The organism is Geobacillus sp. B4113_201601 (assembly GCF_001587475.1).
Lineage (GTDB): Bacteria > Bacillota > Bacilli > Bacillales > Anoxybacillaceae > Geobacillus > Geobacillus icigianus.
This window is the reverse complement of sequence record NZ_LQYX01000041.1, coordinates 57,672-115,342: the sequence shown is the minus strand read 5'-3', so window position 1 is coordinate 115,342 and position 57,671 is coordinate 57,672. Positions and strand designations below refer to the sequence as shown.

58 protein-coding genes, 1 other RNA gene and 2 other annotated features (1 of these 61 only partly in view) are annotated in these 57,671 nt (G+C 55.0%); of the genes, 55 read left to right on the top strand and 4 right to left on the bottom strand.

Annotation, left to right across the window (positions count from 1 at the left end; translation table 11 throughout):
* The 12 genes from B4113_RS06795 to yajC all read left to right on the top strand — a co-directional run.
* On the top strand, positions 1–402 hold the 3' portion of the coding sequence (locus B4113_RS06795) for an ABC transporter permease (protein ID WP_033021747.1). 375 nt of this gene lie to the left of the window's left edge; the window shows 402 of its 777 coding nt (coding positions 376–777); its start codon lies off the left edge, out of view; the stop codon is at positions 400–402.
* Positions 380–1,174 carry a hypothetical protein gene (locus B4113_RS06790; RefSeq protein WP_061912348.1) on the top strand — a complete coding sequence of 265 codons (795 nt, stop codon included), beginning with the start codon at positions 380–382 and terminating at the stop codon, positions 1,172–1,174. Before B4113_RS06795 ends, B4113_RS06790 begins: the two co-directional genes overlap by 23 nt.
* An 809-nt stretch (positions 1,175–1,983) precedes the next feature.
* Positions 1,984–2,649 carry an ATP-binding cassette domain-containing protein gene (locus tag B4113_RS06780; RefSeq protein ID WP_033018092.1) on the top strand — a complete coding sequence of 222 codons (666 nt, stop codon included), beginning with the start codon at positions 1,984–1,986 and terminating at the stop codon, positions 2,647–2,649.
* 306 nt (positions 2,650–2,955) lie between these two features.
* Positions 2,956–3,699: a YebC/PmpR family DNA-binding transcriptional regulator gene (locus B4113_RS06775; protein ID WP_061912347.1), complete on the top strand. Its 744-nt coding sequence runs from the start codon at positions 2,956–2,958 to the stop codon at positions 3,697–3,699.
* Positions 3,700–3,796: 97 nt separating this feature from the next.
* Positions 3,797–4,807, top strand: a complete 1,011-nt coding sequence (locus tag B4113_RS06770; protein WP_235597967.1) for a DUF3231 family protein — start codon at positions 3,797–3,799, stop codon at positions 4,805–4,807.
* A gap of 80 nt (positions 4,808–4,887) precedes the next feature.
* Positions 4,888–5,364 (top strand): intercompartmental signaling factor BofC, encoded by a 477-nt coding sequence (locus B4113_RS06765; protein ID WP_033018087.1) that lies wholly within the window; start codon positions 4,888–4,890, stop codon positions 5,362–5,364.
* A 211-nt stretch (positions 5,365–5,575) separates the two neighbouring features.
* Positions 5,576–6,160: a Holliday junction branch migration protein RuvA gene (ruvA, locus tag B4113_RS06760; RefSeq protein ID WP_033018086.1), complete on the top strand. Its 585-nt coding sequence runs from the start codon at positions 5,576–5,578 to the stop codon at positions 6,158–6,160.
* Between the two features lie 86 nt (positions 6,161–6,246).
* Entirely contained in the window at positions 6,247–7,248 is a 1,002-nt protein-coding gene (ruvB, locus tag B4113_RS06755; RefSeq protein WP_033018085.1) for a Holliday junction branch migration DNA helicase RuvB, read from the top strand.
* Positions 7,245–7,451, top strand: coding sequence for a DUF2905 domain-containing protein (locus tag B4113_RS06750; protein ID WP_081916988.1), 207 nt, complete (start codon positions 7,245–7,247; stop codon positions 7,449–7,451). Before ruvB ends, B4113_RS06750 begins: the two co-directional genes overlap by 4 nt.
* 15 nt (positions 7,452–7,466) lie before the next feature.
* Positions 7,467–8,495, top strand: a complete 1,029-nt coding sequence (gene queA / locus B4113_RS06745; protein WP_033018084.1) for a tRNA preQ1(34) S-adenosylmethionine ribosyltransferase-isomerase QueA — start codon at positions 7,467–7,469, stop codon at positions 8,493–8,495.
* Positions 8,496–8,512: 17 nt separating this feature from the next.
* A complete protein-coding gene (gene tgt / locus B4113_RS06740) occupies positions 8,513–9,655 on the top strand; it encodes a tRNA guanosine(34) transglycosylase Tgt (protein WP_082799301.1) in 1,143 nt (380 codons plus the stop codon).
* A 23-nt stretch (positions 9,656–9,678) separates the two neighbouring features.
* Positions 9,679–9,951 (top strand): preprotein translocase subunit YajC, encoded by a 273-nt coding sequence (gene yajC, locus B4113_RS06735; RefSeq protein WP_061912345.1) that lies wholly within the window; start codon positions 9,679–9,681, stop codon positions 9,949–9,951.
* Between the two features lie 73 nt (positions 9,952–10,024).
* Here yajC and B4113_RS06730 read toward each other — a convergent pair whose 3' ends face one another.
* A complete protein-coding gene (locus B4113_RS06730) occupies positions 10,025–10,408 on the bottom strand; it encodes a TIGR04086 family membrane protein (protein ID WP_061912344.1) in 384 nt (127 codons plus the stop codon).
* A 66-nt stretch (positions 10,409–10,474) separates the two neighbouring features.
* On the bottom strand, positions 10,475–12,037 hold the full coding sequence (gene spoVB / locus B4113_RS06725; RefSeq protein ID WP_061912343.1) for a stage V sporulation protein B: 1,563 nt from the start codon (positions 12,035–12,037) through the stop codon (positions 10,475–10,477).
* A gap of 109 nt (positions 12,038–12,146) precedes the next feature.
* Here spoVB and B4113_RS06720 point away from each other — a divergent pair, with 109 nt between their 5' ends.
* From B4113_RS06720 to B4113_RS06660, 14 genes are all read left to right on the top strand, one after another.
* Positions 12,147–12,431, top strand: coding sequence for a post-transcriptional regulator (locus B4113_RS06720; protein ID WP_033018077.1), 285 nt, complete (start codon positions 12,147–12,149; stop codon positions 12,429–12,431).
* Positions 12,432–12,597: 166 nt separating this feature from the next.
* Positions 12,598–14,850 (top strand): protein translocase subunit SecDF, encoded by a 2,253-nt coding sequence (gene secDF, locus B4113_RS06715; protein ID WP_061912342.1) that lies wholly within the window; start codon positions 12,598–12,600, stop codon positions 14,848–14,850.
* 265 nt (positions 14,851–15,115) lie between these two features.
* Entirely contained in the window at positions 15,116–16,033 is a 918-nt protein-coding gene (locus B4113_RS06710) for a cation diffusion facilitator family transporter (RefSeq protein ID WP_369802230.1), read from the top strand.
* Positions 16,034–16,090: 57 nt separating this feature from the next.
* Positions 16,091–18,457 (top strand): single-stranded-DNA-specific exonuclease RecJ, encoded by a 2,367-nt coding sequence (gene recJ / locus B4113_RS06705; protein WP_061912359.1) that lies wholly within the window; start codon positions 16,091–16,093, stop codon positions 18,455–18,457.
* Positions 18,448–18,960: an adenine phosphoribosyltransferase gene (locus B4113_RS06700; RefSeq protein ID WP_061912340.1), complete on the top strand. Its 513-nt coding sequence runs from the start codon at positions 18,448–18,450 to the stop codon at positions 18,958–18,960. The genes recJ and B4113_RS06700 overlap by 10 nt, the downstream gene beginning before the upstream one ends.
* A gap of 270 nt (positions 18,961–19,230) precedes the next feature.
* On the top strand, positions 19,231–21,429 hold the full coding sequence (locus tag B4113_RS06695) for a bifunctional (p)ppGpp synthetase/guanosine-3',5'-bis(diphosphate) 3'-pyrophosphohydrolase (protein WP_061912339.1): 2,199 nt from the start codon (positions 19,231–19,233) through the stop codon (positions 21,427–21,429).
* A gap of 24 nt (positions 21,430–21,453) precedes the next feature.
* Complete coding sequence (gene dtd / locus B4113_RS06690) at positions 21,454–21,912, top strand: D-aminoacyl-tRNA deacylase (RefSeq protein ID WP_061912338.1); 459 nt, start codon at positions 21,454–21,456, stop codon at positions 21,910–21,912.
* An 82-nt stretch (positions 21,913–21,994) separates the two neighbouring features.
* Entirely contained in the window at positions 21,995–22,168 is a 174-nt protein-coding gene (locus B4113_RS20070; protein ID WP_172418467.1) for a hypothetical protein, read from the top strand.
* A gap of 167 nt (positions 22,169–22,335) precedes the next feature.
* Positions 22,336–22,899: an alkyl hydroperoxide reductase subunit C gene (gene ahpC / locus B4113_RS06685; protein WP_033018069.1), complete on the top strand. Its 564-nt coding sequence runs from the start codon at positions 22,336–22,338 to the stop codon at positions 22,897–22,899.
* Positions 22,900–22,913: 14 nt separating this feature from the next.
* Positions 22,914–24,437, top strand: coding sequence for an alkyl hydroperoxide reductase subunit F (ahpF, locus tag B4113_RS06680; protein WP_061912337.1), 1,524 nt, complete (start codon positions 22,914–22,916; stop codon positions 24,435–24,437).
* Positions 24,438–24,580: 143 nt separating this feature from the next.
* Positions 24,581–24,811: a binding site (T-box leader), on the top strand.
* Between the two features lie 44 nt (positions 24,812–24,855).
* Complete coding sequence (gene hisS / locus B4113_RS06675; protein ID WP_061912336.1) at positions 24,856–26,139, top strand: histidine--tRNA ligase; 1,284 nt, start codon at positions 24,856–24,858, stop codon at positions 26,137–26,139.
* Between the two features lie 4 nt (positions 26,140–26,143).
* Positions 26,144–27,916 (top strand): aspartate--tRNA ligase, encoded by a 1,773-nt coding sequence (gene aspS, locus B4113_RS06670; protein ID WP_061912335.1) that lies wholly within the window; start codon positions 26,144–26,146, stop codon positions 27,914–27,916.
* Positions 27,917–27,995: 79 nt separating this feature from the next.
* A non-coding RNA gene (gene ssrS, locus B4113_RS06665) (6S RNA) lies at positions 27,996–28,181 on the top strand.
* A gap of 176 nt (positions 28,182–28,357) precedes the next feature.
* Positions 28,358–29,119 carry a ThiF family adenylyltransferase gene (locus B4113_RS06660; protein ID WP_061912334.1) on the top strand — a complete coding sequence of 254 codons (762 nt, stop codon included), beginning with the start codon at positions 28,358–28,360 and terminating at the stop codon, positions 29,117–29,119.
* A 366-nt stretch (positions 29,120–29,485) separates the two neighbouring features.
* On the opposite strand, the gene B4113_RS06650 is transcribed toward B4113_RS06660, so the two are convergent.
* On the bottom strand, positions 29,486–30,136 hold the full coding sequence (locus tag B4113_RS06650) for an RsfA family transcriptional regulator (protein ID WP_033018063.1): 651 nt from the start codon (positions 30,134–30,136) through the stop codon (positions 29,486–29,488).
* 263 nt (positions 30,137–30,399) lie between these two features.
* Here B4113_RS06650 and B4113_RS06645 point away from each other — a divergent pair, with 263 nt between their 5' ends.
* The 23 genes from B4113_RS06645 (at position 30,400) to B4113_RS06530 (ending at position 52,639) form a co-directional block, all read left to right on the top strand.
* Positions 30,400–31,695 (top strand): replication-associated recombination protein A, encoded by a 1,296-nt coding sequence (locus B4113_RS06645; RefSeq protein ID WP_033018061.1) that lies wholly within the window; start codon positions 30,400–30,402, stop codon positions 31,693–31,695.
* A gap of 64 nt (positions 31,696–31,759) precedes the next feature.
* On the top strand, positions 31,760–32,410 hold the full coding sequence (locus B4113_RS06640; protein ID WP_033018059.1) for a YitT family protein: 651 nt from the start codon (positions 31,760–31,762) through the stop codon (positions 32,408–32,410).
* A 10-nt stretch (positions 32,411–32,420) separates the two neighbouring features.
* Entirely contained in the window at positions 32,421–32,837 is a 417-nt protein-coding gene (gene cymR, locus B4113_RS06635) for a cysteine metabolism transcriptional regulator CymR (protein ID WP_033018058.1), read from the top strand.
* A gap of 192 nt (positions 32,838–33,029) precedes the next feature.
* Positions 33,030–34,172, top strand: a complete 1,143-nt coding sequence (locus B4113_RS06625) for a cysteine desulfurase family protein (protein ID WP_033018055.1) — start codon at positions 33,030–33,032, stop codon at positions 34,170–34,172.
* 16 nt (positions 34,173–34,188) lie between these two features.
* Entirely contained in the window at positions 34,189–35,304 is a 1,116-nt protein-coding gene (gene mnmA, locus B4113_RS06620; RefSeq protein WP_033018054.1) for a tRNA 2-thiouridine(34) synthase MnmA, read from the top strand.
* Between the two features lie 117 nt (positions 35,305–35,421).
* Complete coding sequence (locus B4113_RS06615; protein WP_033018053.1) at positions 35,422–36,084, top strand: tetratricopeptide repeat protein; 663 nt, start codon at positions 35,422–35,424, stop codon at positions 36,082–36,084.
* Between the two features lie 16 nt (positions 36,085–36,100).
* A complete protein-coding gene (locus B4113_RS06610) occupies positions 36,101–38,458 on the top strand; it encodes an ATP-dependent RecD-like DNA helicase (RefSeq protein WP_061912332.1) in 2,358 nt (785 codons plus the stop codon).
* A gap of 25 nt (positions 38,459–38,483) precedes the next feature.
* Positions 38,484–38,957: a PRC-barrel domain-containing protein gene (locus B4113_RS06605; protein WP_061912331.1), complete on the top strand. Its 474-nt coding sequence runs from the start codon at positions 38,484–38,486 to the stop codon at positions 38,955–38,957.
* 15 nt (positions 38,958–38,972) lie between these two features.
* A complete protein-coding gene (locus tag B4113_RS06600) occupies positions 38,973–39,164 on the top strand; it encodes a hypothetical protein (protein ID WP_033018049.1) in 192 nt (63 codons plus the stop codon).
* Between the two features lie 11 nt (positions 39,165–39,175).
* Positions 39,176–39,310 (top strand): YrzQ family protein, encoded by a 135-nt coding sequence (locus B4113_RS18605; RefSeq protein WP_081897240.1) that lies wholly within the window; start codon positions 39,176–39,178, stop codon positions 39,308–39,310.
* A gap of 118 nt (positions 39,311–39,428) precedes the next feature.
* Positions 39,429–40,490 carry an AI-2E family transporter gene (locus tag B4113_RS06595; protein WP_061912330.1) on the top strand — a complete coding sequence of 354 codons (1,062 nt, stop codon included), beginning with the start codon at positions 39,429–39,431 and terminating at the stop codon, positions 40,488–40,490.
* A gap of 46 nt (positions 40,491–40,536) precedes the next feature.
* Positions 40,537–40,762 (top strand) — a binding site (T-box leader).
* Between the two features lie 45 nt (positions 40,763–40,807).
* Positions 40,808–43,444: an alanine--tRNA ligase gene (alaS, locus tag B4113_RS06585; RefSeq protein ID WP_061912328.1), complete on the top strand. Its 2,637-nt coding sequence runs from the start codon at positions 40,808–40,810 to the stop codon at positions 43,442–43,444.
* A 68-nt stretch (positions 43,445–43,512) separates the two neighbouring features.
* On the top strand, positions 43,513–43,779 hold the full coding sequence (locus B4113_RS06580) for an IreB family regulatory phosphoprotein (protein ID WP_033018096.1): 267 nt from the start codon (positions 43,513–43,515) through the stop codon (positions 43,777–43,779).
* A 3-nt stretch (positions 43,780–43,782) separates the two neighbouring features.
* The gene (gene ruvX / locus B4113_RS06575; RefSeq protein WP_033018045.1) at positions 43,783–44,199 is read left to right on the top strand and encodes a Holliday junction resolvase RuvX; all 417 of its coding nucleotides are present in this window, start codon (positions 43,783–43,785) and stop codon (positions 44,197–44,199) included.
* A 17-nt stretch (positions 44,200–44,216) separates the two neighbouring features.
* Positions 44,217–44,513 carry a DUF1292 domain-containing protein gene (locus B4113_RS06570; RefSeq protein WP_033018044.1) on the top strand — a complete coding sequence of 99 codons (297 nt, stop codon included), beginning with the start codon at positions 44,217–44,219 and terminating at the stop codon, positions 44,511–44,513.
* Between the two features lie 106 nt (positions 44,514–44,619).
* Complete coding sequence (gene mltG, locus B4113_RS06565; RefSeq protein ID WP_033018042.1) at positions 44,620–45,711, top strand: endolytic transglycosylase MltG; 1,092 nt, start codon at positions 44,620–44,622, stop codon at positions 45,709–45,711.
* Between the two features lie 271 nt (positions 45,712–45,982).
* The gene (locus B4113_RS06560) at positions 45,983–46,627 is read left to right on the top strand and encodes an O-methyltransferase (protein WP_033018041.1); all 645 of its coding nucleotides are present in this window, start codon (positions 45,983–45,985) and stop codon (positions 46,625–46,627) included.
* 8 nt (positions 46,628–46,635) lie between these two features.
* A complete protein-coding gene (locus B4113_RS06555; protein WP_033018038.1) occupies positions 46,636–47,565 on the top strand; it encodes a peptidase U32 family protein in 930 nt (309 codons plus the stop codon).
* An 18-nt stretch (positions 47,566–47,583) separates the two neighbouring features.
* Positions 47,584–48,852 carry a U32 family peptidase gene (locus B4113_RS06550; RefSeq protein ID WP_033018037.1) on the top strand — a complete coding sequence of 423 codons (1,269 nt, stop codon included), beginning with the start codon at positions 47,584–47,586 and terminating at the stop codon, positions 48,850–48,852.
* 1 nt (position 48,853) lies between these two features.
* Positions 48,854–49,489, top strand: a complete 636-nt coding sequence (gene udk / locus B4113_RS06545; RefSeq protein WP_033018036.1) for a uridine kinase — start codon at positions 48,854–48,856, stop codon at positions 49,487–49,489.
* Positions 49,490–49,598: 109 nt separating this feature from the next.
* Positions 49,599–50,075 (top strand): transcription elongation factor GreA, encoded by a 477-nt coding sequence (greA, locus tag B4113_RS06540; RefSeq protein ID WP_033018034.1) that lies wholly within the window; start codon positions 49,599–49,601, stop codon positions 50,073–50,075.
* Between the two features lie 108 nt (positions 50,076–50,183).
* On the top strand, positions 50,184–51,953 hold the full coding sequence (locus B4113_RS06535) for a penicillin-binding protein 2 (protein ID WP_033018032.1): 1,770 nt from the start codon (positions 50,184–50,186) through the stop codon (positions 51,951–51,953).
* A gap of 59 nt (positions 51,954–52,012) precedes the next feature.
* The gene (locus B4113_RS06530) at positions 52,013–52,639 is read left to right on the top strand and encodes a YrrS family protein (RefSeq protein ID WP_061912327.1); all 627 of its coding nucleotides are present in this window, start codon (positions 52,013–52,015) and stop codon (positions 52,637–52,639) included.
* Between the two features lie 71 nt (positions 52,640–52,710).
* Here B4113_RS06530 and B4113_RS06525 read toward each other — a convergent pair whose 3' ends face one another.
* Entirely contained in the window at positions 52,711–52,920 is a 210-nt protein-coding gene (locus B4113_RS06525; RefSeq protein ID WP_061912326.1) for a YrzA family protein, read from the bottom strand.
* A 192-nt stretch (positions 52,921–53,112) separates the two neighbouring features.
* Here B4113_RS06525 and B4113_RS06520 point away from each other — a divergent pair, with 192 nt between their 5' ends.
* From B4113_RS06520 to B4113_RS18600, 6 genes are all read left to right on the top strand, one after another.
* Positions 53,113–53,760, top strand: coding sequence for a class I SAM-dependent methyltransferase (locus tag B4113_RS06520; protein ID WP_061912325.1), 648 nt, complete (start codon positions 53,113–53,115; stop codon positions 53,758–53,760).
* Between the two features lie 15 nt (positions 53,761–53,775).
* The gene (gene mtnN, locus B4113_RS06515) at positions 53,776–54,480 is read left to right on the top strand and encodes a 5'-methylthioadenosine/S-adenosylhomocysteine nucleosidase (RefSeq protein ID WP_061912324.1); all 705 of its coding nucleotides are present in this window, start codon (positions 53,776–53,778) and stop codon (positions 54,478–54,480) included.
* A gap of 28 nt (positions 54,481–54,508) precedes the next feature.
* Positions 54,509–55,435 carry a PLP-dependent cysteine synthase family protein gene (locus B4113_RS06510; protein WP_061912323.1) on the top strand — a complete coding sequence of 309 codons (927 nt, stop codon included), beginning with the start codon at positions 54,509–54,511 and terminating at the stop codon, positions 55,433–55,435.
* Positions 55,435–56,568 carry a bifunctional cystathionine gamma-lyase/homocysteine desulfhydrase gene (locus B4113_RS06505; protein ID WP_061912322.1) on the top strand — a complete coding sequence of 378 codons (1,134 nt, stop codon included), beginning with the start codon at positions 55,435–55,437 and terminating at the stop codon, positions 56,566–56,568. Before B4113_RS06510 ends, B4113_RS06505 begins: the two co-directional genes overlap by 1 nt.
* A gap of 61 nt (positions 56,569–56,629) precedes the next feature.
* The gene (locus B4113_RS06500) at positions 56,630–56,878 is read left to right on the top strand and encodes a YrhC family protein (RefSeq protein WP_061912321.1); all 249 of its coding nucleotides are present in this window, start codon (positions 56,630–56,632) and stop codon (positions 56,876–56,878) included.
* A 490-nt stretch (positions 56,879–57,368) separates the two neighbouring features.
* Positions 57,369–57,512: a YrzI family small protein gene (locus B4113_RS18600; RefSeq protein WP_081897239.1), complete on the top strand. Its 144-nt coding sequence runs from the start codon at positions 57,369–57,371 to the stop codon at positions 57,510–57,512.
* The last annotated feature ends 159 nt before the right edge of the window (positions 57,513–57,671 follow it).

Genomic DNA, 57,671 nt, shown 5'->3' with positions numbered 1-57,671 from the left:
ATCTTTTTACTGATCAAAAGATTTGATGTGTCGGTTGTAGATACTCTAAATATAACGGTTTTGCGCCGAGTATACGAGTACTCACCGGTTTTATTTGTTTTGATCATGATTTTGAATAGTTTTGTTTGCGGGGTTGTTTTTTCGACCTTAGCCCTTGGCATATCGACATTAATTCGTAATCATTATTTAACCATTGTTTTTCCTTTTGCTTTTTATATCATTTCTGGAACGTTGTTAGCTCAAATCAACAAATTCTTGAATGCCGCTATGTTATTCGATTTAGAGTATGATTCTAATTTGAAGATTTCATACGTCGCACTTTACGATTTGATATTGTTGGGCATAGGAGTCGCATTATTTTTTATAGGAGCTGTCAAACATGCGGAATCGTTTGAACATTAGCATTAGATGGCTTACTATTCTTTATAGTAGGAAGTTTGTTTATACGATTCTTTTGCTTCTCATGATCAGTAGTCTATTTCGTTTTTATTCTTTTTTGATGTACAAAGAGGAAAAAAATGTTTTTGATTTATTATTATTTTCATTGAATGATTTTTTTCATGTCTTCTTTCTTTTATCACTCATTTATTTAATTGGTATCTTCCCTTTCACCGCTTTTCGTTCGTTTGATCACTATGCAATGATTAAGTTGGGGAGCCGCGCGAAATGGTTTTACACTTCTGTGATCAGTATGGGCATCGCAACGTTATTATTTGTTTTAGCGTCGGCTTTTATTTGCATTCTTGAATCATTATTGACATTGAAATTTGAAAACAGGTGGAGTGAGTATGGGGAGGCCGTATATCATTTCTTTTTACAATATAACAATATAAAGCCATTGACCTTAGTATTATTTAGTTTGCTCTTCCTTTATCTATTTCTTCTCACGTTGGGAATTACTTTTTTTGTTGCCACCTTGATCGTCCAAAATAATATCATTGGCTTTATCATCGCACTAGGTGTTAATGGGATGAGTATGGTTGTATATTTAAGTAAAATCGCTTTCTTTTACCGGTTTACCTTTGTTTATCATGTTTTATTAGGAAAAATGGATGGCTCAGTTTATAGTCACGTCATCGAGTCGATCATGTATTGGGGAACCATTTTGGCCCTATTACTTTGTATAGGAATGGTAAGGGGAAAACAGATGGATTTTCATCGGAGGCGATCATGAAATATTTACGTCTTTTAAAGTACTTTCTTCGCACTTTGTTGTATAAAAGAAATATGCTCATCATTCTTTTAACTTTTGTAGCTTTTCATTTTGTTTCATTCAACTTTTATAATTTTCAAAATGCCAGTGTTGTCTCTATTTTAATCATATTTTACTATGGACCTTCTTATTTTCATTTCGATTTGTTCAGATGGTTGTTGCATCAAACTCCCATCTACATTTTTAGTGGTAATTTTTTGAATAAACAACTGAATGAAAACAATCTTTGGATACTTCCAAGAGTAGGTAATTTTTCTTTATGGCTAAATGGGGTGATTTCGGCTAATTTTCTATTTATCGTTATTTACTATTCAATAGGTTACTTCATTTCAATCCTATTATCATATGTGACAAATGGCGAAAAAAGCATACGTGCTGGTTTAAATGGTAGTTCTTTGTTGAAAACTTACCCTCCCTTAAAACTAATGTTCATTCAATTTGTTTTACTGATTTTGTTGACTTTTTTCGTTGTGTTAATTAGCCATGTCGTGTCAATATTGGCTAACAACGCAATAGCAGGTTTTAGCGTTTCGATTATGTTTATTTTCATATCGGTAGGTTTCCTCCAAAGTTCGCCACATGTAAATAAATGGATGCCGTTTTCGCAGGGCGTTCTTGTCCGAAGAAACTTAGAGTTTTATTCGTTTGCTTGGTCATTGATGTACTATTTCTTCGCTATTTTTATAGCGATCCTACTCTTTCACTATATATGCTATAAGCGCATTGACAGCCTATTACATAATAAGAATACACTATAAGGTGGGGATACGATGAAAGGCCATAATGACAGTGCAGTAAAAATTGAACATCTTAATAAAGAGATAAAGGGCCATACGATTTTAAACGATATTCATTTAGAAGTTGGCAGGGGGAAAGTTTGTGGAATCGTAGGGAGGAACGGATCGGGAAAAACGATGTTGTTTAAAGTGATCGCTGGACTCATAAGACCTACCTCAGGCGTTGTTGAAATATTTGGTGAACCGATAACCTCAGGTAAATTTCCTAAAAACATAGGGTTGTTGTTAGATAAAAACGGTTTGCTTCCTCATTATTCAGCTCTTGAGAATTTGAAACTATTGGCTTCCATTAATCAGCTGATTTCGTTGGAAGAAATCAAAAGAACTTTGGAAATGGTAGGATTAGACCCCGAAGATAAAAGACCCACCAAATATTATTCTTTAGGAATGAAGCAGCGACTGGGGATAGCGCAAGCGATTATGGAAAAACCAAATCTTCTGATTTTAGATGAGCCGATGAATGGATTAGATGAGGAAGGCGTAGCGGACATAAGAAATTTAATCCAAAATTTAAAAAGGCAAAATGTAACGATTCTCTTATCAAGTCATAACTCTGAAGACATCAATCTTCTTTGCGATGAGGTTTATCAAATGGATAAGGGACGATTGCGCGCTTGGCATCGTTTCAAACAATCGTGAGTCGGGATTCACGCTGTATAAAAGTAGGGGCTGACCTAAAAAGCAATGGGGGGAGCGGGTGAAAGGCGATACGGAGTTTTTCTATTTGAGAAACGAGGTTGGTAAGCGGTCTGCTCCCTTCAATCACCAGTCTCCTAGATATGATATTGCCTTTCCCGTAAAAAAATGAATAAGCGTTCGTTCGCTGATTGCCGTGAAAGCTTCCAAGATGAAGAACTTCTCGCGCTGGGCTCGGCTGACATTTTCCTTGTTTTCTGGTATAGTAAGTATCGGAACATTCCGTTGTGATGAGAGGAGAAGCTATCGATGGCTGGACATTCGAAGTGGAAAAATATCCAACGGCGGAAAAATGCCCAAGATGCCAAGCGGGGCAAACTGTTTATGAAATTGGCCAAAGAAATTTACGTGGCCGCTAAAAACGGTGGGGGCGATCCAGCAGCCAATCCGAGCCTGCGCCTTGTGATCGAAAAGGCGAAGGCCGCCAACATGCCGAGCGAAAACATTGAACGGGCGATTAAAAAAGCGACCGGAAACCAAGAGCATACTCACTATGAAGAAATTCGCTACGAAGGGTATGGGCCGGGCGGCGTTGCCGTCATGGTCGTCTGCCTTACCGATAACAAGAACCGCACCGCCGCCAACGTGCGTGCCGCCTTTTCCAAAAACGGCGGGAACTTGGGGGAAACGGGCTGCGTTTCGTATTTGTTTGAACGCAAAGGCTTGCTCGTGATCGACCGCGGGGAGCACGATGTAGACGAAGACGAGCTGCTGCTGCTGGCGATTGAAGCAGGGGCCGAAGAGATGGAAACGACGGACGAGTCGTTTGAAGTCTATACGGCGCCCGAGTCGTTTGAGGCAGTGAAAGAACAGCTCGAACAGCAAGGATTCACGTTTGCGAGCGCCGAAATCACGATGATCCCGCAAACGTACACCGCCTTATCCGGCGATGAATTGAAAAAAATGCTGAAGCTGATCGATACGCTTGAAGACGATGACGATGTGCAAGACATATACCATAATTTGGATGAATCGGTGCTTGATGAAGCGTAACTCCGTCGGTGAAGAGGCCGGCGGATTTTTTTGTCCGTGTGGCATACACCAAAAAAGGATGAAACATAATAACGGGGAATAAGGAGGTGCTACGCTGGTGGAAGGAAATGTGACTTCGTTAACGAGTGCAGAAATTTCTAATCTTTGGAGCACGTATGTCCATGACAGCATTGTCGCTTGTTTGTTGACGCATTTTGCCGAAACGGTGACCGATGATGAAATTCGTCCGCTCATTGATGAAATGTTGAACGTTGCCAACGGGCATTTGCGCGCCATTGAGCAGCTGTTTGCCGCCGAAGGCATCGCCAAGCCGGTCGGCTATCCGGTTGAGAAGCATGTTTATTCCGGCGCCCCGAAACTGTTTAGCGACATCTTCTACTTAGAGTACATGTATCATATGACGAAGTTTGGCATCACTGCGCACAGCGGAGCAATCGCTTTATCGTCACGCCAAGATATCGCCGATTTGTTCCGCGCGTTTTTAAATGAAGCCGTGACGTTCAACGACCGCACCCGTCATGTTCTTTTGGAAAAAGGAGTGTACATTCGCCCGCCGTATATGGTGTATCCGAAACAGGCCGAGTTTATTGAAAAGCAGCGCTTTTTGACGGGCTGGTTCGGCCCGCGCCGCCCGCTGCTTGCGATTGAGGTGGCGCACTTGTTTACGACAGCGCGCAACAACGAACTCGGCAAAGCGACGCTGACCGGATTTGCCCAAGTGGCTGTTGACCCGGAAATCCGCAACTTTTTCCTGCGCGGAGTGCGCGTCTGTTCCGATATTATGAACACCGTTCATGACGTGTTGCGGGAAAGCAACGTGCCGGCGGTTATGTCTCCGGATGTGACGGTCACCGATTCCACGAAGCCGCCGTTTTCCGATCAGCTGATGATGGCGGTGATTAACGCGCTGTCCGCCATTGGCACGGCCGAATACGGAGCGGCGATGGCGGTGAGCTTAAGGCGCGATATTATCGCTTTGTATGCCAGCTTGATCGCCAAAGCGGGCGCGTTCACAGAAGATGGAGCCAACATGATGATCGAGCGCCGCTGGCTCGAATACCCGCCCCACTTTTTGGACCGCCAGCAGCTCGCTTTGCAAAAAAGCTGAGCGCGGCAGGAATAAAATGGATCCTGTCGGCGAAACTAATGATGCAAACGAATCATCATCTGGGAAGAGAGGAACAGGCGATGCGAGTTCTTTCCATCCTGCTGTTGACCGTCGCTCTTGTGCTGCCGGGCCAGCGGGCGTCCTCCGCCCCTGTCAGCATGACGATCGTCTTGCAGCAGCACTATTTGGACGGGGAAATCAGCGAGGAGAAAAAGACGGAGACGGTTGATTCATTGACGAACATCTGGAAAAAGTACCGCGATTGGCAGCTGGTTGATCTCGATGACCGGACGATCGTGTTTCGGAAAACGGTCAACGACATTTCTCCGCTCTTGAAAGCGAACGGCTATTTTGGCATCACTGACGATGGCACGTTATCCATTTTCAATGGCAGGCCGGGGCGGTCCAGCCCGATTATTCAGTCGTTTTTTCAGATTGATGTGAAAAAACTCGAAAGCCGCCAGCAGGAAAGGTTGCGGCAAGGAATTCGCGTCCTCTCCAAAGAACGGTATGAACAAGTGATTGAGCTGTATCGCCATTTTGCGGTTGCCCAATAAAGCGCTTCCCCCTCTCCCATCTTTGGCGCGCCATAGTTTTCCCTCAAGAGGATGGGGTTTGCGCCCGCTTTGTTTTCCCATTGTGCATCGATCCCGCCGTGCGAATAAGCATTGCGGGATTTCCTTTTGTCATCCGGTTGCCGCTGTTCCCTTTTGCGATCCTCTGTCGTATGATACAATGGAAAAGCAAGAGAAGGGGAGGAGCATCGCCTTGATCGAGTTTATCCGCGGGTATATCGATTATGTCTGTCCCGAGTATATCGTCATTGACCATCAGGGCATTGGCTATGAGGTGTTTACGCCGAACCCATTTGCTTTTCAGGAAAGCCGCGACAAGCTGGTGACGGTTTATACATACGAATACGTTCGCGAAGATGTGCGCGCCCTATACGGCTTTCTAACGCGCGAGGAACGCCGGTTGTTCGCCAAGCTTTTGCAAGTGTCGGGCATCGGTCCGAAGGGCGGTCTCGCCATTTTGGCGGCCGGGCGCCCGGACGAGGTGGTGCGGGCGATTGAAGAGGAAAATGAAGCCTTTTTGTGCAAGTTTCCGGGGGTCGGAAAAAAGACGGCCCGACAAATGATTTTGGATCTGAAAGGAAAGCTGGGGACGTTCCCGGCGTCTTCGGCCGCGCGCGCCTCTGCGTTGCGCTCCGAGGCGCTTGCCGAGGCGGTGGCCGCACTGAAGACGCTCGGCTATGCGGAGCGGGAAATTGAAAAGATCGTTCCAGCGCTCGGCCTTGAGCAGCTGTCGACAGAGGAGTACGTGAAACGAGCGTTGGCTATGTTGTTGAAATGAGTGCGGCAGCTGCCTCCAAAGGCGCTCTTGTTTGGGTGGAACGAAGCGCGACAGCGAGGCGGATGATCGAAAGGGAGGGATGACCGGTGGACGAACGGCTCGTATCCGGCGCGGTGTTAGGAGGGGAAGCAGCGTTCGAGCCGAGCCTGCGGCCGCAGTCGTTGCAGGAGTACATCGGCCAAAATCAAGTCAAGGAAAATTTAAAAGTGTTTATTGAGGCGGCCAAGCTGCGTCAGGAGACGCTTGACCATGTGTTGCTGTATGGGCCGCCGGGGCTTGGAAAAACGACGCTCGCTGCCGTGATCGCCAACGAAATGGGGGTTAAGCTGCGGGCGACGTCGGGGCCGGCGCTCGAGCGGCCTGGCGATTTGGCGGCGCTGCTCGCTTCCCTTGAGCCGGGTGATGTGTTGTTTATTGATGAAATTCACCGCTTGCCGCGCCCGGTAGAAGAAGTGCTCTATCCGGCCATGGAAGATTATTGCCTCGATATTACGATCGGCAAAGGGCCGGATGCGCGTTCGCTTCGCCTTGACTTGCCCCCGTTTACGCTCGTCGGGGCGACCACAAGGGCGGGGGCGCTATCGGCTCCGCTGCGCGACCGGTTTGGCGTCATCAGCCGCTTGGAATATTACCGCGTCGATGAGCTCGTGCAAATCGTTGAGCGAACGGCGGCGCTTTTGCATATGGCTGTCGCCCGTGAAGCCGCGTTTGAGCTCGCTCGCCGGGCGCGCGGCACGCCGCGCATCGCCAATCGCTTGCTTCGCCGCGTCCGCGATTTCGCCCAAGTGCGCGGGGAGGCGGAAATTTCGCTTCCGTTGGCCGTTGAAGCGCTTGAGCGGCTGCAAGTCGACCGGCTCGGGCTCGATCACATTGACCATAAGCTGTTGACGGCCATGATTGAAAAATTCGCCGGCGGTCCGGTTGGCCTCGAGACGATCGCCGCGGTGATTGGCGAAGAAGCGCAAACGATCGAAGAAGTGTATGAGCCGTATTTGCTGCAAATCGGCCTCTTGCAGCGGACGCCGCGCGGACGTGTGGTGACGCCGGCCGCCTACGCCCACTTAGGAATGGAGGTTCCGAAGCAGTGAACAGCTTGCCGAAGTTGATTATGACAATTGGCGCCGTGCTGATCATTGTCGGATTTGTTATGCAGTTTATCAAACTCGGCCGTTTGCCGGGGGATATTGTCATTCGCAAAGGGAATATGACGTTTTATTTTCCGATCGTGACGTCCTTATTGCTCAGTGTGGTGCTGTCGTTGCTTTTTTATGTGCTCGGACGATTTCGCTGAAGGAAGGGGAACATCATGAAAGTCGAGCTGTTTGATTTTCATTTGCCGGAAGAATTGATCGCGCAAACGCCGCTTCCAGATCGGGCGGCGTCGAGGCTGATGGTGCTTGATAAACGCACCGGCGCCATCCGTCATGAAACGTTTCGCAACATGATTTCGTACTTGAATCCGGGCGATTGTCTCGTCTTAAATGATACGCGCGTCATGCCGGCGCGTCTTTATGGGGAAAAAGCGGAAACGGGCGGAACGGTTGAAGTGCTGCTCTTAAAGCAGCTTGATGGCGACCGCTGGGAAACGCTCGTCAAGCCGGGCAAACGGGTCAAACCGGGAACGAAGCTCACTTTTGGCGGCGGAAAACTGGAGGCGGTTTGCCTCGATACGCTCGAACACGGAGGACGGGTGCTCGAGTTTTCATATGACGGCTTGTTTTATGAAGTGCTGGCGGAGCTCGGTGAAATGCCGCTGCCGCCCTATATTAAAGAAAAGCTTGACGATCCGGAGCGGTATCAGACGGTTTACGCCCGCGAAATCGGCTCGGCGGCGGCGCCGACCGCCGGCTTGCATTTTACCGAAGAGCTGCTTGATGCCATTCGCGAAAAAGGGGTGCAAATCGTCTTCATTACGCTTCATGTCGGCCTTGGCACGTTCCGGCCGGTGCAAGTGGACGACGTCGAAAAGCACGATATGCACGCCGAGTTTTACCAAATGAGCGAAGAAACAGCGGAGACGTTAAACCGCGTTCGGGAGCAGGGCGGCCGCATCATCGCCGTCGGCACGACGTCGACACGGACGCTCGAGACGATCGCCGGCAGGCACGCCGGCCGGTTTGTCGCGGAAAGCGGCTGGACCGACATTTTCATCTATCCGGGCTACGAGTTCAAAGGTATCGATGGGCTGGTGACGAACTTCCATCTGCCGAAATCGACGCTCATCATGCTCGTGAGCGCGCTCGCTGGGCGCGAACATATTTTGCACGCGTATGAAGTCGCGGTCCAAGAGCGGTACCGCTTTTTCAGCTTCGGCGATGCGATGCTCATCATTTGAGAAAGGAGAGCCACACGTTGACGACACCGATCCGCTTTGAACTGATCAAAACGTGCCGGCAGACGGGTGCACGCCTTGGCATGCTCCACACGCCGCACGGCTCGTTTGAAACGCCGATGTTTATGCCGGTCGGCACGCTGGCGACGGTTAAGACGCTGGCGCCGGAAGAGCTGAAGGAAATGGGAGCCGGCGTCATTTTAAGCAACACGTATCATCTTTGGCTGCGGCCGGGGCATGACATTGTGGCGGAAGCGGGCGGCCTCCACGCCTTTATGAACTGGGACCGCGGCATTTTGACGGACTCCGGCGGGTTCCAAGTGTTTAGTTTGAGTGAATTTCGCCGCATCGAAGAAGAGGGCGTCTATTTCCGCAACCATTTAAACGGCGACAAGCTGTTTTTATCGCCGGAAAAAGCGATGGAAATTCAAAATGCCTTAGGCGCTGACATCATCATGGCGTTTGACGAATGCCCGCCGTATCCGACGACATACGAGTATATGAAACAGTCGGTCGAACGGACGAGCCGTTGGGCGGAACGCTGCCTAAAGGCGCATCGCCGCCCGAACGAGCAAGGGCTGTTTGGCATCGTCCAAGGCGGTGAATATGAGGACTTGCGCCGGCAAAGCGCCCGCGATTTAGTGTCGCTCGATTTCCCTGGTTATGCGGTCGGCGGACTGTCGGTCGGCGAGCCGAAAGAGATCATGAATCGGGTGCTCGAGTTTACGACGCCGCTTCTGCCGGCGGACAAGCCTCGTTATTTAATGGGCGTCGGTTCACCCGATTCGCTCATCGACGGGGCGATCCGCGGCATCGATATGTTTGACTGCGTGCTGCCGACGCGCATCGGCCGCAACGGCACCGTGATGACGAGCGAAGGGCGGGTGGTGATCAAAAACGCCCAGTACGCCCGTGATTTCTCGCCGCTCGATCCGAACTGCGATTGCTACACGTGCCGGAACTATACGCGCGCGTACATCCGCCACCTTATCAAATGTGATGAAACATTTGGGATTCGCCTCACGTCTTACCATAACGTCTATTTTTTGATAAAATTGATGGAGCAGGTGAGACAAGCGATCCGCGAAGATCGGCTCGCCGATTTCCGCGAGGAATTTTTCGAACGCTACGGCTTCAATAAGCCGAATGCAAAAAACTTTTAGCCATCGGAAAGGAGGGAAACGGAATGAACGCAGCGATTGCCAATTTGTTGACGATCGTGCTGTTTCTTGTGATTTTCTACTTTTTGCTCATTCGCCCGCAGCAAAAACGGCAGCGCGCCATCCAGCAAATGCAGGCGAGTTTGAAAAAAGGCGATAAAATCGTTACGATTGGCGGCTTGCACGGCATCATCGACTCGGTCGATGAGGATAAAATCATCGTTCGCGCCGGCGACGGCACGCGGCTCACGTTTGACCGCACCGCGGTTCGGGAAGTCGTGGCGGAAAACAAGGCGTAAAAAAAGCCCCCTCCGTGCCGCCCTGCCATGAACACAGCGGCTGCTTCCACCGAAAGCAGCCGCTGTTTTTCGTTCACGCCCGCTCGCGGCGTGACGGTGACAAGTTGACGCCGACGATGCCGCCGAGAGCGGAGGCGACAAGGAAAGCGAGATGATACAGCCATTGTTCGCCGGTAAACGGTTTGTCGATGCCGAGGAACTGAAACAAAAAGACGATCGACGTAAAGCCTACGCTGGTCAGCCCGCCGGCGAGCCATCCTTTTTCTTGGCTTTTTCCCCCGGCGACGACGCCGCCGAGAAACATCGAGATCATCGAGGCGGCAAAAACGAGCCATGTCAGCGAGGATTCATGAATGTCGGTCCATTTAAGCAGCAGCGAAACGACAAAACTGATCAATGCCGCCAAAACGAAAATCGTGGCGATCCCATATACGAGCGCGCTGCCAAGCCGCGACAACCGCAACCCCTCCTTGGACAAAACGGTTTTACCACAATATATTCGCGGCCGGACATGTTTAGACGTTTATTTTCGTTTTGTTTTTCCCGCCAGCCATCCAAGACCCGGAAGGTAGATGAGCTCTTCGCGCCGGATGAGCTGAAAGGCGATCAGGAAGCCGCTATACAACAAGATGGTCGCGGCCATGGCCAGCAGCGTCCAAAACGACGGCGGCACCGAGGCGGGCGGATGATAGAAGAGCAGCCCGCCGGCAGCGCCGGCAGCGATGATGGCGATGCCGGCCTTTACATAGTCACGGGCGTCCACCACGAACGATGTCGCTTTGGCGACGGCGGCAAAATGAAGAAGGGTGACGAGCACCGTGCTCACCGAGGTGGCGAGCGCCGCTCCCATAATCCCTAAAGACGGCCGCGACGCCAAGACGAAGATGCACGCCAATTTCACCGCCGCCCCGATGAGGCTGTTCGTCATTGCCACATTGGCTAAATCAAGCCCTTGCAGCACCGCTTGGAGCGGGCCTTGGAAATAATAAAACAGGAAAAACGGCGCCATCACTTGAATAAAAATGGCTGCTTCGCCTGTTCCGTACATCCATCGCATGAGCGGCTCGGCAAAAAGGTAAAGAACGACCGCCGACAGTCCGCCGGTGACGAGCGACAGGCGCATCGCTTGGGCGATCCGATATTGGACGAGCAGCGGTTTGTTTTGGGCCACCGCTTCGCTAATAGCCGGAACGAGCGCGGTGGCGAGCGCATAGGTGATGAACGACGGCAAGGTGAGCAACGGCAAGGCATAGCCGACGAGCTGGCCGTATTGCTTGGTGGCGGCGGAGGCGGCGATGCCGGCGAGCGCCAAACTGTTGGCAACGACGATCGGTTCAAAAAACCAAGAAAGCGAGCCGATCAAGCGGCCGCCGGTTGTCGGCAGGGCGATCCGCATCAGGCGGATGAACGTGTCTTTGCCGGCATGAATGGAATGAAAAAACTTCGTCCGCAGGCGGATCGATTTTTTCAGCTGAAACAGGAACAATAAATACAATAAGGCTGCCAGTTCGCCGAGGACAGAAGCCGCCATGGCGCCGGCGGCAGCGTATTCAACGCCGTACGGCAACAGCGGTTTCGTGCATAAGGCGATCAAGCTGATGCGGACGATTTGTTCAATCAGGAGCGAGTAAGCGTACGGCTTCATTTGTTGGCGCCCTTGGAAATAGCCGCGCAGCACCGATGAAATAGCGACGATCGGCACGATCGGGGCGACGGCTAGGAGCGGATAATAGATGCGCGGGTCGGTGAACATCGTCCGCGAAAGCCACGGCGTTGCGGCAAGGAGCGCCGGCAGGAATAGGAGGCTCAGCACTCCGGTCGTCGCGAGCGAGACGACGAGAATTTTTTTGACCCGTTGCCGGTCGCCGGTCGCTTCCGCCTCGGCGATGAGCTTGGAGATGGCTACCGGCAGGCCCATTTGCGTCACCGTAATCGCCAACACAAGCGTCGGCACCGCCATCATGTACAGCCCGACTCCCTCGTCGCCAATCATCCGGGCGACGACGATTCGGTTCATGAAACCGAGCATTTTGGTGATCAAGCCGGCAATGATTAAAATCATAGTTCCTTGTAAAAATTTGGACATGTTTTCCCCCTGCCTTCTCAAATGCCTTTCTCTTTTATACAATATATGCAAGGCCTATGGCCAAGCATGACAAGGCTGATCGGCGACAATCACCGAGGGGGGATGGGAGATGGAGGAAAAACAACGGTGGCGGGAACAGCTCCTGCCGGCGCTCGAGTGCAAATATGAGGAGTTCCGGCTGCTCGGCTACAAGCACGTCACCATCGATGGGCTGTGGGAATGTTTATGGACGCGGAAATGGAAGGGCGAATTGGCAGATCAGAAGCTGCACGAGCTTGTCAGCGATATTTTGTCGCTTTCGCCGGGGGAGTATATGGCGTTTGTAACGAGGCAGTCCTATCAGCAGGCGGCGGGTGGCGATGAGTTGGAGCGCGTTCTGAAAGAGCTGTTATGAGCGGAGGTGGCCGCTTTTTGACCGGCGCTATACCCGGGGCGCCGTCGGTAAGGGCTGAACGTTGACAGCTCCTGCCGGCTGATTCATAATGAAAAGCGGAATCGATGTTGTGTGGATCGTGGCCGCCAGCTTCCGGGCGTGAAGACGAATCGAAGGAGGATGTTGAATGATTAAACGCAGCCGCATCGTCGCCTTTTTTCTGCTCCTGCTTTTGCTTGCTGGGGTGATGGGGCCGACGACGCAAGGAATTTTACATAACATTAAGCTAGGGCTGGATTTGCAAGGCGGTTTCGAAGTGCTCTATGAGGTGAAGCCAGCGAAAAAAGGCGATAAAATCGATCACGAAACATTGCAAAGCACGGTCAGCGCCCTGAACAAACGGATCAACGTCCTTGGCGTCAGCGAGCCGCGCGTGGACATTGAAGGGAATAACCGCATTCGCGTTCAGCTCGCCGGGGTGAAAGACCAAAATGAGGCGCGCGAAATTTTGTCCACGCAAGCGAAATTGACGTTCCGCGACGTCAATGACAACGTGTTGATGGACGGGAGCGACCTCGTCCAAGGCGGGGCGAAGCTGTCGTTTGACGAAAACGGCCGGCCGAGCGTCGCACTGAAATTGAAAGACGCCGACAAATTCCGGCAAGTGACGGAAAAAGTATACAAAATGGGGCCGCCCAACAACATTTTAGTCATTTGGCTTGATTTTAAAGAAGGGGTCGATTCTTACCGGAAAGAAGCGGGCAAAGCCGATCCGAAATTCATTTCCGCCGCGTCGGTCGATCAAGTGTTCAATCAAACCGATGTGTCGATCGTCGGCAATTTCACGGTGAAAGAAGCCCAACAGCTCGCCGACTTGCTTAATGCCGGGGCGCTGCCGGTCGAACTGCATGAAATTTACTCGACCTCCGTCGGCGCTCAGTTCGGAAAAAACGCCCTACAAAAAACGGTCATAGCCGGCATCATCGGCGTCGCGGCGATTTTTTTGTTCATGATTTGGTTTTACCGGCTTCCAGGGCTCATCGCTGTGATCACGCTGTCGGTGTACATTTATTTGATTTTGCTGCTGTTTGACTGGATGAACGGCGTTATGACGCTGCCGGGGATCGCCGCTCTCATTTTAGGGGTCGGGATGGCCGTTGACGCCAACATTATTACGTACGAGCGGATCAAGGAGGAGCTGAAGCTCGGCAAGTCGATGCTGTCAGCGTTTCGCGCCGGCAACCGCGGGTCGTTTGCGACCATTTTTGACGCCAACATTACGACGATCATCGCCGGCGCCGTCCTGTTCATTTACGGGACAAGCTCGGTCAAAGGATTTGCAACGATGCTTATCATCAGCATTGTCGCCAGCTTTGTCACCGCTGTTTACGGCACGCGGCTGCTGCTTGGGCTGTTGGTGTCAAGCCGCTGGCTCGATCGAAAGCCCGAGTGGTTTGGCGTGAAAAAGTCGGACATCTTAAACATCGCCGAGGTCAACGACGAAACGGAAGTGCCGACGAAATTCGACCGGTGGGATTTTGTCAAATATAGCAAAACCTTTTTCATTTTTTCCGGAGCTTTGACGATTGCCGGCGTCATTTCCCTTTTTGCTCTCGGGTTGAATCTCGGCATTGATTTCACAAGCGGTACGCGCATTGAGGTGACGAGCAACCAGCCGCTGGATGCGAAAGAGCTAGGCGACTATTTTGAGCGGCTTGGCCACAAGCCGGAGGATGTCGTGCTGTCCGGGACGGACGGAAAAACGGGCGTCGTCCGTTTAATCGGGGTGCTCGACAAAAAAGAAATTGCGACAATCAAAAACGAGCTCAACAAGACGTACGGCCACGAGCCGAATATCAGCACAGTTTCGCCGGTCGTCGGCAAGCAGTTGGCGCGCAACGCGCTCATTGCCGTGCTCATCTCGTCGATTGGCATCATTCTGTATGTGACGATCCGCTTCGAATGGCGGATGGCCTTAGCCGCCATCATCGCTTTGTTGCACGATGCGTTTTTCATCATCACCGTGTTCAGTTTGACGCGGCTTGAGGTCGATTTGACGTTTATCGCCGCGGTATTGACGATTATCGGCTATTCCATCAATGATACGATCGTCACCTTTGACCGCATCCGTGACTTGATGAAAAAACGGAAAGTAAAAACGGTTGACGATTTGAAACATATCGTTAACCGCGCCCTGCAGCAAACGTTTACCCGCTCGATCAACACGGTTTTGACGGTGTTGCTGACCGTTGTGGCGCTGCTGCTGTTCGGCAGTGAGGCGATTCGCAATTTTAACCTCGCTTTGCTTGTCGGGCTCGTGTGCGGCGTCTACTCTTCGCTTTGCATCGCTTCGCAGCTGTGGCTTGTTTGGAAAGGGAGCGCCCTCAAGAAAGGCAAAGGGGCGAGCAAAGCGGCTCCGGAAGCCGAGCCTCATCTGTAATGACTGCGCCGAAAAAAGCGACCGCGCTTTTTTCGGCGTTTTTTTGTCGCCAGAGGCGGAAAATGGGCAGACTAAAGCAAGAGGATTTCTACAACGTGAATCCAGCGCCCAACCGCGCCGGCGGAACATCGACAGACGAGAGCAAGAGGCGCCGGCCATGATGGTGGAACAGGGGGGACGATGACAACGAAAGGAAAAAGATGGGGGACTGGGTTGCGCAGGGGAGGGATTTTTTGATCCGAATTGATGAAAACAAGAGGCAAAGATGGGAGGTGTGTCCGTGGAACACGAACAGCGATTCAACAAAGCGAAAACGGCAGCGATGGTCGGCATCGTCGGCAATTTGATCCTCGCGGCCGTCAAGGCGGCGGCCGGCTTGTGGAGCCAAAGTCAAGCGCTGATCGCTGATGCTGCTCATTCGGCTTCCGATGTTGCTGGGTCGTTCGCCGTTTGGGTCGGGTTGCGGGCGGCGGCGCGTCCGCCGGATGAGGACCATCCATACGGACACGGAAAGGCCGAATCGATCGCCGCCATTATCGTGGCCGTGCTTCTTTTCCTCGTTGGACTGGAGATCGGGCGCTCTGCCTTCCTGTCGTTTTTCGCCCCCTTGGCGCCGCCGGGGATGGCGGCCGTCTACGTCCTGCTGGTGTCGATCGTCGCCAAAGAGGCGATGTTCCGTTACAAGTATCGGCTTGGGAAAACGTTAAACAGCGAAGCGTTGATCGTCAATGCGTATGAGCACCGCTCCGACGTGTTTTCTTCGCTGGCGGCGCTTTTCGGCGTCGGCGCCGCGATTGCCGGCGGGAGGTGGGGCATTGACTGGCTCGTGTATGCCGATCCATTGGCCGGACTGTTCGTCGCCTTGCTCGTATTGAAAATGGCTTGGGATCTCGGACGTCAATCGATTCATACGGCCATTGATCATGTGCTCCATGAAGAGGAGACCGCCGACTTGCGCGCGGCGGTGTTGTCTGTCCCTGATGTGCGGCAAATCAATGAGCTGTACGCGCGCGAGCATGGCCATGATGTGATCGTTGATTTAAAAATTGCCGTTGATCCGCAGCTGACCGTGGAAGAGGGGCACCGGATCGGAAAAAAAGTGAAAGAAAAACTGCTGACGTTTCCGCGCATCCGCAACGTGCTCGTTCATATCAATCCGTACGACCCGGAAAAAAAGTCGTAATGTCGTTGCCTGCTCTTTTCTCCTTTTTGTATAATAGGGAGAGTTGAGGTGGGGGACATGTTACAAGCGAAAACGCGTTGGGAGGTGGAGCGTCCCGACGAGCAGGCGGTGAGGCGCTTGGCGGAGGAAGCCGGCATCGAACCGCTGCTGGCGCGGCTTCTCGTTCGTCGCGGCGTGCGGACAGCAGCGGAAGCGGAGGCGTTTCTCCGTCCCGTTGGGCAGCCGTTTCACGATCCGTTCTTGCTCCATGGGATGGAGCGTGCCGTTCGCCGCCTAGAAAGAGCAATTCACCATGGTGAACGCGTGCTCGTCTATGGCGACTATGATGCGGACGGTGTTTGCAGCACATCGGTGATGGTGAGCGCTCTTCAAGAGGCAGGAGCAGCGGTGGAATTTTACATTCCCAACCGCTTTACCGAAGGATACGGCCCGAACTTGGCGGCGTTTCGCGCGGCAAAGGAGCGCGGCGTGTCCGTCATTGTGACAGTTGACAACGGAATTGCGGCGCTGAAGGAAGTGGCCGCCGCCCGCGAGTGGGGGCTTGATGTGATCGTGACCGATCACCACGAGCCAGGGCCCTCGCTCCCGGAAGCGTATGCGATCATTCACCCGAAGCATCCCGGAAGTACATATCCGTTCCATAGTTTGGCCGGCGTCGGCGTCGCGTTCAAGGTAGCCCATGCGCTGCTCGGACGGGTGCCGCGCCATTTGCTTGATTTGGTGGCCATCGGCACGATTGCTGATTTAGTGCCGCTTGTCGGGGAGAACCGGCTCTTGGCTGCGCAAGGACTGGCGGTATTGCGCGAGACAACCCGCATCGGTTTGCGCGCGCTGTTTCAGCAATGCCGCATCCAACCATCCCAGATCGATGAACAGACGGTCGGCTTCGCCATCGCGCCGCGTTTGAATGCGGTTGGGCGTCTGGGCGGCGCCGATCCGGCGGTGGCGCTGTTAATGACCGATGATGAAGACGAGGCCATGCAGCTGGCGGCGGAAATGGACGAGCGGAATCGCGAGCGCCAGCAGCTCGTCGCGCAAATCGCCGATGAGGCGGCAGACATGGTGCGCCGCCAATATCCGCCGGAGCAGCATCGCGTTTTGGTCGTGGCTGGCGAAGGCTGGAATCCCGGAGTGGTCGGCATCGTCGCATCCAAGCTCGTCGAACAGTTTTACCGGCCGGCGGTGGTGCTCTCCATTGACCGCGACAAAGGCATCGCCAAAGGCTCGGCGCGCAGCATCCACGGATTTGACTTGTTTGCCAGTCTCTCCAAATGCCGCGATATGTTGCCGCATTTTGGCGGTCACCCGATGGCGGCGGGGATGACCTTGGCGTTGGACGACGTCGAGCGGTTGCGGCAGCGGCTGAACGCGATCGCGGCGGAGACGTTGGTCGAGGACGATTTTATCCCGCCGACGTTCATCGATGCGGTTTGCTCGGTCGAAGAGCTGACGCTGTCGGCCGCTCGCAGTTTCGAGCGGCTCGCCCCATTCGGTGTCGGCAATCCGCGACCGCTTTTGCTCATTGAAGAAGCCGCGGTGGAAACGATGCGGCGCGTCGGGGCGAACGGCGCCCATATGAAGGCAGTCTTTTCGCAACAGCAGGCGGCGATTGATGTCATCGGCTTCGGCCTCGGTCCATTGTGCGAGGAGATCGCTCCGGGGACGTGCGTCTCGGCCGTGGGAGAGCTGTTGGTGAACGAGTGGAACGGGATGGCGAAGCCGCAGTTGTCGCTATGCGACGTGTCGGTCAACCGCTGGCAGCTGTTTGATGCCCGCGGCTGCCGGGACGTTCATTCGCTTCTTGAGCGGCTGCCAGAGGAGAAGCGGCTGCTGGTGGCCTTTCGGCGCCAGACGGAAACCCGCCCTGACTTGGCGCCGTTTTGCCGGGAGCTTCATTTCGTCATGACGGAGAAAGAGGCGGAGGCTTTGCCGATTGACGGCCGCTATGTCGTGCTGCTTGATTTGCCACCGCGGCTTGATTTGTTGGGGGCGCTTTTAGGCAACGGGCAGCCGGCGCGCATTTATGCCGTGTTCGCGCAGCCGGAAGGGCAATTTTTCCGCACGTTTCCGACGCGCGACCATTTCAAGTGGTTTTATGCCTTTTTGCATAAGCATCGTTCGTTCCCGCTCGCCGAACGCGGCGGCGAATTGGCGCGCGCCCGCGGCTGGACGACAGAAACGGTCCATTTTATGGCCGAAGTCTTTTTGGAGCTGGGGTTTGTGCGCGAGCAAAACGGCGTTATCACGCTCGTTCGCCAGCCTGTAAAGCGCGATCTCACCGAATCCCGGGCGTACCGTCGGCACCGGGACGAGCTGGAGGCGGAACATCAGTTATTATACTCCACTTACGAGCAGCTGAAACGCTGTTTGACGGAAATGATTCGTTCGCAAACGAATGAGGAGGCAAGCGCATCATGGATTTAAAACAATATATTACGATCGTTCCCGATTTTCCGAAACCGGGCATTTTGTTTAAAGACATTACGACGCTGATGGACAATGGGTCGGCGTACAAATACGCGACCGACCAAATCGTCCAATACGCACGTGAAAAGCAAATTGATATCGTCGTTGGACCGGAAGCGCGCGGTTTTATCATCGGCTGTCCGGTCGCTTATGCGCTTGGCGTCGGATTTGCGCCGGTGCGCAAGGAAGGGAAGCTGCCGCGCGAAGTCATCCGCGTTGAGTATGGTCTCGAGTATGGAACCGATGTGCTGACGATGCATAAAGACGCGATCAAACCGGGACAGCGCGTGTTGATCACCGACGACTTGCTGGCGACAGGCGGGACGATGCGCGCGACGATCGAGCTCGTGGAACAGCTTGGCGGAGTGGTCGCCGGGTTGGCGTTTTTGATTGAGCTGACGGAGCTTGGCGGACGACAAAAACTAGAAGGGTACGACATTTTGACGCTCATGCAGTTTTAGCGATTGATGGGGCCAGCCAAGCGGTTAGGCGCTCCCATCATCGCGCTTGCGGCGGGACGAAGAACGCGGAAAGTCCGGGGAGCGAAGCGGCGAAAAGCGGGGCGCAAGCAGCGCGAGGCCGCACAGTCGACATCGTTCGCATCTTCGGATATAATAAAGAAAAAAGGGGGCACTCGCACGAGTGCTCTTTCTTATTAACCGTAACGTGGTGGGGGCAATGGATGTCCAGTGTTGGCAGTCTGAATTTTATTCAAAAGGTGATTCAACCCTATGGCCAATGAACAAGTGTTGACAGCGGAGCAAGTGTTTGAACGAGCGGGCTGTTATTTATCCGAACAAGATGTCGCCTTTTTAAAAAAGGCGTATGTATTTGCGAAGCACGCCCATCGCGACCAATTCCGGAAATCCGGCGAACCGTACATCATCCATCCGATTCAAGTCGCCGGCATTTTGGCGGACTTGAAAATGGACGCGACAACGATCGCCGCCGGGTTTTTGCACGATGTCATCGAAGACACCGAGGCGACGAAAGAAGACCTTGAGCGCGAGTTCGGCGCCGAGGTGGCGATGCTTGTTGACGGCGTGACGAAACTTGGCAAAATCAAATATAAGTCGCAAGAAGAGCAGCAGGCGGAAAACCATCGGAAAATGTTTTTGGCGATGGCCCAAGACATTCGGGTGATTTTGATCAAGCTCGCCGACCGCTTGCACAACATGCGGACGTTGAAGCATTTGCCAGCGGAAAAACAGCGGCGCATCGCCAATGAGACGCTCGAAATTTTCGCCCCGCTGGCGCATCGGCTCGGCATTTCAAAAATCAAATGGGAGCTCGAGGATACCGCGCTTCGCTATTTAAATCCGCAGCAGTATTACCGCATCGTCAATTTGATGAAGAAAAAGCGGGCCGAACGCGAGCAATATTTGGAGGAAGTCATTCAAGAAGTGCGGGAACGGCTCAATGAAGTGCACATTCCGTGCGAAATTTCCGGACGTCCGAAGCATATTTACAGCATCTACCGAAAAATGGTGATGCAAAACAAACAGTTTAACGAAATTTACGATTTGCTGGCTGTGCGCATTATCGTCAACAGCATCAAAGACTGCTATGCGGTCCTTGGCATCATCCATACGTGCTGGAAGCCGATGCCCGGACGCTTCAAAGACTACATCGCCATGCCGAAGCCGAACATGTATCAATCGCTCCATACGACGGTCATCGGTCCGAAAGGCGAGCCGCTTGAAGTGCAAATCCGCACGTTTGAAATGCACCAAATCGCCGAATTCGGGATTGCCGCTCACTGGGCGTACAAAGAAGGGAAGACGATCAAGCCGAATTCGTTTGAGGAGAAGCTTTCTTGGTTCCGGGAAATTTTAGAGTGGCAAAACGACGCCAGCAACGCCGAGGAATTTATGGAATCGCTCAAGATGGACCTGTTTTCCGACATGGTGTTCGTTTTCACGCCAAAGGGCGACGTCATCGAGCTGCCGGCCGGCTCGGTGCCGATCGATTTCGCTTACCGCATCCATTCGGAAATCGGCAACAAAACGATCGGCGCGAAAGTGAACGGCAAAATGGTGCCGCTCGATTACAAGCTGCAGACGGGTGACATCGTTGAAATTTTAACGTCGAAACATTCGTACGGACCGAGCCAAGACTGGCTGAAGCTGGCGAAAACGTCGCAGGCGCGCAACAAAATCCGCCAGTTTTTCAAAAAGCAGCGGCGCGAAGAAAATATTGAAAAAGGCAAAGAGATGGTCGAAAAGGAAGTGCGCGGCCTCGGCTTTGAGCCGAAAGAGGTAATGACGGCCGACAATATGAAGCGCGTCGCCGAGAAGTTCAACTTCTCAAACGAAGACGATATGTACGCGGCGGTCGGCTATCATGGGATCACGGCGGCGCAAATCGCCCACCGGCTGACGGAAAAATGGCGGAAGCAGCGCGATCTCGAGGAACAGCAGCGCAAGTTGGCCGAGGCGTTTTCCGAGACGAAGCTGCCGGCCGGAAAAAAACGCGACTTCGGCATTCGCGTCCAAGGTGTCGACAATTTGCTCATTCGTCTGTCGCGCTGCTGCAATCCAGTGCCGGGCGATGAAATCATCGGTTTTATCACCCGCGGGCGCGGCATTTCCGTCCACCGCGCCGATTGCCCGAACGTCAAGACGGAAGAAGCGGCCGACCGGCTCATCACCGTCGAATGGGAAAGCGGAGCCGGCGGCGAGCGCGAGTACAACGTCGATATCGAAATCACCGGCTTTGACCGCCGTGGGCTGCTCAATGAAGTGCTGCAAGCGGTGAACGAGACGCGCACCGATATTTCCGCCGTTTCGGGCCGCTCGGATCATCGGCACAAAATCGCGACGATCCATATGACGATCGCCATTCACAACTTGGGCCACTTGCAAAAAGTCGTGGAGCGGATCAAGCAAATTCCCGACATTTATTCCGTCCAGCGCTTGATGAACAACTAGCGGCGGCGAAAAGGAGGAGAAGAAGTGAGAGCGGTCATCCAGCGAGCCAAAGAAGCCAACGTCACCGTCGATGGGCGGGTCGTTGGCGCCATCAAGGCAGGGCTTGTCGTGCTGCTTGGCGTCACGCACGGCGATACCGAGGCCGATGCGGCCTATTTGGCCGAGAAAATCGCCCATTTGCGCATTTTCGAAGACGAGGAAGGAAAAATGAACCGCTCGCTGCTTGATGTCGGCGGCGCCGTGTTGTCCGTGTCGCAGTTCACCCTTTATGGCGACTGTCGAAAAGGACGGCGTCCGAATTTTATGGCGGCGGCCAAGCCCGACCATGCTTTGCCGCTGTATGAAGCGTTCAACGCCTTTCTGCGCGAAAAAGGCGTCCATGTCGAAACAGGGATGTTCGGCGCCATGATGGGCGTGTCGCTCATCAACGACGGGCCGGTCACCTTGATCATCGACAGCGGTGAGAAACCGGGAAACGAATAATCGTTTTCCGGTTTCTTTTTTATTTTTCACAAGAAATGGGAATGATGAAAACAGGTTGATCCGAACGGAAAGGAGGGGGGCGATGCGGCAAACGAAGCGAGGGGAGCAGGCCCACCGAACGAGCGATGTGCTTTCGGCCGATTTTCATGAGTGGGTGCGGCTTGACGACCAGTGTAGTGCGTTTGAGCTGTCGTCCGAGCTTGGCGTCGCAGGCAAAGAGGTGCAAATGCTAAAAAAGCAGCGGTTTCGCCCGTGACAGCAGACGGAGCGGCAAGGCCCGTAAAGAGCTGGCGACGTTCGTTCCGTCTGCCGTAACGGACATTTCCGAATGCATATGTATTGACAAAGTAAGGGTCTCTATATGATAATAAATATCGGTTTAAAATTATTATAAATTAACAGTCACAGGAGGTAGATGAAGCAATGTCTTTAGTTGGGAAAAAAGTACAACCGTTCCGCGCTCAAGCGTATCACAACGGGGAGTTCATCGAGGTGACAGAACAAGACTTCATGGGCAAATGGAGCATCGTCTGCTTTTATCCGGCCGACTTTACGTTCGTTTGCCCGACGGAGCTCGAGGATTTGCAAGACCATTATGCGACATTCAAAGAATTGGGAGTAGAGGTGTACTCGGTGTCGACCGACACGCACTTTACTCACAAAGCATGGCATGACACCTCGCCGGCCATCAGCAAAATCGAATACATCATGATTGGCGATCCTTCGCACCAGCTGTCGCGCATGTTTGATGTGCTTGACGAAGAGCAAGGGTTGGCGCAACGCGGCACGTTCCTCATCGACCCGGACGGCGTCATTCAAGCGGTGGAAATCAACGCCGACGGCATCGGCCGCAAAGCGAGCACGCTGATTGATAAAATTAAAGCCGCCCAATATGTGCGCAACCATCCAGGTGAAGTTTGCCCGGCGAAATGGCAAGAGGGCGGTGAAACGCTGAAACCGAGCCTTGACCTTGTCGGCAAAATTTAAGGAGGCTTTTGACCATGCTCGATGCGGACATCAAGGCACAACTCGCTCAGTATTTGCAATTGCTTGAAAATGACATTGTCTTGACGGTTAGCGCGGGAGACGACAACGTTTCCCGCGATATGCTTGCTTTAGTCGATGAGTTGACGGCCATGTCGCCGAAAATCAAAGTGAAAAAAGCAAAGCTTGAACGCACGCCGAGCTTCAGCGTCAACCGGGTTGGCGAAAACACCGGCATCACGTTCGCCGGCGTCCCGCTCGGTCATGAGTTTACCTCGCTGGTGCTGGCCCTGCTTCAAGCGAGCGGCCGGCCGCCGAAAGTGAGCGAAGACGTCGTGCGCCGCATTCAACAAATCCGGGGCAAGCACCATTTTGAAACGTACGTGAGCTTAACGTGCCATAACTGCCCGGACGTTGTTCAAGCGCTCAACATCATGAGCGTCCTGAATCCCGACATTTCCCATACGATGATCGACGGGGCGGCGTTTAAGGACGAAGTGGAACAAAAAGGCATTATGGCCGTGCCGACTGTTTTTTTAAACGGTGAGATGTTCGCCAGCGGCCGCATGTCGATTGAAGACATTCTCGCCAAACTAGGAAGCGGGCCGGATGCTGCGTCGTTTGCCGATAAAGAGCCGTTTGACGTGCTTGTCGTCGGCGGCGGCCCGGCGGGGGCGACAGCCGCCATTTACGCGGCGCGCAAAGGCATTCGCACCGGCATCGTGGCGGATCGGTTTGGCGGGCAAATTTTGGATACGCTCGGCATCGAAAACTTCATCAGCGTCAAATATACGGAAGGGCCGAAGCTCGCGGCCAGCATCGAAGAGCATGTCAAACAGTACGATGTCGATATCATGATCCAGCGCGCCAAACGGCTTGCGAAAAAAGACTTGATTGAAGTGGAGCTGGAAAACGGCGCCGTTCTGAAAAGCAAAACGGTCATCATTTCCACCGGCGCCCGCTGGCGCAACCTTGGCGTGCCGGGCGAGGAAGAGTTCAAAAACAAAGGCGTCGCCTACTGCCCGCATTGCGACGGCCCGCTGTTTGAAGGCAAGCACGTGGCGGTCATTGGCGGCGGGAACTCCGGCGTGGAAGCGGCCATTGACTTGGCCGGCATCGCCAGCCACGTAACGCTGTTGGAGTTCGCTCCGGAACTGAAAGCGGACGCTGTTTTGCAAGAGCGGCTGTACAGCTTGCCGAATGTGACGGTGATCAAAAACGCGCAAACGAAGGAAATCACTGGCACGGATAAGGTGAACGGCTTGACGTACGTCGACCGGGCGACAGGGGAAGAACACCATATCGAACTGCAAGGCGTGTTCGTGCAAATCGGCCTCGTGCCGAATACAGAGTGGCTGGAAGGAACGGTGGAACGGAACCGCTTCGGCGAAATCATCGTCGACAAGCGCGGCGCGACCAACGTCGAAGGCGTCTTTGCCGCAGGCGACTGCACGGACAGCGCCTACAAGCAAATCATTATTTCGATGGGCTCCGGAGCGACGGCGGCGTTAAGCGCGTTCGATTATTTGATTCGCCATTAAGGCGACCCCGGCGTCCCGCCAAGGCGGGGCGCCTTCTTTTGCATCAACGGCCGGCCAAGCGGCGGGACGCTTTTTTTCAAGGCGGCTTGACAAACGGTCCGCTTTCTCCGTAATATAAAATTACGATTCAGATGGGCGATAGTGAACAACCGATGATGGAGAGAAGTAGGTAAGACCCACATGGCCAGAGAGGAAACGCCTTAGGCTGGAAGCGTTTCTCCATGATGGCTTAGCGAAAGACACTCCGTAGGTTTCCCTTTGAACGCGCGTGGCGTCAGTAAAAGGGAACGCGCGCCTGGCGTTAGCGGCGACAAGCGGAAGCTGAATGGCTTCAATTAGGGTGGCACCGCGGGAATGACGCTCTCGTCCCTATCAAGGGGATCAGGGCGTTTTTATTTTGAGCAAAAGGAGGATCTGCATGGCGTTTCAAATTCCAAGAGGAACGCAAGATATTTTGCCGGGAGACAGCGAAAAATGGCAGTACGTGGAGCAAGTCGCCCGCGAACTATGTTCCCGGTACGGATATCGGGAAATTCGGACGCCGATTTTCGAACATACTGAACTGTTTTTGCGCGGCGTCGGCGATACGACCGATATCGTCCAAAAAGAGATGTATACGTTTGAGGACAAGGGAGGGCGCGCGCTCACGCTCCGCCCGGAAGGCACGGCGCCGGTCGTGCGGGCGTTCGTCGAGCATAAGCTGTACGGCAGCCCGAACCAGCCGCTGAAACTGTATTACAGCGGGCCGATGTTCCGCTACGAGCGGCCGGAAGCCGGGCGGTTCCGCCAATTCGTCCAGTTTGGCGTCGAAGCGATTGGCAGCAGCGATCCGGCCATGGATGCCGAGGTCATGGCGTTGGCGATGCATATTTACGAAGCGCTTGGCTTAAAACGGATCCGGCTTGTCATCAACAGCTTGGGCGACCTCGACAGCCGCCGGGCGCATCGCGAGGCGCTTGTGCGCCATTTTTCGGGGCGCATCGATGAACTGTGCGCCGATTGTCAGGCGCGGCTCGAGACGAATCCGCTCCGCATTCTCGACTGCAAAAAAGACCGCGATCATGAACTGATGGCGACGGCGCCGTCGATTTTGGATTACTTGAATGATGAATCACGTGCGTATTTTGAGAAGGTGAAACACTATTTGGCCATGCTTGGCCTTCCGTTTGTCATCGATGCGCGGTTGGTGCGCGGGCTTGACTATTACAACCATACGACATTTGAAATTATGAGCGAAGCGGAAGGGTTTGGCGCAGCCGCGACGCTGTGCGGCGGCGGGCGCTACAATGGGCTTGTCGAGGAAATCGGCGGGCCGGAAATGCCGGGGATCGGCTTTGCGCTAAGCATCGAACGGCTGCTCGCAGCGCTGGAGGCGGAGGGGGTGGAGCTTCCGACCGATGAAGGGCTCGATTGCTATGTGGCTGCGCTCGGCGAACGGGCGAAAGAGGAAGCGGTTCGCCTCGTCTATCAATTGCGCCGCGCCGGCTTGCGCGTCGATCAAGACTATGTCGGCCGAAAACTGAAGGCGCAGCTGAAAGCAGCCGACCGCCTCAAAGCGGCGTTTGTCGTCATGATTGGCGATGAAGAGCTCGACAAACAAATCGCGACCGTCAAGGAGATGGCGAGCGGCGAACAAACGAACGTGCCGTTCGGCGAACTGGTTTCATTTTTCACAGAACGAACGAGGAGAGAGGGGGAGTAAACGAATGAAACGGACGTATTATTGCGGTGAAGTGCCGGAAACGGCGGTCGGCGAGCGCGTCGTGCTCAAAGGCTGGGTGCAAAAGCGCCGCGACTTAGGCGGGCTCATTTTTATCGATTTGCGCGACCGGACAGGCATCGTGCAAATCGTCGCCAGCCCCGATGTATCAGCTGAAGCGCTGGCGGCCGCTGAGCGCGTGCGGAGCGAGTACGTGCTGAGCGTGGAAGGGACGGTCGTCGCCCGCGCGCCGGAGACGGTCAACCCGAACATCGCGACCGGCCGCATCGAAGTACAGGCGGAGCACATCGACATTATCAATGAAGCGAAAACGCCGCCGTTTGCGATCACGGATGACACCGACGCAGCGGAAGACGTGCGTTTAAAATATCGCTACTTGGATTTGCGCCGCCCGGTCATGTTTCGAACGCTGGAGCTCCGGCATAAGGTCACGAAAGCGGTGCGCGACTTTTTGGACAGCGAGTGCTTTTTGGAAGTGGAGACGCCGATGTTGACGAAAAGCACGCCGGAAGGGGCGCGCGACTATTTAGTGCCAAGCCGCGTCCATCCAGGTGAATTTTACGCCTTGCCGCAGTCGCCGCAAATTTTTAAGCAGCTGCTGATGGTCGGTGGGTTTGAGCGCTACTATCAAATCGCGCGCTGCTTCCGCGACGAAGACTTGCGCGCCGACCGCCAGCCGGAGTTTACGCAGATTGACATCGAAATGTCGTTTATCGATCAAGAAGACATCATCGATGTCACCGAACGGATGATGGCGGCGGTCGTCCAAGCGGCGAAAGGAATCGATATTCCGCGCCCGTTTCCGCGCATCACGTATGACGAGGCGATGAGCCGCTATGGCTCGGACAAGCCGGATATACGCTTTGGCCTCGAGCTCGTCGATGTATCGGACATCGTCCGCGATTCCGCGTTTCAAGTGTTTGCCCGCACGGTCAAAGAGGGAGGGCAAGTGAAGGCGATCAACGCCAAAGGCGCGGCGCCCCGCTATTCGCGCAAGGAGATCGACGCGTTGGGCGAATTTGTCGGCCGCTATGGAGCGAAAGGACTGGCGTGGCTGAAAGCGGAAGGCGATGAGCTGAAAGGGCCGATCGCCAAGTTTTTCACCGCTGGCGAACAGGCTGCGCTTCGCCAAACGCTGGCGGTCGAAGACGGGGATTTGCTGTTGTTTGTCGCCGACCAAAAGGCGGTCGTGGCTGCGGCCCTCGGCGCGCTGCGGCTTCGGCTCGGCAAGGAGCTCGGCTTGATCGACGAAACGAAGCTCGCGTTTTTGTGGGTGACGGACTGGCCGCTGTTGGAATATGACGAAGAGGAAGGCCGCTATTACGCCGCCCACCATCCGTTTACGATGCCGGCGCGCGACGACATTCCGCTGCTTGAAACTAACCCGGGTGCGGTCCGGGCGCAGGCGTATGATTTGGTGTTAAACGGCTATGAGCTTGGCGGCGGCTCGCTCCGCATCTTTGAGCGTGACGTGCAGGAAAAAATGTTCCGCGCCTTAGGGTTCAGCGAAGAAGAAGCGCGCCGTCAGTTCGGCTTCTTGCTTGAGGCGTTTGAGTACGGCACCCCGCCGCACGGCGGCATCGCGCTTGGCCTTGACCGGCTTGTGATGTTGCTTGCTGGGCGCACGAATTTGCGCGATACGATCGCCTTCCCGAAAACGGCGAGCGCCAGCTGCCTGCTCACGGAAGCGCCGAGCCCGGTCAGCGAAAAACAGCTGGACGAGCTGCATTTGGCGGTCGTGCTGCCTGACCAAGAATAGCCGCTTCGCCGGCAAGGAAACATGAGCGGCAGGTGTTCACAAACACAAAAAAATATGATAAAATATAAGCAATCAACCACCCGTCCTAATGTGTTCGTCGCATCACCGATCGTTTTGACCGAACAGTCAATATCCGGGAGTCCGGGGTTTCCAAGCGGCGTGCACGCCCCTTCGTCACAGGGGAAGCGCAAACCTTGGAACAGGGCACCCACCTATGGGAGAGCGGGTTCAAAACGAAGGCAGCGACGGCACGATTGGGACTAGTGTACAGAAGAGCGATAAACACGATGGTGGGGCTGACTCAAACGTCCGCTTTTTGGCGGGCTCTCGGGTCAGCCTCGTTTGTTTTGCCAGCAAAAGACCCATTGCCACACAAGCGGGCTTCATGTACGATAAAAAACGGTGTATCACTCAATTTTTGCGCAAATGGAGAGGAGAACGATGCTGCATCAATTTTCCCGCAATGAGTTAGCCATTGGCCCTGAGGGGCTTGAAAAATTAAAAAACGCCACCGTTGCCGTCCTTGGCGTCGGCGGCGTCGGGTCGTTCGCCGTCGAGGCGCTCGCCCGTTCCGGAATCGGACGCTTGGTGCTTGTTGATCGCGATAACGTCGATATCACCAACATCAACCGGCAAATCCATGCGTTGCTCTCGACCATTGGCCGTCCGAAAGTAGAGCTCATGAAAGAGCGCATCGCCGACATCAACCCGGCGTGCGAGGTCATCGCGCTGCAAATGTTTTATACGGAAGAGACGTATGAGCAGTTTTTTGCCTATGATCTCGATTTTGTCATCGATGCCTCCGACACGATTGTGTATAAAGTACATTTGATGAAACAATGCCTCAAGCGCGGCATTCCGATCATCTCCAGCATGGGGGCGGCGAACAAAATGGATCCGACTCGCTTTCGCATCGCCGATATTTCCAAGACGCACACCGATCCGATCGCGAAAGTCATCCGCGCCAAACTGCGCAAAGAAGGGATCCGCCGCGGCATTCCGGTCGTCTTTTCTGACGAGAAGCCGGTGAAAATCCGCGAAGATGTCCGCCAAGTTGTCGGCAATGACGCCTCACCGATCCGCAAGGCGAAAATGCCGCCGTCATCGAACGCTTTTGTGCCATCCGTTGCCGGGCTCATTATGGCGTCATATGTCATTCAGGAATTGTTGAAGGAAATTCCGATTGCTCGCGTCGGCGAGTGACGAGCCGGTCGCTGGACCAAGCGAGCGAGGCTCGCCGGTAGGAAGCCGGTCGCCTGTCGTCAAGCTAGGATGGTGTCGCGGAAGCGGGAAACGAACAAACACGGCGTTTGCTCGCTTTGCCATGTCGATGACCGGTACACCCGTCTATATTGCGACGAAAAAAGAGCTGACCGAAAAGGCGATCTCCCCTCAAGAAAGACAGAGCCTATCGTGTGGCGGGAAAACGGTTAGTGCTTATATAGCGATAAGACAAAAGGTCGTCTGCCTTTAAGATCGGCACAACCGATCGTGCGGCAGAAGCAGTTGGGGCTTATATAGCGATGAAAGAGGGTGTCCCGATCCTTTTGGGACACCCTCTTTGGCTAGTTACGAATGGGCGGCTCGTTCGTTTTGTTCTCTCGCTTCGGCCAAAAGCCATTGCGCGAACGGAAGGCGATCGCCTTCTTCGGCGGCGAGTTGGCGAGCGCGGGCCATAATTTTGACAAGCGCCTCGTAATCTTCTTGAACCGTCGTTTGTCGTGCTTCAAGGCGTTCAATTTTTTGCGCCAGCTGCTCATTGCGCGCCCGCCATTCGGCGTGCTCCCGCTTCAGCCGTTCGTTTTCCTGCTCCGCCGTTTCAAGCTGTTTGGCATCGTGTCGCAGCGCCTGCAAAAAAGAAATGCACTGATCGAGCGTCAGAGGGGCAGCCGGGAGAAAGGGGGATGACCCTTCCGCCTCTTGGCTGCTGCCTGCGGAAGGAAACGGGAACGGATCTTGTTCCTTCTGCCATTTTTTCATCATTTCCAACGCCCGTTTTCGCTCTTTTCGTTGCTTCTTCGCCTGTTCGATGGCCTCGAGATGTCGTTTCCGCACCTCGGCATTCCAGCGGAAGCCGCATGCCGCCGCAGTTCGGTGCAACTTTTTTCCGACGTCTGCAAAGGCCGCGAGTTGTGTTTTTCCCTCCCGTATGTATTGAAGCACCGTTTCGGCCAATAGCACGTCTTCTTCATGCGACCATGCATCTTGTCTCGTTTTCATGCTGTCCACCCCACAAATGTAATGTTGATATGATCCTAGTTTTTCCGTTCTTGTTTCACTTTAAACTTCTCCCTTTGGCACGGGGACAATGGGCGATGCCAAACAAAAGAGAAACTAGCGGTTCCGCCTTTCGACCTCAATCAATCAATCAAGGTCAGCACTCAATCAAAACTTAGTTTGAACCGTAGCGGTCCGCCTTTTGACACCGCACGGTTGTATTCGGGTGGACCGGCGCTGTACAATGAAACGAGGAGGGGAACGACATGCGGAACAGGTCAGAGCCACTCGCGCTGCGGATGCGACCGCGCACGATCGACGACATCGTCGGACAAGCGCATGTGATTGGGCCGGAGACGCCGTTGTACAAAATGGTAAAAAAAGGATATGTTCCTTCGCTATTGTTGTATGGGGAACCCGGGACGGGAAAAACCTCGCTCGCCTACGCCATCGCTCGCACGGCTGGGCGGGAGCTGGTCGCCATCAACGCGACCTCAGCCGGGAAAAAGGAGATTGAAGAGGCGGCCGAAGCGGCGCGCTGGTCCGGCAATGTCGTTTTGTTTATCGATGAAATTCACCGTTTGAACAAGGCGCAGCAGGATGTGCTGCTTCCACACCTTGAATCCGGGCTGATCACGTTAATCGGGGCGACGACCGAAAACCCGTTTCACGAGGTGAATCCGGCGATCCGTAGCCGGTGCGGACAAATTCAGCGATTAAAGCGGCTTGAGCCGGCCGACTTGCTTATCGTTTTAAAGCGGGCGCTTACCGATTCGGTGCGCGGGCTCGGAGCGCAGCCCGTCAAGATCGATGAGGCGCTGTTATGGCGAATTGCGGAAGCCGCGGGCGGCGATGCGCGCGCGGCGCTTTCGCTTCTTGAAGCGGCCGTGGCGGCGGCCGATGAACGCGATGACGGTTTGTATGTGGATGAGGCGATCGTTGCTTCGTGCACGGCCAATCGCGGCTTCACTCATGACAAATACGGCGACCATTACTATTCGCTGTTGTCGGCATTCCAAAAAAGCGTGCGCGGCAGCGATGTGGACGCTGCTCTCCATTATTTAGCGCGCCTGCTCGAAGGCGGGGATTTGGCCGCGGTCTGTCGCCGGCTGCTCGTCATCGCCTATGAAGACATCGGGCTTGCGAACCCGTTGATGGGGGTGAAAGTGCAGGCAGCTGTGGCGGCGGCGGAGCGGATCGGACTGCCGGAGGCGCGCATTCCGCTCGCGACCGTGACGATCGAGCTTTGCCTAAGCCCGAAATCCAACAGCGCCTACAAGGCGTTGGACGCGGCGCTCGCCGACGTGCGCGCCGGAAAGGTTGGCGAGATTCCCGACCATTTAAAAGACGCCCATTATCAAGGGGCAGCCGTGCTCGGACATGGCCAAGGCTATTTATATCCGCATGATTACCCGAACGGTTGGGTGGCGCAATCGTATTTGCCGGCAACGCTTGCCGGCGTCCGCTATTATGAGCCGAAAGAGCACGGCGACGAGAAACATTATGCGAAAGTGTACCGGCGACTGGAGCAATTGAAGCGGGAAAGCGCGATTGGGCCGTGAACGGAGCGCGTCATTTATGGTATAATAACACCGGCGATTGACTGGATAGGGAGGCGCATGTGCGATGGTCCATCCTTCGGTCCCATGGCTGCGATGGAGCATTTATTTTGCCGGTTTGCTCGTCATGTCATTCGGCATTGTGCTGACGATGAAAGCCGATGTTGGCTGTGCGCCATGGGATGTCCTTCATATTGGTTTAGAGCGAACATTTGGCCTGACGGTCGGGACGTGGTCGATCATCGTTGGGATGGTGGTGCTTGCGGCTTCGGCGCTGCTTGTCAAGCGGAGACCGCAGCTTGGCGCCTTCCTCAATATGATCACTGTCGGCGTTTTGATTGACGTGTGGATGATGATCCCACCGCTGAAAACGCCGCCACAACTGCTTGAACAATATGCGATGCTGCTAGTCGGCATCGTCGTGTCCGGCTACGGCATGGGGCTATATATTTCCGCCGACGTCGGCGCCGGTCCGCGCGACAGTTTGATGCTCGCCTTGACCGAGTTGACCGGATGGAACGTGGCATACATTCGCGTGATGATGGAAGCGCTCGTGTTGCTTGTCGGCTGGCTGCTTGGCGGTCCGGTGTCGTTTGGCACGTTTCTTTTTTGCGTCACAATCGGTTCGGTCGCCGGTTTGGCGCTGCCGCAATGCCGGAAAATGGCCGACCGCTTGTTGGGAGCCGCCAACGTTCGGGCGCAAGGGTTAAGTCGTTAGGGGGGATATGATGAAGATTTCAACCAAAGGCCGTTACGGATTGACGATTATGATTGAACTGGCGAAAAAGTACGGCGACCGTCCGATTTCGCTCCGCTCGATCGCCAAGGCGAACAATTTGTCCGAGCACTACTTGGAGCAACTAGTGACGCCGTTGCGCAACGCCGGGCTTGTCAAAAGCATCCGCGGGGCGTACGGCGGTTACGTATTGGCCGAGCATCCGGCCAAAATTACGGCCGGTGATATTTTGCGCGTGCTTGAGGGCCCGCTCACCCCGGTCGAGGAACTCGAAGAGGAGGAGCCGGCGAAGCGCGAGCTGTGGATCCGCATCCGCGATGCGGTCGAGGAAGTGCTCGACAGCACGACGCTTGAAGATTTAGCGGAGTATAGCGATGGGGATGAAGGGGCATACATGTTTTATATTTAACCATTGATCAAGCGGTCGCATGTCATCAACCACGAGCGGATGACATGGACGTGTTTTTACTATTTACACCTTCATGGCCAAGCCTCGCCGTTTGCCGCAGCGGGCGGTTCCCCCAACGGGCGGAATCCGCTCGGGCAAGGGACGGCCGCTGTGGGCGGAAGAGGTTCGGGCGACAAGAAAGGAGAATGACCGTTGGAACGGATTTACTTGGATCATGCCGCGACGTCTCCCATTCATCCAGATGTGGCGGCTGGCATGATTCAGTCGATGACCGAACAGTTCGGCAATCCGTCAAGCATCCATTATTTTGGCCGGCAGAGCCGCCGGGCGTTGGACGAAGCGAGATCAGCCATCGCCCGCAGCCTCGGGGCGAAAGAGACGGAAATCGTGTTTACAAGCGGCGGGACGGAAGCGGATAACTTTGCGCTCATCGGAACGGCGATGGCCAACCGTGAGCGAGGCCGCCATCTCATTACGACCGCTATTGAGCATCACGCTGTTTTGCGCGCTTGCGAACATTTACAAAAGCAAGGATTCGATGTGACGTACTTGCCGGTCGATGAACACGGGCGCGTGTCGGTCGAGGACGTGAAAGCCGCGCTCCGTGATGACACGATTCTCGTTTCGATCATGTTCGCCAACAACGAAGTCGGCACGATTCAGCCGATCCGTGAAATCGGCGCCCTGCTTCGCGACCACCCGGCGTATTTTCATACCGATGCCGTGCAGGCGTACGGGCTGATCCCGATCGATGTGAATGAGTACGGCATCGATTTGTTGTCGCTTTCGAGCCATAAAATCAACGGTCCGAAAGGCAGCGGCGCCTTGTATGTTCGCGGGACGGTCCGCATCACACCGCTTCTTTTCGGCGGCGAGCAGGAGCGGAAACGGCGCGCCGGCACAGAGAACGTCCCGGGCATTATCGGCTTGGCACGGGCGGTGGAAATCGCCGAGCGGACGAGGGAAGAGAAGCGGAAGCAATACGCGGCTTGGCGCGAAGCGATGTTGACGATTTTTCGTTCCTCCGGCCTTGATTTCATCGTCAACGGCAGCGAAGACGGCCTGCCGCATATTTTCAATGTTGCTTTCCCGGGAACGAACGTCGAATCGCTGCTCGTCAATTTGGATTTGGCGGGCATCGCCGCGTCCAGCGGGTCAGCGTGCACGGCGGGGTCGATCGATCCGTCCCACGTGCTTGTTGCCATGTGCGGAAACGAGTCGGAGCGCATCCGCTCGTCCGTGCGTTTTAGCTTCGGACTCGGCAATACAACGGAGCAAATTGAGCGGGCGGCGGAAGAAACGGTGAAAATTGTGAAGCGGCTCACAAAACGCTGAAGAGGGGGTGAAGCGCATGAACAAAGCGCCGCATGAAACGCGCGTTGTCGTCGGCATGTCCGGCGGGGTCGACTCGTCAGTCGCCGCGCTATTATTAAAAGAACAAGGATATGATGTGATCGGCATTTTTATGAAAAACTGGGATGACACCGATGAAAACGGCGTTTGCACGGCGACTGAGGATTACGAAGACGTTGTGCGCGTCTGCAACCAAATCGGCATCCCGTACTATGCAGTCAACTTTGAAAAGCAATATTGGGACAAAGTGTTTACGTATTTTTTGAACGAATACAAAGCGGGGCGCACCCCGAACCCGGATGTGATGTGCAATAAGGAGATTAAATTCAAAGCGTTTTTGGAACACGCCATGTCGATCGGCGCCGATTACGTCGCCACCGGCCATTACGCCCGCGTCGAGTTTCGCGATGGCGAATATAAAATGCTCCGTGGAGCTGACCCGAACAAAGACCAAACGTATTTTTTGAACCAGCTCGGCCAAGCCCAACTGTCAAACGTGATGTTTCCGATCGGCCACTTGCACAAAGCGGACGTGCGCCGGATCGCGAAAGAAGCCGGGCTGGCTACCGCTGGGAAAAAAGACAGCACCGGCATTTGTTTTATCGGCGAACGTGATTTCAAAGAATTTTTGAGCCATTATTTGCCGGCCCAGCCGGGAGTGATGAAAACGCTCGACGGCGAAGTGAAAGGGCGGCATGACGGGGTGATGTATTACACGATCGGCCAGCGCCACGGCCTTGGTATTGGCGGCAGCGGCGAACCGTGGTTTGTCGTCGGCAAAAATGTGCGCGAAAACGTGCTGTATGTCGCCCAAGGATTTGAAAACGACTATTTGTATTCGACCTCGCTAAAAGCGGTCGATGTCAACTGGGTGTCTGACCGCAAGCCGGAAGCGCCGTTCCGCTGCACGGCGAAGTTCCGCTATCGTCAGCCCGATGTCGGCGTGACGGTTCACCCGCTTTCAGACGGCAAGGCGGAAGTCGTGTTTGATGCGCCGGCGCGGGCGGTGACGCCGGGGCAGGCGGTCGTGTTCTACAACGGCGAGGAGTGCCTTGGCGGCGGCACGATCGATGAAGTGTTCCGCAACGGTGAAAAGCTTTGGTATGTCGGCTGACCGCTAAGCTGCCGCACCGGCGGTGAAAGCCCTAACCCGGCTTGGGGTTGGGGTGTTTTTGCAATTGCTCGAAAAAAACGAACGTATGTGCTAAACTATAGTCAGGAGGGATGAGCGGTGGCGGATTGGAATGAACAAGGGCTTGCGCATTTGCGCGCCGGGGAGTACGAAGAAGCGCTCCGCTGCTTTTCCAAAGCGGTGGACGATCGCCCGGACGACCCGACCGGCTACATCAACGTCGGCACCGTGCTGGCCGCCGCCGGCGAAGAGGAGAAAGCGCTCGCTTTCTTCCAGCAGGCGCTTTGTCGCGATGAACGGGCCGCGGCCGCTTACTATGGCATCGGCACGCTCCACTATCAGCGCGGGCGGTTTGCCGAGGCGAAAGACATGTTTGAACGGGCCCTCGGGCTGGGGCTCGATGACGCCGACACGCATTTTATGCTCGGCATGTCGCTATGGCGGCTCGAGATGCCGCGGCTCGCTCTTCCGTATTTGCAGCGGGCCGCCGAATTGAACGAAGGGGATGCCGAAGCGTTCTTTCAGCTCGGCCTTTGTTTGGCGGCGCTCGACTATGTTGACGAGGCGAAGCGTTGCTTTGAAAAAACGTTGGCGCTAAAGCCGCACCATGCCGACGCCTGCTACAATTTAGGGGTCATTTATGCGAACAAGGACGAGCCGGCTGCCGCCCGCGATTGGTTCGCCGCCGCGTTGGAGGCGAAGCCAGACCACGTGCTGGCGGGGTATGGAAAGAAAATGATGGAAAAGCGGCTTTCGCCGTAAAGGCAGGGGATCGCTGTTGCAAGAGCAGCAAACGCTGGCCATTGAGGGGTGCACCTTTATTAAAGGAACGTGCATATCCGTCATTTTCCATAACGAAGAAACGCTTTACACCGTTGTCCGCATTCGCGTTGAGGAAACGAACGAAGCGCCGGTTGAAGAGGAAGTGATCGTCACCGGCCATTTCCCGCGGATCAGCGAGGGAGACGTTTATGTGTTTTATGGTCAATTCCGCCATCATCCGCGCTTTGGCCGCCAGTATGCGGCGAGCCAGTTCCGCAAACAGCTTCCCAACACGAAAGAAGGAATCATTCAGTATTTATCAAGCGGCTTGTTTAAAGGGATCGGCAAAAAAACGGCTGCGGCTATCGCCGAAGCGCTCGGCGAGCAGGCGATTGCCGTGATTTTGCGCGATCCAGCGGCGCTCGAGCGCATTCCGAAACTGTCCAAACAAAAGGCCAAGCAGCTGTACGAAACGCTCCGCGCCCACGAAGGGCTTGAGCAGACGATGATCACCCTTGCTCAGCTCGGCTTCGGCCCCCAGCTGGCCATGAAAATTTACCAAGCGTACGGCGAGGAAGCGATCGAAATCATCCAAGCCAATCCGTATCAGCTCGTCGAAGACATTGAAGGGATCGGGTTCGGTCGCGCCGATGAGCTTGGGCGGCAGCTCGGCATTTCCGGAAGCCACCCGGCTCGGCTGCGCGCCGCTTCCTTGTTTGTCCTCGAGCAAGTTTGCCTGCAGGAAGGGCATGTGTACATGGCCGAGGAAGAGCTGGTCGGCCGCATTGCTGAACTGCTGGATGGCCGGCCGAGCGGGGCGGTCGACGGACAAGCCATTCAACGGACGCTGCTGATGTTGAGTGAAGAAGGAAAACTGGTCGTTGAGCAAGGCCGTTGTTATCTCCCGTCGCTTTACTTTGCCGAAAAAGGCATCGTTTCCAACGTCAAGCGGCTGCTCCGGCAAACGGCGGCGCCGTTTGCGGAATCGGAGTTTTTGCTGGCGCTCGGGGCGCTTGAAGAGCGGCTTGGCATGCAGTACGCGCCCCAGCAAAAAGAGGCGATTCAGCGGGCGCTTTCCTCCCCGTTGTTCATTTTAACCGGCGGTCCGGGCACGGGAAAAACAACGGTCATCAAAGGGATTGTCGAGCTGTTCGCCGCTCTTAACGGCTTATCGTTAGATCCGGCCCGCTACCAACAAGGTGAGCCGTTCCCGGTCGTGCTCGCCGCCCCGACCGGACGGGCGGCCAAGCGGATGAGCGAGGCGACCGGCCTGCCGGCGGCGACGATTCATCGGCTGCTCGGTTGGAACGGAGTGGAAGGGTTCAGCCGCGATGAACATGAACCGCTTGCCGGCAAGCTGCTTGTCATCGATGAAATGTCGATGGTCGACACATGGCTGGCTAATCAGCTGTTCAAAGCGGTGCCAAACGGCATGCAAGTCGTGCTGGTCGGCGATGAAGACCAGCTGCCATCCGTCGGGCCCGGCCAAGTGCTGAAAGATTTGCTCGAGTCCGGTGTCGTTCCTTCGGTGCGGCTGACAGACGTGTACCGTCAGGCGGAAGGATCGTCGATCATCGAGCTCGCTCATGAGGTAAAGCGCGGCGCCGTGCCGCCCGATTTGACCGCGCCAAAGGCGGATCGCTCGTTCATTCGCTGCCGCGCCGGCCAAGTCGTGGATGTCGTCCGGCAAATCGCGGACAATGCGCGAAAAAAAGGCTTTTCGGTCAAAGATATTCAAGTGCTCGCCCCGATGTACCGAGGCCCGGCCGGCATTGATCGGCTCAATAAAGCGCTTCAAGAGCTCTTCAATCCGCCATCCGCCGGGAAGCGGGAACTGGCGGCCGGCGAGGTGGTGTACCGCGTCGGCGACAAGGTGCTTCAGCTCGTCAATCAGCCGGAAGACAACGTGTTTAACGGCGATATCGGCGAAGTCGTTGCCATTTTTTACGCGAAAGAGAACACCGACAAGCAAGACTTGCTCGTTGTCTCGTTTGACGGCGTGGAAGTGACCTACACCCGGCAAGAGCTGTCGCAAATCACCCATGCGTATTGCTGCTCTGTGCATAAAGCGCAAGGAAGCGAATTCCCTATCGTCATTTTGCCCGTCGTGAAAAGCTACTATCGGATGTTGAAGCGGAACTTGCTGTATACGGCGGTGACGAGAAGCAAACAATTTTTGATTTTATGCGGCGAAGAGGAAGCGTTTCGGGCCGGCGTCGCCAAGCAGAGCGACGGGGTGCGGCGGACGGCGCTGGCGGAAAAACTGACGGCGGCGATGGCGCCGGTTGTCGAAGTCGAACTGCCGCTTGAGGATGCGAACGTCGGAATGGAAAACGTTACGCCGTATGACTTTATGAGCGATGAGTCAAGCTAAAGGTGGCTGGAAAGGTGGGAGAGCGATGCGAACGTTTTCCGACATGAAAGGTCTTCCCATTTACGAACAAGCGACAGGGAAAAACGTCGGAACGATCGCGGATGTTTGGTTTACCAGCCACGGCACGGTGCAAGGGTTTGTTGCCGAACAGCGCGGCTTGTTTGGCCGCCGCCGCTATTTGCCGCTTGCGGCCGTGCGAGCGCTGCAAAACGATCGAATGCTCATCGACGACGCGCGAAGTTTCCAGCCCTTGCCTTCCTCTGACAGCGGCCACTCTCTTTACGGTGAACGAGGCATCGCCGGCAACATGGTTGTCGCCGCCGACGGGACGACGATCGGATTGCTAGATGACGTATATTTCGACGGGCAATGGGGCAGAATTGATGGATACGAGATCAGTGAGGGATTTTTTTCCGATTTGACAGAAGGAAAGAAGCGAATGCAGCTTGCCCCGTTCACGGCGAAAGAAGGGGTTGTGATGGTGGACACAACAAAGTAAGGAGAGTGGCTGTCGGTGCTCATTTGCCCGAACTGCAAACGAAAAAATTTAGGAAAAATCGGCGTCAACCAATATTATTGCTGGGATTGTTTCATCGAGCTTTCCGTCTCGAAAGGAGTCATCCATGTCCATCAAGTGGAGGAGGACGGGACGTTAAGCTCTCTCGATGATTTGTTCGACGATTATGAGCGCACGATTCAACTTTAGGGGGGACAGTCATGAACCGGACGATGACATCGCTGTTGGCTGTCGGGTTAGGTGTCGCCGCGTATCAGTTGGCCCAGCGCAACAACTGGATGAACGGGCGCACGATGCGAAAAATGCGCCGCCGCTTGATGCAGGCGATCCGCTGACGGCGTTGCCGCCCTCGCCTTGCGCGGGGGCGGTGCCTTGTGATTGTCAAATAGTGCTAAAGCGCTAAAGGCATATTCCCGCCCGCATCCCCTACACTAAACGGTAGGAGGTGTGGTGATGGGGGAGCAACAATGGCAGTCGTTCTTCCGCATCGGCAAATGGCTGTTGGTGACGGTGATCGTCTATTTAATCGTCCGGATGAAAAGCGTTTGGTGGCCGGTGATCGATTTTGTCGCCACGGTGTTGACGCCGTTTTTGCTGGCGGCGTTTATCACGTATTTGCTGCACCCGCTCGTTGAATATCTTCATGGCAAAGGGGTGCCGCGGGCGCTTGCCATTTTGCTCATTTATTTGCTGTTTTTTGGCTCGGTCGGCTACGGCTTGTACCGCGGCATTCCGGTTTTGATCGCTCAGCTGCGCGCGTTGGACGAACAGCTGCCCTCGCTGATGAATACATATCGCCAATGGGTGCGCCACATTCACGATGAAACATCGACATGGCCGATGGAAGTGCATACGCGGGTGGAAACGATGCTCGCTGAGCTGGAGCGGGCGGCCGCCTCGGCGGTCGAGATGGCGATTCGCGCCATGAAATCGCTGATCAGCTCGGCGGCGACGTTCGTGCTGATCCCGTTTATTGTGTTTTACATGCTCAAGGACGTCGAGGTGCTGAAAAAAGCCGTTTGGTATTTGACGCCAAAGCGGTGGCGCGAACCGGGGCTGGCGTTTTTACAAGACGTTGACGAGTCGCTCGGCGGTTACATCCGCGGCCAGCTCTTTGTCTGCGCGGCGATCGGTTCGGCCGCGGCGCTCGGATTGTGGCTTGCCGGCATGGACTATCCACTTTTGCTTGGGCTCATCATCGGGATGACCAATATCATCCCGTATTTCGGGCCGCTGATCGGCGCCATTCCGGCCGCCATTTTAGCGGCGACTGTATCGCTCAAAATGGTCTTGGTGGTGCTGGCCATCATTTTCGCTTTACAGTTTTTAGAAGGCAACGTGTTGTCGCCGCTGATTGTCGGCAAAAGCGTACACATGCATCCGCTTGTCATTATGCTTGCCCTCTTTGCCGGCGGTGAGCTTGCCGGCGTGCTCGGCCTCATCCTCGCCGTTCCGACGGCGGCGGTGCTGAAAGTGGCCATCATCCATTGGAAGGAGCGCTATGCCTTGCATTGACAAACGAGCGGTGCTTGTCTATAATTTTTCAATGTAAAAGCGAATACATAACGCGATGACGGATCGAGTATGTTGCAGTCCATCTTAACGCGCGGGCTCGCGCACAGAGAGGAATTTCCGCGGCTGAAAGAAATTCCAGATGAAGGGCAACAGAAGGCTAATCCGGAGCGCAGGCAAAACCTGACGCAAGGCTGCGTTACGGCCAAAGAGGTGATGGGCGTTTTTTTGCCCATAAACAGGGTGGTACCGCGAGCATAACTCTCGTCCCTGCAGGGGATGGGAGTTTTTTTATATAAAGGTGAAAGGGGAGGATGATCATGAAACAGCTGACATCTGCCGAAGTGCGGCGCATGTTTTTGCAGTTTTTCCAAGAAAAAGGCCATGCGGTTGAACCGAGCGCTTCGCTCATTCCCGTCGACGATCCGTCATTGTTATGGATCAACAGCGGCGTCGCGACGTTGAAAAAATACTTTGACGGGCGCATCATTCCAGAAAACCCGCGCATTTGCAATGCGCAAAAATCGATCCGCACCAACGACATCGAAAACGTCGGGAAAACGGCGCGCCACCATACGTTTTTTGAAATGCTCGGCAACTTTTCGATCGGTGATTACTTCAAGCGGGAAGCGATCCACTGGGCGTGGGAGTTTTTAACGAGCGAAAAGTGGATTGGCTTTGATCCGGAACGGCTGTCCGTCACCGTCCATCCGGAGGACGAGGAAGCGTACAACATTTGGCATAACGAAATCGGACTGCCGGAAGAACGGATCATCCGTCTCGAAGGAAACTTCTGGGACATCGGCGAAGGCCCGAGCGGTCCGAACACGGAAATTTTTTACGACCGCGGCGAGGCGTTCGGCAACGATCCGAACGATCCGGAGCTGTACCCGGGCGGGGAAAACGACCGCTATTTGGAAGTATGGAACTTAGTGTTTTCCCAGTTCAACCATAACCCGGACGGCACGTACACGCCGCTGCCGAAGAAAAACATCGATACCGGCATGGGGTTGGAGCGGATGTGCTCGATTTTGCAGGACGTGCCGACGAACTTTGAAACCGACTTGTTCTTGCCGATCATCCGCGCTACCGAACGAATCGCCGGCGAGCGGTATGGCGACGATCCGGACAAAGACGTCGCCTTTAAGGTGATCGCCGACCATATTCGCGCCGTGACGTTTGCGATTGGCGACGGGGCGCTGCCGTCGAACGAAGGGCGCGGCTATGTATTGCGCCGCTTGCTCCGCCGCGCGGTGCGCTACGCGAAACAAATCGGCATTGACCGCCCGTTTATGTACGAGCTCGTGCCGGTTGTCGGCGAAATTATGCACGACTACTATCCGGAAGTGAAAGAAAAAGCCGATTTTATCGCTCGCGTCATCCGCACGGAAGAAGAGCGGTTCCACGAAACGCTTCATGAGGGGCTCGCCATCTTGGCGGAAGTGATCGAAAAGGCGAAAGCGCAAGGAAGCACCGTCCTTCCGGGGGAAGAGGCGTTTCGCTTGTATGATACGTACGGCTTCCCGCTCGAGCTGACGGAAGAGTACGCCGCCGAGGCAGGCATGACGGTCGATCACGCCGGTTTTGAGCGCGAGATGGAGCGCCAGCGCGAACGGGCCCGCGCCGCTCGCCAAGACGTCGATTCGATGCAAGTGCAAGGCGGCGTGCTCGGCGATTTGAAAGACGAAAGCCGGTTTGTCGGCTACGATGAGCTTGTTGCCTCGTCGACGGTCCTCGCCATCGTTAAAGACGGACGGCTTGTCGAGAAAGTGAAAGCCGGTGAAGAGGCGCAGATCATCGTCGATGTGACGCCGTTTTACGCCGAAAGCGGCGGTCAAGTCGCCGACCAAGGCGTATTTGAAAGCGAGACCGGGAGAGCGGTCGTCAAAGATGTGCAAAAAGCGCCGAACGGCCAGCACCTTCACTCGATTGTCGTCGAGCGCGGCGCGGTAAAAAAAGGAGCCCGCTATACGGCGCGCGTTGATGAGGCGAAGCGGGCGCGCATCGTGAAAAACCATACGGCGACCCATTTGCTCCATCAGGCGCTCAAAGACGTGCTCGGCCGCCATGTCAACCAAGCGGGGTCGCTCGTCGCTCCGGATCGGCTGCGCTTTGACTTCACCCATTTTGGCCAAGTGAAGCCGGACGAGCTCGAGCGCATCGAGGCGATCGTCAATGAACAAATTTGGAAGAGTACCCCAGTTGACATTTTCTATAAACCGCTTGAGGAAGCGAAAGCGATGGGCGCGATGGCGCTGTTTGGCGAAAAATACGGCGACATTGTCCGCGTCGTCAAGGTCGGCGACTACAGCCTCGAGCTGTGCGGCGGCTGCCATGTGCCGAATACAGCGGCCATCGGGCTGTTTAAAATCGTCTCTGAATCCGGCATCGGCGCCGGCACGCGCCGGATTGAAGCGGTGACCGGAGAGGCGGCGTACCGTTTGATGAACGAACAGCTCGCCATTTTGCAAGAGGCGGCGCAAAAATTGAAAACAAGCCCGAAAGAATTGAATGCCCGTCTTGACGGACTGTTTGCCGAACTGAAAGAGCTCGAGCGCGAAAACGAATCGCTTGCCGCTCGCCTTGCCCGTATGGAAGCGGAGCACCTCGCCCGCCAAGTCAAAGACGTCGGCGGCGTGCCGGTGCTGGCGGCGAAAGTGCAGGCGAACGACATGAACCAATTGCGGGCGATGGCCGACGATTTGAAGCAAAAACTCGGCACGGCAATCATCGTGTTGGCGGCGGTGCAAGGCGGCAAAGTCCAATTGATCGCTGCGGTGACCGATGACTTAGTGAAAAAAGGATATCACGCCGGCAAGCTCGTCAAAGAAGTGGCTTCCCGCTGCGGCGGCGGGGGTGGCGGACGCCCGGATATGGCGCAGGCCGGAGGAAAGGACGCGGACAAAGTCGGGGCAGCGCTTGATTACGTCGAAACGTGGGTCAAATCCATTTCCTAAATGGCGCGGATCGTGTACAATGGATGTAAGATGGAGGAATGGCCCGAATCAAGAGCGAGGTGGAGACGGTGAGCTCGTTTGATCAAACGATGCAGTTTCATTTTCCGGAAGAGCCGGCTGAAACGAACGTTCGCGAAGTGCTGCTGACGGTGTATGAGGCTTTGCAAGAAAAAGGCTACAACCCGATCAACCAAATTGTCGGCTACTTGTTGTCCGGCGATCCGGCTTACATCCCGCGCCATAACGACGCGCGCGCCCTCATCCGCAAAATCGAGCGCGACGAATTAATCGAGGAATTGGTGAAATTCTATTTACAGGGGCAACGAAAGGACTGACCGATGCGAACGTTAGGATTGGATCTCGGCACGAAAACGCTCGGCGTGGCGATCAGCGACGAGCTTGGCTGGACGGCTCAAGCCTTGGAGACGATCGCCATCGACGAAGAGCGCGGCGACTACGGCTTAAAGCGGCTGCGCGCCATCATCGCCGAATATGGCGTCGATGCGATCGTTGTCGGCTGGCCGAAAAACATGAACGGCACGCTCGGACCGCGCGCCGAAGCGAGCGAGCGGTTCGCCGCCAAGCTGCGCGAGGAGTTTTCTTTGCCGGTCGTGCTTTGGGACGAACGGCTGTCGACGATGGCCGCCGAACGGATGCTGATCGCTGCCGATGTGAGCCGGAAAAAACGGCGGAAAGTGATCGACAAAATGGCGGCGGCTGTCATTTTGCAATCGTACTTGGATAGGAAACGATGAAGGGGAGGCCAATCACAATGGAACATGGAGACCGCCATATTACCGTTGTCGACGAACAAGGCAACGAACAGCTCTGTGAAATTTTGTTTACGTTTGAATCCGACGATTTCGGGAAATCGTACGTGTTTTACTATCCGGTCAGCAAGGAAGCGGAAGATGAAAACGGCGAAACGGAAGTGCACGTGTCGGCGTTTATCCCTGCTGACGAAAATCAAGAAGGGGAACTGCTTCCGATTGAAACGGAAGAAGAGTGGGATATGATCGAAGAAGTGTGGAACACGTTTTGTGCTGAACAAGAAGATGAAGAGGAATGATCCGAAGCGGCTGCCTAAAGGCGGCCGCTTTTTTGTCGGAAAAAAGGGCGAGAGATGCAAAAACTTGTAGTATAATATGACCGATGGACGGGAAAGGAGGTGCGCTATGGGGGAAAAGCATTGGACAGGGAACGAGGGGCGGCGTGGGCGAAAACGGATGTTGATCGCAGGCAGCGTTTTGCTGGCGCTGGTTGTGTTGATCAGTGCCGGCAGCTTTCTATATATTCGCTTGGCGCTCAAACCGGTCGATCCTCATGATCACACTCCGGTTCATGTCTCGATTCCTGTCGGTTCATCGGCGACAGAAATCGCAGAGCGGCTCGAACAAAAACGGCTCATTCGAAGCGCTAGCGTGTTTCGGCTTTATGTCCGTTGGAAACGCGAGTCCGGGTTTCAAGCCGGAGAGTACGAACTGACGCGGGCCATGCCGATGACGCGCATCATAGCGCTGCTGCAAACGGGGAAATCGTTGAAAGTCGGCTTGAAATTGACGATCCCCGAAGGGTCGCAGCTTGTACAGATTGCCGATCTCATCGCCGCGCGAACGGGATACAAAAAAGAAGACGTCATGAAGCAGCTGAACGACCGCGCGTACATCGAGCAGTTAATGAAAAAGTATCCGCGTGTCATAACGAAAGACGTATTCCATCCGAACGTTCGTTATCCGCTGGAAGGTTATTTATTTCCAGCCACCTATGTATTCGCTGACAAAAAACCGCCGCTTTCTGAGATCATTGAAACGATGGTCGCCAAAACGGCAGCGGTGCTTGCTTCGTACGAAGAGGAAAGAGGGGAACGGAAGCTGTCGCCGCACCAGCTGCTGACGCTTTCCTCTCTGATCGAAGAGGAGGCGACAGAAAAAGCCGACCGCAAAAAAATCGCCAGCGTCTTTTACAATCGGCTGCGCCTAGGCATGCCGCTGCAAACCGATCCGACGGTTTTATACGCGCTTGGCAAACATAAAGCGCGCGTGTTTTACAACGATTTAAAAGTTGATTCGCCATACAATACGTACCTTCATAAAGGGCTGCCGCCAGGGCCGATCGCCAACGCGGGCGCAATGTCGATTGAAGCGGCGCTTGAGCCGGCGCAAACCGATTATTTGTATTTTTTAGCCACCCCCACAGGCGATGTCATTTTCACGAAAACGCTGGCCGAGCACAACCGGGAAAAGGCGAAGCATATTGGGAAACGATAGCGCAAAACGGAAGTTGCTGGCGGGTTAGGCGAAACGGTTTCGCTTTTCCGCCGAGTTATGGTAAGATAAAGAAAGTTGAACAGGGAGCGATAAGGGTCCGGTAGCGGCTCTTATTTGGAACGGATGGGCGCAGCACCTCGGGCCGCCGCTTGGCCCGGGGCGGGCGCTTTTCCGCTTGTTGATGGCAAGGAGCACAAGCCCGGCGATCGCTGCTTTATTTTCGCGACGGGGCGGGCGCTTTTCCGCTTGTTGATGGCAAGGAGGGTTCCGTTTGCTGACTGATGAGGTCGTTTCGTACTTGCAGCGGCTGCGGCCGGCGTTGGATGCGGATGTGGAACAGATCGAGCGCGAAGCCCGCGAACAGCGGGTGCCGATCATGGATTCGGTGAGCATCGAAACGATGTTGTTCGTGCTCAAGCTCGCGAAGCCGCGCCGCATTTTAGAAATCGGCACGGCGATCGGCTATTCGGCGATCCGGATGGCAAAAGTGCTGCCGGAGGCGCACATTGTAACGATAGAAAAAGACCGGGAGCGGTATGAGCGCGCCCGTTTTTATATGGAAAAGACCGATTGCGCCCAGCGAATTGAAGCGGTGTGGGGCGACGCCTTGGCGGTGACGGAGAAGGTGGCGTCGGCCGCGCCGTTTGACGCGTTGGTGATCGATGCCGCCAAAGGGCAATATGAGCGCTTCTTTACGCTCTATGAGCCGTTTCTCGCTGAAGGCGGCCTCGTCATTACCGACAACGTGCTGTTTAAAGGGCTTGTCGCCGCTGAAACGCCCGGGGGCAATAAGCGGCTTTGGAATCTCGCCCAAAAAATTCGCCGCTATAATGAGTGGTTGATGGCCCGGGGCGATTATGACACCGTCATCATTCCGGTCGGCGATGGGCTCGCGATATCGAAAAAAATGAGGTGAACGAGAAAATGAAAAAACCGGAATTGCTCGTCACGCCGACGAGCGTTTCCCATATTGATGAACTGGCGGAAGCCGGGGCGGACGCCATCATCATCGGTGAGCAGCGCTATGGCTTGCGGCTCGCCGGCGAGTTTTCCCGTTCGGATGTGGCCGCGGCTGTTGAAACGGCCCACCGGCGCGGCATGAACGTGTATGTGGCGATGAACGCCCTTTTTCATAACGACAAAGTGGACGAGCTTGCCGACTACGTGGCGTTTTTAGCTGAAGTCGGCGCCGATGCCATCGTCTTCGGCGATCCCGCGGTGCTTTTGACCGTCCGAGAAACGGCGCCTCACATGAAGCTTCACTGGAGTACGGAGACGACAGCGACGAACTGGTATGCGTGCAACTACTGGGGGCGAAAAGGGGCGAAACGCGCCGTCTTGGCGCGCGAGCTGAACATGGACGCCATTTTGGAAATCAAAGCCCATGCTGAAGTGGAAATTGAAGTGCAAGTGCACGGCATGACGTGCATGTACCAGTCGAAGCGTTCGCTGATTGGCAACTATTTTGCCTATCAAGGAAAAGTGATGGAAATCGAACGGAAAAAGTACGAAAAAGGGATGTTCCTGTACGACAAAGAGCGCGACTATAAATACCCGATTTTTGAAGACGAAAACGGCACGCACATTATGAGCCCGAACGATCTTTGCATCATTGACGAACTGGGCGATATGGTGGAAGCCGGCATCGACAGCTTCAAAATCGACGGCGTTCTGCACACCGCGGACTACATTACGGAAGTGACGAAGCTGTACCGCCGCGCCATCGACTTATGTACGGAAGACCGCGAGCGCTACGAGCGGGAAAAAGAGGAGCTGCTGGCGGCCGTTGAAGCGCTTCAGCCGCCGCACCGCCGCATCGACACCGGATTTTTCTTCAAGGAAACCATTTATTGAGAAAAGGAGGGACACGTCATGCTTGTAAAAAATGACCGCATCTCCGAGATCGTTGACGGCAAGCGCGTCATCGTGAAAAAGCCGGAGCTGCTGGCGCCGGCCGGCAACTTGGAAAAGCTGAAAATCGCCGTCCACTACGGGGCGGACGCCGTCTTTATCGGCGGTCAAGAGTACAGCTTGCGCGCCAACGCCGACAACTTTACGATCGAGGAGATTCGCGAAGGGGTGGAATTTGCCAACCGGTACGGGGCGAAGGTGTACGTCACCGCCAACATTTACGCCCATAATGAAAACATTCCCGGCCTTGACGACTATTTGCGGGCGTTAGAGGAGGCCGGCGTTTCCGGCATCATCGTCGCCGATCCGCTCATTATCGAAACGGCGCGCCGGGTGGCGCCGAGGCTTGAAGTGCATGTAAGCACCCAGCAGTCGCTCACCAACTGGAAAGCGGTCCAATTTTGGAAAGAGGAAGGGCTCGAGCGGGTCGTGCTCGCTCGCGAAGTGAGCGCCGAAGAAATTCGCCAAATCAAAGAGAACGTCGATATTGAAATTGAGGCGTTCATCCATGGAGCGATGTGTTCCGCCTATTCCGGCCGCTGCGTGTTGAGCAACCATATGACGGCGCGCGACTCCAACCGCGGCGGGTGCTGCCAGTCGTGCCGCTGGGATTACGATTTATACCAGCTGTCTGACGGCCGGGAAATCCCGCTGTTTTCCGAAGGCGACGCCCCGTTCGCCATGAGCGCGAAAGATTTGAACTTGATCCGCGCCATTCCGGCGATGATTGAACTTGGCGTCGACAGCTTGAAAATTGAAGGGCGGATGAAGTCGATCCATTACGTGGCGACAGTCGTCAGCGTCTATCGGAAAGTGATCGACGCGTACTGCGCCGATCCCGACCATTTCACGATTCGCGACGAGTGGGTGCGCGAGCTCGACAAATGCGCCAACCGCGAGACGGCGCCGTCGTTTTTTGCCGGCTTTCCCGACCATACGAACCATATGTATGGCACCCACAGCCGAAAACCGACGCACGAGTTCGCCGGCTTAGTGCTTGATTACGACCCGGAGACGGGCATCGCCACCATCCAGCAGCGCAACCATTTCCGGCCCGGCGACGAGGTCGAATTTTTCGGCCCGGAAATCGACAACTTTACCCAAGTGATTGAAACGATTTGGGATGAAGAGGGCAACGAACTCGATGCGGCGCGCCATCCGCTGCAAATCGTCAAGATGAAAGTGAAACGGCCACTCTTCCCGTACAACATGATGAGAAAGGAGAATTAAGATGGGGAAGAAGCCCGTTGTCATCGGCGTCGCCGGCGGTTCCGGCTCCGGGAAGACGAGCGTCGCCAGGGCGATTTATGATCATTTCGGCGACCGTTCGATCCTTGTCTTGGAGCAAGATTTTTATTACAAAGACCAAAGCCATCTCCCATTTGAAGAGCGGCTGAAGACGAACTACGACCATCCGCTGGCGTTTGACAACGACTTGTTGATTGAACATATTCATAAGCTGCTTTGCTACGAGCCGATCGACAAGCCGGTGTATGACTATACGCTTCACACCCGCTCCCGTGAGGTCATCCGCGTGGAGCCGAAAGAGGTCATCATCGTCGAAGGCATTCTTGTGCTAGAAGATGAGCGGCTTCGCGACTTAATGGATATTAAAGTGTACGTCGACACCGATCCGGACATCCGCATCATCCGCCGCCTCCTTCGCGATGTGAAAGAGCGCGGCCGCACGTTTGACTCGGTGATCGAACAATATTTGTCCGTCGTGCGGCCGATGCACAACCAGTTTGTCGAACCGACGAAGCGTTATGCCGATGTCATCATTCCGGAAGGCGGGCACAACACCGTCGCCATCGATTTAATGGTCGCAAAAATTCGCACGGTTCTTGAACAAAAAGCGTTTTTATAATAACATAACAGAGACAAAACAATATAGTATATAACAAGTAAGCGTACGAACAGCGATTTTTCTGTTCGTACGCTTTACATAATGCACAATATATAGAGGAGTGAGATGAATGGCGAACGAAAAGCAGTACCCGATGACGAAAGAGGGAAAAGAGAAACTGGAACAAGAGCTGGAGTATTTAAAAACGGTCAAGCGCAAAGAAGTGGTCGAACGCATTAAGATTGCGCGTGGGTTCGGGGATCTGTCGGAAAATTCAGAGTACGACGCAGCGAAAGACGAGCAGGCGTTTGTTGAGTCGCGCATTCAAATGCTTGAAAACATGATTCGCAACGCCGTCATTATCGAAGAAGATACGGAAAACCCGGATGTGGTCTCGCTTGGCAAATCAGTGACGTTTATCGAACTTCCGGACGGAGAAGAGGAGACGTACACGATCGTTGGTAGCGCGGAAGCGGATCCGTTCGAAGGGAAAATTTCCAACGACTCGCCGATCGCGAAGTCGCTTCTTGGTCGCCGCGTCGGCGATGAAGTGACGGTACAGACGCCGGGCGGGGAAATGATGGTGAAAATCGTCGCCGTCAACTAAGCGCGCTATGTTCGACCCGCAAAGCGGCCGCAGCGCGGAAAAATCGCCGTCCTAGGCACGTTTCAAATGAAAACACCTCGTCGAAACTGTTGATGAGGTGTTTTCTTTATGTGGAAGAAAAGGGCTATTGTCATGCTTGTCTTGATCGAAGCGGCGCTGTTTTTCATCGTGGGGCGGCTCGCGCAAATTCAGTTGATTGACACCGAATCGTTCGCGAATCATAATTTAATCGCCGAAAGCGTCGCCCAGCGCACACAGGAATTGGTCATCGATGACGGGCGCGGTTCATTTGTGGACCGAAACGGCAAGCCGCTGACGAAACGATCCGTACCGTCGCTTGTCTTATTTCCGTTTTTGAAGATGAGGCCATGGCCGATCGAACAAGTCGCCCGCGTGACCGGCGTTTCCGAAGAAGAAATCCGTCGCCAGCTCGAGCGGGCGGACGGCCCGTTCGTCTTAGAGAAAAACGGCGAACCTCTCGCCTTAAGCGCTGAACAAATGAGGCAAATGAACCGCTTGCGCATCCCGGGCGTCTTTGCCGTCCATAAACAATATCCGCTCGAGACGCTGTACGCTCCGCATTTGCTCGGCTTTACGCGGCCGGACCGCGAGCTGTTGCGCCAACGCTATCCGAAACGGCCGCTTCCGCCTGGGACGGAAGTCGGCATTCAAGGGTTGCAGAAGGCGTTTGACGAATTTTTGCTCGCCGACGCCGAGACGAAATTGCTGTATCACGTCGATGCGGAAGGGCGGCCGCTGTTCGGGCTCGATGTCAAGTACAGCGATCCGAGCAATTCGTTTTACCCGGTCACGGTAAAAACGACGCTAGACCGCGACGTGCAGCGCGAGATGGAGCAGATCGTCGACCGATTCGGATTGAAAAAAGGCGGCCTCGTCTTGCTTGACGTTGACACTAACAGCGTAGTGGCCATGGTCAGCCGCCCGAATATGGATCCGCGTGATCCGTACAAAAACGGCGGGGCGGAAAACCAAATGGTGCTGCCGCACATCCCCGGCTCTGTTTTTAAAACCGTCATCGCCGCCGCGGCGCTTGACGAGGGAATCGCTTCGCCGACGACCACGTTTGATTGCCGCAAAACGATTGCTGGCGAGGAAGACCGGGAGCACGACTACGGGACGCTCGATCTGACGGACAGCTTTGCCGTCAGCTGCAACAATGCCTTCGCCACGCTCGGCAAAGAGCTGATCCGGCATGATCCCGGCGCGTTGGAAACGTATGCCGAAAAACTGGGGCTGTATCCGACGGCCGGCTGGGAAGGGCCGGTTTACCATGAAGAACATTTCCGCCAGTTTCCCGAGGAACGGAAAGGAACGATTTGGCACGATGCACGCGACAAGCGGGTGCCGCTGGCGGTTGCGCAAACGGCGATCGGGCAAAAAGATGTGCGCGTTTCGCCGCTTGGGGTTGCCAACATGATGGCGACGATCGCCCGTGGCGGCAAGGCGTGGAAAGTGCGGGCCGTCGATCAAGTGCTGTACAAAAACGGAGCCCCGCTGTTCTCGTTTTCCGCCGAGCCGGCGACCGGGCTGGAACCGATTACCCCGGCAACGGTTCGGCAGCTGCAGCAGCTTTTGCGCGGCGTCGTTACGAATCAGAAAGGCACCGGCCGCCGTTTTCAGACGCTGCCGTATCCAGTTGCCGGCAAATCAGGAACAGCGGAGACAGGAAAAAGGGAAGGGGACGTCGAACTGATCAATAAATGGTTTGCCGGCTATTTTCCCGCCGACCGTCCGAAATACGCCCTCGCCGTTGTCGAACTGGACGTCCCGAGCGGGCGCGCGGCGACCAACGAAGTGTTTGCCGCCGCGGTTGAAGCGCTTTACGCCCATGACCGCGCGCAAAAGGAAAACGAATAACGAATCGATGTAGAGAGCGAATTTGGTTGACATCTACAGCGAGGAAAGGAGAGGGGAACATGGCGCAAACGGAAACGCGCTTTGCCGCCCGTGCCAAACGGCGCAAAATGAACCGTTGGCTCAACGGGGCGATTGCGGTGGTGTTGCTGCTGATTGTGATGGTCGCTTGGAATTTGCTTTTTGGCGGAAAAGCGGATCAGCAAGCGGCCGGCAAAACGAAGCGGACGGAAGTGGAAACGGGCGCGGCGGTTGTCTCAAACGAAGAAAAAAAGCCCGCAGCGGGAAGCGACACCGCTGGTGGGGAAACCGAGGAGACCGCCGAAACGAACGAAGAGGAATCCACCAAGGTGACGGAAACCCCGGGACCTCCGGGGTCAAATATCGAAAAAGAGATCGTCAATCCGGCTTGGCAGCCCGTCGGCACGACGCAATCCGAGCCTCATGAAACCGTGTTTGACGAAAACTCGGTCGATTGGAAGGAAATGCTTGATGCCGTCAGCTATGCGACCGGCATCGCGCCGGAGGAGATGATCGTTTGGTTCATTGGCAACAATGGGCCGAACAAAGCGGTGGCGACGATCTCGACGAAGGGGCAAACCGCTCACTATAGAGTGTATATCGAATGGGTAACCAATGAAGGCTGGAAACCGACGAAGGTGCAAAAATTAAAGCAAAGGCCGTCATAATGCCGGCGAACGCGCGGCATGGATGGCGGCGGGAGCAAAAAGCAGGTGCCCAACTGCCGTCTGGGCACCTGTTATTTTTTCGCTTTAAAATGGACGACGGCGCTGTAAAACCGGTTTCCGTTCTCCATCACATGCATTTGATGGGCAACGTGATGGACGGAAAGCAGCAGCGCTTTATTATGCTCAATTTGTTCGTTAATCTTTTTCTCGAGCGTCCGCAAATCATCCGCCTCAAAAAATTCAATTTTGTCCTCGATCAGATCAAGGGAAATGTTGACCATCGCGCTCCCTCCTTTCCATTGCCAGTGTAGCAAATTTTCCCGCCGTCATCCACCGGGGGCCGGGGAACAATACGAATGATGAATCGGCATGATCGTTGAACAAAGAAAAAACTTATGCTACATTGAGAGCAGGACCGCGCAAAATACATACTATATTTATAGGAATTATAAACTTTTATGGAGCGTGACCGTATGGGTAGAGAATTTCTTGATTTATTCGAACAATGGGCTGAGTCGTACGACCAATCGGTGGAAGGCCATGATGAGCAATATCGCGATGTGTTTGCCGGCTACGGCCGCATTTTGGACGCGGTCGCCGACAAAGCGGGCCAAGTAGTGCTCGAATTTGGCGTCGGCACCGGCAATTTGACGAAAAAGCTGCTCGAACGCGGCAAAACAGTGTACGGCATTGAGCCATCAGCGCCGATGCGCAAAAAAGCGTTGGAAAAACTCGGCGGTCGGGCCGTCATTATGGACGGCGACTTTTTGCGTTTTCCGCTGCCGTCGGAGCCGATCGACACGGTGGCGAGCACGTATGCTTTTCATCATTTGACCGATGCGGAAAAAGGGGAGGCCATCGCCAAATATAGCCAACTGCTCCGCCCTGGTGGTAAAATAGTGTTTGCCGACACAGCGTTTCGTGATAAAGCCGCGTTCCGCCGAGCGGTTGAAGCGGCGCGGGCGCGCGGGTTCCACGATTTGGCCGACGATCTGGAGCGCGAATATTACACGACGCTCGACGTATTGGCCGCGCTGTTTGCCACCCACGGCTTTTCCGCTTCCTTTACGCAGCAAAACGCGTTCGTCTGGCTGATGGAGGCGGTAAAACAAATCGACTGAGAAAGAGGGAGAACGATGAAAGCAGCGATTATTGGAGCAATGGAAGAAGAAGTAGCGATGCTGCGCGCGCGCATGGAAGGGCGCGAGGATACGGCCATCGCCGGATGCGAATTTTCCGCTGGGCGCCTTAACGGAGTGGAAGCGGTGTTGTTGAAGTCCGGCATCGGCAAAGTGAATGCCGCCATGGGGACGACGCTGTTGCTTGACCGTTTCCGTCCCGATGTCGTCATCAACACCGGCTCCGCCGGAGGATTTTTGCCGTCATTGCGCGTCGGTGATCTCGTCATTTCGGAAGAGGTCGTGCATCATGACGTGGATGTGACCGCCTTTGGCTATGCGTATGGGCAAGTGCCCGGCTTGCCGGCGCGCTACCGGGCCGATGAGACGCTTGTCGAGGCGGCAAAACAAGCGGCAACCCAGCTTAACGGCCTCCAAGCGGCCGTTGGCTTGATCGCCACCGGCGATTCGTTTATGAATGACCCGAAGCGCGTCGAGTTTGTGCGCGGCCAGTTCCCGGAACTGTGCGCCGTTGAGATGGAGGCGGCGGCGATCGCCCAAGTGTGCGTGCAGTTTGGTGTGCCGTTTGTCGTGATCCGGGCGCTTTCCGACATCGCCGGTCAGGAATCGGACGTATCGTTTGAACAGTTTTTGGAGACGGCGGCGAAACACTCGGCTGAGCTTGTTTTATCGATGCTTTCCATTCTCAGTGCGAGAAGTTAAACGAGTGGAAGGAAACGGAGTGACACCGATGCAGGTAGCCAAAAGCATTCATGAATTGATCGGGCGCACACCGCTAGTGGAAATTACGCGCTTTCCGCTGCCGGAAGGCGTCCGCTTGTTTGCCAAGCTCGAGTATTTCAATCCGGGCGGAAGCATCAAAGACCGGCTCGGGCAGGAATTGTTGCGCGAAGCGTTTGAATCGGGGAAGCTGAAAGAAGGCGGCACGATCATCGAGCCGACGGCTGGCAACACCGGCATCGGCTTAGCGCTGGCCGCGATCGACAAAAACATCAACGTCATCTTTTGCGTTCCAGAAAAATTTAGCATTGAAAAGCAGCAGCTGATGAAAGCGCTCGGGGCGCAAATCGTCCATACGCCGACCGAGGAAGGAATGGAAGGGGCGATCCGCAAAGCGGAAGAGCTCGCCCGCACGATTCCAGGCGCGTATTGCCCGCAGCAATTTCGCAATCCGGCCAACCCGCGGACGTATTATAAAACGCTTGGTCCGGAGCTGTGGGATGACTTGGACGGACAAATCGATATTTTTGTCGCCGGCGCCGGTTCCGGCGGCACGTTTATGGGAACGGCGACGTTTTTAAAAGAAAAAAATCCGGCCATTAAAACGGTGATCGTCGAACCGGAGGGCTCGATTTTAGGCGGCGGCGAACCGGGTCCGCATCGGACGGAGGGGATCGGCATGGAATTTTTGCCGCCGTTTCTGGATCCGGCGTATTTTGACGCCATCTACACGATCGCGGACGATGACGCGTTCCGCCGCGTGAGCGAACTAGCCAGACAAGAAGGGCTTTTGGTCGGCAGCTCGTCCGGCGCCGCCTTTCACGCCGCCTTGCTTGAGGCCGAGAAGGCGAAACCGGGAACGAACATCGCCGTCATTTTCCCCGATAGCAGTGAGCGATATTTAAGCAAAAACATTTACGAAGGTGGAGGATCGTGATGAGACGAAAAACGCTGCTCATCCATGGCGGCATTCCGGGTGACCCGCACACCGGAGCGGTGTCGGTGCCGATTTATCAAGTGAGCACGTACAAGCAGGAAGAGATCGGGAAGCATAAAGGATTCGAATATTCGCGCACCGGCAATCCGACGCGCGCGGCGCTCGAGAAACTGATTGCTGAGCTTGAAGGCGGCGTGGCTGGGTTTGCGTTCGCTTCTGGGATGGCGGCGATTACCGCCGTCATGATGTTGTTTGACAGCGGCGACCATATCGTGATCACCGATGACGTTTACGGCGGCACGTATCGGGTGATGGCGAACGTATTCAACCGGTTCGGACTTGATGCGACGTTTGTCGACACGAGCGATGTCGCCAACATCGAGGCACACATCCGCCCGAATACGAAAGCCATTTACGTGGAAACGCCGACCAATCCGTTGTTGAAAATTACCGACTTGCAAGCGGCGGCCGCCATCGCCCGTGCGCATGGGCTGTTATTGATCGTCGATAACACGTTTTCGACACCGTATTTCCAAACGCCGCTTGAACTGGGCGCCGATATCGTCATTCATAGCGCGACGAAATATTTAGGCGGCCATAGCGATGTCGTCGCCGGCTTGGCGGTCGTCCGCACCGCCGAGCTCGCCGAGCGGCTTCATTACGTGCAAAATTCGACCGGCGGCATCCTTGGACCGCAAGATTCGTGGCTGCTTATGCGCGGGATCAAAACGCTCGGCGTGCGGATGGAAGAGCACGAACAAAACGCGCGGGCGATTGCGGCCTTTTTGGCTGAACATCAGGCGGTGGCGCGCGTGTATTACCCCGGGCTTCCGGAGCATCCGAACTATGAGCTGGCGAAAACACAAATGCGCGGGTTCGGCGGCATGATTTCCTTTGACGTCGGCAGCTTGGAGCGAGCGGAAACCGTCCTGTCGCGCGTTCGCTTCTTTACGCTCGCCGAAAGTTTAGGAGCGGTCGAAAGCTTAATTTCATTGCCGGCGAAAATGACTCACGCCTCGATTCCGAAAGAGCGGCGCGAACAGCGCGGCATTACCGACGGGCTCATCCGCCTGTCGATCGGGTTGGAAGACGTCAACGATTTGCTTGACGATTTGGCGCAAGCGCTTGGCTGAAATTGCCGCTCCCCCTTTTTCGCCCGTTATGGTACAGTGAGGGCGAGAGGAGGAATCGGCAGTGACTGAACGACAACGGAACGAGCTGCGTGCGAAAGCGGGAGATTTCACGATGTATAGCTTAGTTTTGTTCGCGCTTGGCGCGTTTCTCTATTTAGGTGCGATCATCCCGGGCGCGCTGGCGGCGGCGGACAAACCGTTCGCTTTGCTGGCTGTCGCGGGCTGTTTGGCCGCGGCATTGTATTGCTCGCGCCGCGCCGCGCGCTATCGCCATCAGCTCGAGGAACAAGACAACCCGTTTGAATCGTGAAAGGACTTGTTCAAAAGTCCGTCTACCGGGATCCGCGGCGGAAGCGTAAAGCGCGGAGAGGAGGACGGAAAGTTCCATGGGCAGCGCGATCTGCTCTCGACCCGGGGATGAAAATCGCGCGCCAGTTCGGCATTTTCACAAAAAACCGAACAACTTCGTCATTGAGAGACGAATTGGAAATAGGGATGTTGTCTTATTTTTCAATAGAATGGTTTACAACGGAACTGATTTTGGATATAATTACCTTCGTAACGTCATTTCCGAAGGGAGGTCGAAGACGATGATCATGACGATGTGGACGACACCGCTCGATGCTTGCCAACTAAAGGCTATTCGACCTTCCGCTGACCGGGAATGACGCACCATGACCAAGAACAACAGCCATCGGGCCGCAGAAGGAGAGTAGTCTCGCTTTCTGCGGTTTTTTGCTTGGCAAGGCCGCAGAGGCGTTTTCCTTCTGCGGCTTTTTGTTTCGAAAGGGGGGAGGAAGATGACGATCCATTTGTTTTTTGTGACGATCACGATCGAGCGGAAGGCCCCGCGGCGGCGCAACATCGAACAAGAGCGGTTGCGGCGTGCCGCCGAAGAGGAGCTGCTTGACCGCAAATGTTCTGTCCATCACCGGCTGTTTTAAAAACGACAGAGGAAAGGGGAGATAATTCATGCTGATGGCACGAGGATGGTTGATGATGTGGCTTGAGCGGACGGGCGATTCGACTTGACTCGGCGAGGAGGGACGCGCATGCTGCGTGTGCTGTTGTTGACGGTCGAATTTCACCAATTGTTCAAACTG

Excerpts from the sequence above, each read along its gene's own strand:
- B4113_RS06790 (WP_061912348.1), top strand. The coding sequence starts at position 380 with ATGCGGAATCGTTTGAACATTAGCATTAGATGGCTTACTATTCTTTAT.
- B4113_RS06780 (WP_033018092.1), top strand. The coding sequence starts at position 1,984 with ATGAAAGGCCATAATGACAGTGCAGTAAAAATTGAACATCTTAATAAA.
- B4113_RS06775 (WP_061912347.1), top strand. The coding sequence starts at position 2,956 with ATGGCTGGACATTCGAAGTGGAAAAATATCCAACGGCGGAAAAATGCC.
- B4113_RS06765 (WP_033018087.1), top strand. The coding sequence starts at position 4,888 with ATGCGAGTTCTTTCCATCCTGCTGTTGACCGTCGCTCTTGTGCTGCCG.
- queA (WP_033018084.1), top strand. The coding sequence starts at position 7,467 with ATGAAAGTCGAGCTGTTTGATTTTCATTTGCCGGAAGAATTGATCGCG.
- yajC (WP_061912345.1), top strand. The coding sequence starts at position 9,679 with ATGAACGCAGCGATTGCCAATTTGTTGACGATCGTGCTGTTTCTTGTG.
- spoVB (WP_061912343.1), bottom strand. The coding sequence starts at position 12,037 with ATGTCCAAATTTTTACAAGGAACTATGATTTTAATCATTGCCGGCTTG.
- B4113_RS06720 (WP_033018077.1), top strand. The coding sequence starts at position 12,147 with ATGGAGGAAAAACAACGGTGGCGGGAACAGCTCCTGCCGGCGCTCGAG.
- secDF (WP_061912342.1), top strand. The coding sequence starts at position 12,598 with ATGATTAAACGCAGCCGCATCGTCGCCTTTTTTCTGCTCCTGCTTTTG.
- B4113_RS06710 (WP_369802230.1), top strand. The coding sequence starts at position 15,116 with ATGGGAGGTGTGTCCGTGGAACACGAACAGCGATTCAACAAAGCGAAA.
- recJ (WP_061912359.1), top strand. The coding sequence starts at position 16,091 with ATGTTACAAGCGAAAACGCGTTGGGAGGTGGAGCGTCCCGACGAGCAG.
- B4113_RS06700 (WP_061912340.1), top strand. The coding sequence starts at position 18,448 with ATGGATTTAAAACAATATATTACGATCGTTCCCGATTTTCCGAAACCG.
- B4113_RS06695 (WP_061912339.1), top strand. The coding sequence starts at position 19,231 with ATGGCCAATGAACAAGTGTTGACAGCGGAGCAAGTGTTTGAACGAGCG.
- B4113_RS20070 (WP_172418467.1), top strand. The coding sequence starts at position 21,995 with ATGCGGCAAACGAAGCGAGGGGAGCAGGCCCACCGAACGAGCGATGTG.
- ahpC (WP_033018069.1), top strand. The coding sequence starts at position 22,336 with ATGTCTTTAGTTGGGAAAAAAGTACAACCGTTCCGCGCTCAAGCGTAT.
- ahpF (WP_061912337.1), top strand. The coding sequence starts at position 22,914 with ATGCTCGATGCGGACATCAAGGCACAACTCGCTCAGTATTTGCAATTG.
- hisS (WP_061912336.1), top strand. The coding sequence starts at position 24,856 with ATGGCGTTTCAAATTCCAAGAGGAACGCAAGATATTTTGCCGGGAGAC.
- aspS (WP_061912335.1), top strand. The coding sequence starts at position 26,144 with ATGAAACGGACGTATTATTGCGGTGAAGTGCCGGAAACGGCGGTCGGC.
- B4113_RS06660 (WP_061912334.1), top strand. The coding sequence starts at position 28,358 with ATGCTGCATCAATTTTCCCGCAATGAGTTAGCCATTGGCCCTGAGGGG.
- B4113_RS06650 (WP_033018063.1), bottom strand. The coding sequence starts at position 30,136 with ATGAAAACGAGACAAGATGCATGGTCGCATGAAGAAGACGTGCTATTG.
- B4113_RS06645 (WP_033018061.1), top strand. The coding sequence starts at position 30,400 with ATGCGGAACAGGTCAGAGCCACTCGCGCTGCGGATGCGACCGCGCACG.
- B4113_RS06640 (WP_033018059.1), top strand. The coding sequence starts at position 31,760 with ATGGTCCATCCTTCGGTCCCATGGCTGCGATGGAGCATTTATTTTGCC.
- cymR (WP_033018058.1), top strand. The coding sequence starts at position 32,421 with ATGAAGATTTCAACCAAAGGCCGTTACGGATTGACGATTATGATTGAA.
- mnmA (WP_033018054.1), top strand. The coding sequence starts at position 34,189 with ATGAACAAAGCGCCGCATGAAACGCGCGTTGTCGTCGGCATGTCCGGC.
- B4113_RS06605 (WP_061912331.1), top strand. The coding sequence starts at position 38,484 with ATGCGAACGTTTTCCGACATGAAAGGTCTTCCCATTTACGAACAAGCG.
- B4113_RS18605 (WP_081897240.1), top strand. The coding sequence starts at position 39,176 with ATGAACCGGACGATGACATCGCTGTTGGCTGTCGGGTTAGGTGTCGCC.
- B4113_RS06595 (WP_061912330.1), top strand. The coding sequence starts at position 39,429 with ATGGGGGAGCAACAATGGCAGTCGTTCTTCCGCATCGGCAAATGGCTG.
- alaS (WP_061912328.1), top strand. The coding sequence starts at position 40,808 with ATGAAACAGCTGACATCTGCCGAAGTGCGGCGCATGTTTTTGCAGTTT.
- ruvX (WP_033018045.1), top strand. The coding sequence starts at position 43,783 with ATGCGAACGTTAGGATTGGATCTCGGCACGAAAACGCTCGGCGTGGCG.
- B4113_RS06570 (WP_033018044.1), top strand. The coding sequence starts at position 44,217 with ATGGAACATGGAGACCGCCATATTACCGTTGTCGACGAACAAGGCAAC.
- mltG (WP_033018042.1), top strand. The coding sequence starts at position 44,620 with ATGGGGGAAAAGCATTGGACAGGGAACGAGGGGCGGCGTGGGCGAAAA.
- B4113_RS06555 (WP_033018038.1), top strand. The coding sequence starts at position 46,636 with ATGAAAAAACCGGAATTGCTCGTCACGCCGACGAGCGTTTCCCATATT.
- B4113_RS06550 (WP_033018037.1), top strand. The coding sequence starts at position 47,584 with ATGCTTGTAAAAAATGACCGCATCTCCGAGATCGTTGACGGCAAGCGC.
- udk (WP_033018036.1), top strand. The coding sequence starts at position 48,854 with ATGGGGAAGAAGCCCGTTGTCATCGGCGTCGCCGGCGGTTCCGGCTCC.
- greA (WP_033018034.1), top strand. The coding sequence starts at position 49,599 with ATGGCGAACGAAAAGCAGTACCCGATGACGAAAGAGGGAAAAGAGAAA.
- B4113_RS06535 (WP_033018032.1), top strand. The coding sequence starts at position 50,184 with ATGTGGAAGAAAAGGGCTATTGTCATGCTTGTCTTGATCGAAGCGGCG.
- B4113_RS06530 (WP_061912327.1), top strand. The coding sequence starts at position 52,013 with ATGGCGCAAACGGAAACGCGCTTTGCCGCCCGTGCCAAACGGCGCAAA.
- B4113_RS06525 (WP_061912326.1), bottom strand. The coding sequence starts at position 52,920 with ATGGTCAACATTTCCCTTGATCTGATCGAGGACAAAATTGAATTTTTT.
- B4113_RS06520 (WP_061912325.1), top strand. The coding sequence starts at position 53,113 with ATGGGTAGAGAATTTCTTGATTTATTCGAACAATGGGCTGAGTCGTAC.
- mtnN (WP_061912324.1), top strand. The coding sequence starts at position 53,776 with ATGAAAGCAGCGATTATTGGAGCAATGGAAGAAGAAGTAGCGATGCTG.
- B4113_RS06510 (WP_061912323.1), top strand. The coding sequence starts at position 54,509 with ATGCAGGTAGCCAAAAGCATTCATGAATTGATCGGGCGCACACCGCTA.
- B4113_RS06505 (WP_061912322.1), top strand. The coding sequence starts at position 55,435 with ATGAGACGAAAAACGCTGCTCATCCATGGCGGCATTCCGGGTGACCCG.
- B4113_RS18600 (WP_081897239.1), top strand. The coding sequence starts at position 57,369 with ATGACGATCCATTTGTTTTTTGTGACGATCACGATCGAGCGGAAGGCC.